Below are 57671 nucleotides of genomic sequence, written 5' to 3' on the forward strand. Positions count from 1 at the left end.
GCTCATGTCCTTTTGTTTGATACTTTTAATCACTTGCGCTCGAAAGTCTGCTGAATAGGTCATGTATTCTTCTGCCACTTTGCTTATTTTAAAACGATTGTATCTTATTTATAGAGAACCTACTATAAGCCATTGAAAAATAGTATATAAAACGCCACTCTCAAATTATTTTCATAAGTTACTGATTTTAAAGATATTATAAATCAGTTAATTTCTTGAAACTAAATCTAGACTAGTAAAATCAAGGCCTCGTTTAAGTTGAGAGTGGCGTTATATAAAATAACTATTCATCAATATGAAATCATACAACTGGCCTTTACCCAGGAAGTTTTTCGCGTATAAAATAATAATGGAATGTAGTTATGGTAGGACTATCAGTCAACCATGTAATAACGCTTTCTCATAAGCTGTTGGTGATGCTGTTATTAATGACAAGTAGCATTAGTAGTAGTTACGCTGCCAACTATGTCATTGACTCAGCTCGCACTAGCGTACGCTTTGCTATTGATAACTTCAAAAACTCTGGCACTACCGGTGGCTTTTACAATGTTAAGGGACAACTGCAATATGACCCGAGCGCTAAGACGGGCAACATCTCACTTATTATCCCAATAAAATATTTAGACACCGGCAAAAAAACGTTTAACATTAAGCTCACGGGTCCTGACTTCTTTAATATGCAGCAGTTTCCCTTAGCTCATTTTGAGTCCACCAAATGGTATTTTGATAATAACAAAACAAATTCGCAAGTGACCCAAGTCGATGGCAATTTAACCTTACATGGCGAGACCCATCCTATTAGTTTAAAGGCGACTAAGTTCAACTGTTATTTGAGTGCTACCGTTAAAAAGGATATATGTAGCGGTGATTTTACCACTACGATTGACCGAACGAAGTGGAATATCAATAGATATACCTTATTTGGTATTACTAAAAATCTCACCTTAAATATTCAGGTTGCCGCCACTAGACAGTAGCTCCGATGCAATCAAAATACTATATCATCAGTGCGGTAATCAATGGCTTGCGCGGTATGCCATCCTTTCATAGCATGATGAATGATCAGCAAATAGCAGCGGTCACTCAATACATGCATAGCGATCCAAATAACTTTACTGATACCGTCACTGCTGCCAATGTCGCCCAGCTCCGTCATCACTTTCCGCCGGGCGCTGATCCAAGTGAATAAAGATGTTGAGTATAAAATTTGAATTTGGCCTATCAGCTCATAAAGAAGCGCTCAATAATGTTATTGGTAGTAAGTCAATTAGAGAGGATCTGGTTAGCGTAGAATTTGATCAAAGTTATTCTTTACCGGGCAGCACGTATGACATTAAAATTATCGCCAGTGATACTGAATATGAGGTGACTATTGATGCAGATACCGGTGAGATGTTAAGCGCTAAGCAAGATAAACTTGATGCCGATGATATAGCTTAATATCGGGCTATAAAACAGGCTAAAACGAGTCTGACTCAAGCGATAACAAACGCCAAACAAATTGTTAACGGACAAGTCGTAGCTGCTGGGTTCGATGTAGATTATGGCAAGTCAGTCTATAAGATTCAAATTGCTACAGAAAAATAGGTACATAAGGTAGTTGTCGATAGCATGACAGGTAAGATTATTAATAATCGGGCTGCAGCTACTGAACAGTAATCTGATACAATAATAGAAAGGCCGCTACTTATGATTATAAGTAGCGGCCTTTCTTGGCTTAACAGATTATTAATAGACCATTAAATATAGCAGCTAATGTAACCCTCAACCTGCGCTAAGTTTCTCCTATGTCTTGCCCTGTATGATGAGGTCATAAAGACAGTGACCAAACAATTAATACAGCAACTTTTAGGAAAATTATTATGGCTATAAAGTCTTGGCAGGTTATCAGTAGCATCGTGCTAATCACTTCAATCGCTGTAGTAATACAGATCCCCTCAAATACTTGGGCGACAGCAGCAACAGCCAGTTTGATACTAGGTGCGTCAGCTTTAGCTTGCATGGCAACCTCATGCATACTCGCTAGCCGTTGGCATAGCATTGAATGGCTATTTGGCGGTTTAGACAGAGTTTATGAGACCCATAAATGGATCGGTATATGGGCACTGGTGTTTGCCGCCTATCATCTTGTTTTTAAAGCCGAACTAGACGCTTGGGAACTTGCGTCCATTCTAGAACTGCCCAAGTATTGGACGCGTTTGGTGCGTCAACTTAGCTTTGTCGTACTAGGTCTAATTATCCTACTGGCGCTGAACCGAAAGATTCCTTATGGCAACTGGCGCTGGTTACATAAGTTCTCAGGCCCACTGTTTCTGATTGTCATCCTACATTGGCTGAGCATTGAGTCGCCCATCACCCTGACTAGCCCAGCGGGCATCTGGTTGGCACTACTTTGCACAGTAGGTGTAATTGCGGCGCTGTACAAGCTGTTGTATCCCTTTATTGCCAAATCTGGAGAGTATAAATTATCGACCGTATCCCATGGTAAAGCGGCGGTACATTTAGAATTTGAACCAGTTCGTAATGGCTTTGTATTTGAAGCGGGCCAGTTCGCCTTTATCTCTCTTAAAGCAGCAGGTTTACACGAGCCACACCCCTTTACTATAGCCAATGCATATTCTGACAACGGGCATATTCATTTTGTGATTCGAGAATTGGGTGACTACACCAAAAAGCTAAGTAAAAAAGTTAAAGTAGGTATGTTGGCAGACATCTACGCGCCTTATGGTAATTTCAAACGCCAGCCGAGTGCAAAGCGTGAAATCTGGATTGGTGCAGGAGTAGGAATCTCGCCTTTTATTTCATGGCTAGAGGATAAAACCATCGGTCATTTTGAACGGGCCACTTTGGTTTATTGCTTCGATCCAGCGCGCGCTTTTCCTAGTGCTGAGCACATGCAAGAAATGACAGTCCAGTCTGGTGCCGAGTTTGTGGCCAATCCGAGTGGTAGTGAGGCCCTAGCCGAGACCATCCGCCAAGCAACCAGTGAAGTCGATCCAAAGGATGTTCAAATCAGCTTCTGCGGTCCAGAAGGGCTTTTACAAAAAGTGCAGGAGTTAATGAAAGAAAATAGCATACCCACTAATAACATTCATTATGAATTCTTTGATTTTCGCTAGAAGGTATAAGCATACTTTTATTAAAACAACCTGCTTTCTTAGCTGAAAGCAGGTTGTTTTCGCTAGTTTTTTGCTGATATTGATCGAATTAGAAATGAACCAAAATGAACCACTAAGTAGCAAAATAAAAGTGACCCTATAGAGAGTAATAAATATGGCAACTAATGTAACCCTTTGTCTGCGCTAAGCTTCTCCTATGTCTTGTACTCTATGATGGAATCATGAACACAGCAACGGATATAACCAAGCAAGTCTGTGTATAGAAACCAACCAAAGATAAAGGACAACCCCATGAAAAACTTATCAACGTTTAGCAAATCTATCGTTATGGCAGTTGCTATTGCTGGTGCCGGTACAGCCACTATTGTTGCCAGTCAAGCCGCCATTACAAACGGCCAAGTTAGTGAAGCGGTAGCGGCAGTACAGAGCAAAATTAGCTTGCAACAAGCCATTGCTATTGGTAATAAAACCGTCAAAGGTGATCTTGTTAGCGTCGAGTTTGACCAAAACGACTACTCAGCAGGTGGCAAGTATGAGATCAAAACAGTCGCCAGTAACACTGAATATGAAATAAAAATTGATGCGAATACGGGTAAGGTGCTAAGTGCCAAGCAAGAGCAACTAGATAAAGAAGATATGGCAGAATACAACGCTATGAAACGCGCCAAAGTCAGTCTAAACCAAGCGATGCAAACGGCAGCTCAAAGTATTAATGGTAAAGTTATAGAAGCGGAGTTCGATGTAGATAATGGCAAGTCAGTTTATGAAATCAAGGTTGCTAAAGGCAATCAGGTGCATAAAGTCGTTATCGATAGCATGACTGGTAAGGTTATGAATAGCTGGTTAGAAGCTTCTGATGACTAAGAGCGTATAGCAAGTGCTATAGCAGTAGATCATTTTAAGGCTTTAATAAAAGCTCTAAGCGTTACCTTTAGACGTTATCTCTGAACGGCTAATGTATCGCCTAGAGCTTTTTAGCGCTAGTATGGAATATAAAAGCTCAAACAATGGACTAACTGCTACTCGTAATACTTAACAATATAAGGAGGCCCTATGCGCGTATTATTGGTAGAAGACGATTTAATGATTGGTGAGAGTTTAAGCGAAGCTTTGCAAGATGAGGCTTATACCGTCGATTGGGTCAAAGATGGCCGCCAAGCTATTTTGACTTTAAAAATGCAATCTTATGACATTATCTTATTAGATTTAGGTCTACCTGAAATCGATGGAATGGGCGTATTGACAGTCATTCGTGATGCTAAAATGGCTACGCCGGTATTGATTATCACTGCCCGTGACGATGTCAAAGACCGTATTGCCGGTCTTGATTCAGGGGCCGATGATTATGTGGTTAAACCCTTTGAGCTGGGAGAAGTCTTTGCACGGATGCGAGTGCTTATTCGCCGTGCCCAAGGTAAAGCAGATAATCAGCTCAGCGTTGGCAACTTAAACTTAGATACAGCACATAAGCGCGTCATCATGGATGGCACTCCTGTTGACTTGACCGCTAAAGAATATATGCTGCTTACCACCTTTATGCTGGCACCCGAAAAGGTGATGTCAAAGACTAAGCTTGAGGATTCACTATACGGCTGGGGCGGTGAAGTTGAAAGTAACGCTATTGAATTTTTAATTCATAGCTTAAGAAAAAAACTTGGCCAAGAAAGAATTAAAAACGTCCGAGGCTTAGGCTGGTATATTAGTAATAAAGACTAGTAAATTTACTGCAAGTACAGTTAAGAACCTGTTGAATCTAGTGCTTTATAACGCTCACATTATCTTTAAAGACTCATACCATGCCCTCTATTCGCCAGCTTTTTAACTCTATGCAGTTTCAGCTGATTTTTTGGTCAGTTTTAGCGCTGCTATTATTAGCAGTAGTCGCAGGGGGCTATGGATTTTGGCACAGCTATGAAGAACTCAATGAATTTCAAGATGATAATCTCAAAAGTATGACAGCGGTACTTGAACAAACGCTTAATATTGAAACCTCTGACTCAAGCTCACTACAACAGACCAACATCCACTTTGATACCGACGATGACGATGGCAGTATTACCGTTGATATCATCAATACCGATATCAATGCGCCCATAATTTATAGTTCATCTCATGATTCCACTTATAACAGTAATAATGATGCAGAGGAACATAACGAAGATGATTTTGATGACATTACTGTAAAGGACTTACCTACTATTCCAGTAGGTATCAGTACTAAAACCATAGATGGTAAAGTATGGCGCGTTTATCGCAGCAATAATGATAGTGACAATCATGTCATCATCGTGCGTCAACGTACTGAGTTTCAAGATGACCTCGCCAAAGATAGTGCTTTGCAATCCTTTTTACCCTTAATCCTTGGTATGAGCTTTCTGGTGTTGCTGCTGCCCTTTATTATGTGGCGAATGCTCAAGCCTGTACGCCATCTACAAACGGAAATAAGTCAGCGCCGTGAGAGTGACTTAAACCCCTTACCAGTTAGCAATCTACCTACTGAGCTGTTGCCATTAGCGGAATCTTTAAATCGTTTATTGGCTCTGGTGAAAGTCAGTATTGAACGTCAGCAACGTTTTATTGCTGATGCCGCTCACGAACTGCGCTCTCCTCTTACGGCTATCTCCTTACAGCTGCAGCGCTTACAGCGCCTTAGCAATGATGAAATTATGACCACAGGCTTAAACAAGCTTGCCATTCGTCTTAAGCGCAATCAAAGTTTAATCGAACAGTTGTTAACATTGGCTAGAGCTGGCAATATAAATGCCACACATAACACTGAGCAGCAATCAGTGTCTGTCAAAGCTATTGTTGAACAAGTCATAGGTTTGCTTATCCCTATTATCGACAATAAAAATATAGAGCTAACCGTTCAATTATCAGCTGACCCGTTACTGGAAGGTCGAGTGAATATGGATGAGACCTCATTACTATTACTCGTCAAAAATCTTATCCAAAACGCTATTGTCTATACCCCAGACTATGGTCAAGTAGCCGTTGAACTATTTCATCTACAGCCTAATTCAAATAATTTTGAAGCATCAGCTTTAAATACCCAGTCCAATTTTGGCACACAGGTGATTCACTCTGGAAAAATAAATAAGCTTTCTACACCATTAGAAAACAAACTGGTATTACAAATAATGGATACGGGCCAAGGTATTAATCCCAAGGATTATGCCAGTGTGTTCGAACCATTTACAAGAATCGCTCAGACATCTAAAGCATTAGATAAATTTTCAGAAAATCCTACCGATACCTTGCGCTCTGACAATGCAGGTAAAAGGACTAATGAGATAGATGGAACCGGACTGGGGCTATCTATTGTTAAGTCAATTTGTGAGCAGGCAAATATTGATGTGTTTATGAAGGCTTCTACGTTGACAGCTACAAGTGGCGAAGAGAGTCAGGGGTTATGTGTGACGTTGCTATTGTGATCGACTAAAAATCCATTTTGAGAATAGCTTATAACCTGAATTGTTTGCTAGTATCAATCGAGTTAGAGCTGAACCAAAATAAAATAATTATTAGAAGTGTAAGCAATTTGGGTTTTTCTTATAGATATTATAAGTATAATCTCGCGGTCCAAACGAACATAGCGACATTCAGATGTTGTTAAATATGTTGTTAAAATTATTAATTTAAATAACGAAATCTATATAAACAAAGGGCTATGACCTATGTTATCATTCCCATAGATATTAACTTGGGAGATTTTAATCAAGCTGCCTAACTATAAAAGTCAAACTAAATTTTCCTTAGCGGTTTGTAGCCCAAGCCCTTCTGAATCCTAGTCCCACTGCGAGCACAGCTCTTGCCTTTCGTCGCTGCAAAGCAGTGCTTTACTAATCGCTCCTCATTGTAATCCAGCTCAGTATATTTAATGATATCGCTGATAGCATCATGTCTTGTCTGATAATCTTGGTGATACACCAGCTCATTCTTCCTTGAGGAGCGGTGCTCCTCACCCGAGAAGCTCTTTATGGGAGCGTTGTCGAAACACTTGCCTTTGCCGCTCATTGAACCCTTAAACTTATGCTGTTTGATAATCTTGTGATAAGCATTGCTACAGTACTGACTGCCTCTGTCAGAGTGGACGATTAAATCTCTGTTGGGTCTTCTATTCTTAATTGCGGTGTAATGGACAAAATTCATGCTGGCATATAGCTTAAGGCTATATACTGTCTATATTTGCAAGGAATCAACGCCATGAATCAAAAAACTGCCCTTTTTGTAGTGACAAACACACCAAGAAGAATGGACGCAAGCAAGGTAAACAGCAGTATCAATGTCTATCTTGCAAACGGCAGTTTTTAGGCGGTATAAGACTCAATAATAAAACTCTTTGGACGGAATATACGCAAGGTAAGCAGACGTACAAACAACTTGCTGATAAATATCACTGTAGTCTTAAAACCATTCAAAGACGACTAGATAAAGTGAGTATTGAGTACCAGATCAAACGGCCCAAGCAGGCTAATATTATTATGGACACCACCTACTTTGGCCGCGGATTTGGTTTGATGGTGTTTATGGACAACACCACTAGAACGGTTCTACATTACGCTATAGTGAGTCATGAAACTAATAGCGCATACAAACAGGGTGTGGACCACTTAAAGTCGTTAGGCGTTGATATACAAAGCATCACCTGCGATGGTAGACGAGGACTGAATACGTTATTTGTCAGCATACCCTGTCAGATGTGCCAGTTCCATCAAATACAAATAGTGACACGCTACCTGACTCGTCGTCCTAAAAATATTGCTAGTATTGAGCTCAGACAACTCACCTTAACCCTAACGCAGCTTGATAAAAAAGCGTTCACAAAGTGTTTAGATCACTGGTATTTAACGCATGAAACCTATCTAAGTGAGCGTAGTATTAATGGGGATACGGGTAAAACTTGGTACACCCATAAACGTCTTAGAAGTGCTTATCGTAGCCTGCGAACCAATAGTGATTGGTTATTTACTTATAGAGAATATGAGCACTTAGATGTACCAAATACAACCAATGCTCTTGAAGGTTTATTTAGCGAGCTAAAACGACAATTACATAGCCATCATGGCTTAAATGAGTACCGTAAGTTACGGTTTATTAAAGACTTTCTACTGTTAAAGTCACTCAAATAGCATGAATTATGTCCATTAGCCACTACCTTCTACTTTCTAGCATGAATTTTGTCCATTACACCTTAATTGCCATATTTAATGCTTTGCAAACTAAATCTGCTGTCATGCGCTTATTGATGGCGTAGCCGACCAGCTCTTTAGTGTAGAGGTCTTCGACTCCTGCTAAGCACAGCCAGCCCTCAGAATTCCAGATATAAGTGATGTCACTAACCCTGAGAAGCACTGCTTCGCAAGATTAGGGTAATTGGCGTCAAACTTCTGATCTAATAGATTTTAATAGACAAGCTTGTTATGATTGGAGTTGGTGGCGACGACATACAATGCCATAGGTCTCTTTGATACGCCTGACCATGTATTTGCTAATGATATGACCTTGCTCTACTAGATGAGTATGCAGACGCTCATAGCCATAGCGCTGTTTGGTCTCGCCATGAGCCACTCTGACCAGTAGCTCACACTGATTGCAATGAATCTGCTGCTCATGGATATCACGATTTATCCAGTCGTAATAGCTTAATGGCTTAACGTCTAATATGTGACACATGCGGGTAATGGTAAATATCTGCCGATTTTCTTTGATAAAGGCGTACTTCACCAACTGTCACTGCGGGCATAGCCCTTCGACTTGCGTCACTAAAACAGTCCTTATCAAAGCTATCAATCCCCTTTAAACGTTCTCTATATTTCTAAATTAAAAATAGGCTGCCCATATTCGATGTTCTGTCCATCTGCAACTAAGATATCGCTAACGATACCTTTTTTATCACTGATAACGGGTAGCAAGCGGGTCAGCTCATCAATAAAGCAAACCGTTTGACCCTTTCTAATATGATCACCCTTATTCACTAAATTAGCGGTTGTAGCATCTTCACTTAAAAAAATTTGGCCCACATAAGTTGCACACACCTGCGAATGCTCACTACCACCATTTTCCGGCTTGTGAGTAGGCGTTGTCTCTATAGGGCTGGTAACGCTTTGCTGCTTCAGTTTGTTGACTACCGTAATAGACTGTCCGCTATTTGCAATGGTTACTTCATGCAACTGACTGCTCTCAACAAGTTCAACCACACGTGCCACTTGCTCTATATCCATAATAGACTCCTTAATTTATTTCTAACGAATACCAAAATATTGAGCAATGGTCATCATGATTAAGATACTAATGTAATAAAATAGCGCTAAGCAGAGACTTTTAGGCAGATATCTTAATACCTTTAAGCTGCAGTTGTTTTTTTATTTCTTTAGCAAATAAAATGGCATGCTCACCGTCGCCATGTAAGCAGATACTTTGAGCGTCTACTGGTACTTTTGTGCCGCATATACTGGTGACGGTACCTTCAGTAATCATCTGTAATATATGATTGGTCGCTTCATTAATATCAGTTATTAGGGCGTTGTCCTTGCTGCGAGATACTAGTGTGCCGTCTTTTTTATAATTTCTATCGGCAAACACTTCTGATATCGTCTCTAGACCCTGGTTTTTTGCGGACTTAACCAGATAACCCCCAGATAAACCCATCACTTTTAAATTGGGATCAAAACGCTTGATTTCGCTGACTAAAATATTTGATAATGCTTCATCAACAGCTGCTTGGTTATACAAAGCCCCATGCGGTTTGACATATTCTAAAGGCACACCAACCAAGTCGCAGAGCGCTCTAGTCGCACCCAACTGATAAGCCAATAAGGCACGGTAAGCGGCTTCATCTAAGGACTGATTGCTACGACCAAAGTTCTCTCTATCATGTAGACCGGGATGGGCGCCTACCCTAACGTTGTTTGTTTTTGCTAATTGCAAGGTCGTCAACATCTTGGCATAAGAGCCAGCATGAAGACCACAGCAGACATTAGCAGAGCTGACTATACTCAATAATTTATCATCTTGCCCGCAGCCTTCAGCGACGTCGGCATTTAAATCAATTTTCATGAGCGTACTCCTCGATTTGGTCGATATAGTGTTTTCTTTTTTGTTGCTCATGCAATGCTTGCTCTAAATCTACGACGACAAATTGACAGGTTTTACCAAATCTAATTTGTGCCATCAGTCCTATATCCGCGTTGATCACCGTAGCAATTTTAGGATAGCCGCCTGTCGTTTGCGCGTCAGCCATCAGCACAATAGGCTGCCCTTGCGGCGGCACTTGAATCATACCGATATCGACACCGTGCGAGCTCATTTGCGTAGGCTCAATCAACTCAAGTGGCAATGTACCTGCTAAGCGATAGCCCATACGATTGCTACTACTTTGTAGCTTCCACTGCTGTGATTCAAAAGCGTCTTTAGAGGAAGGCGTAAAGCGCTCATACTCACTACTTTTTATCACCCTAATGGTCTGGGTTGGCGCAAGGCGAGCCACCCCTATAATGGGTAAGCTGGCAGCGGTTCTAACGTTTAAGGTGTCGTCCGCTTTAAGATATCTACCCTCAAAGCCACCAAAAGCAGCTTTTAGGTTGGTGCTAGCCGATTGCAATACCGGCTCGATATCAAAGCCGCCATGCACACACAAATAGCTATACATGCCCTGTAATGGACGTAGAAGCTTGAGGGTTTGCCCCGCTTGCGCATTGATACGCCAATAGCCGGGAATGCGCTTATCGTCTAAATACGCTTCATATAGCGCACCCGTTAAGCAAAAACTAATATCCTCTTCAAATTGTATGGTCAAATTACCCAAAGCAATTTCAATAGCAGGCTCGTTAAGATCGTTTTTCATCAACGCATTGCCTGCTTGCAAAGCCCAGCTATCCATTACCCCGTTTCTACCAACACCCATGCTTCGGTAACCTAGTCGTCCTGAGTCTTGGATGCTAGCAAGGGCATTCGCGGTTAAAATTTTCATTGATATCCCCATTTATTCGTACTTCTATTTATTCGCACTTCTTATTGTTATGACCTTTGTTTGCAGATATTTTATTCATGAATATTAATAGCGGTAAACTGCAAGGTATCACCGGCGTTAAGCAAAGTAGGAGAGGTTTTAGTCAAATCAAATAAAGAGCTATCGGTTTGACCTAATAGCTGCCAACCCCCTGGAGATTCAAAGGGATAGATACCCGTTTGTTCACCGCCAATGCCGACTGAGCCTGCGGGCACATGAGTTCTTGGTGTGGTATGTCTTGGAAAATACAAGGATTCGGATAAGCCGCCAAGATAAGGAAATCCAGGCTGAAAACCAATAAAATAAACGGTATAAGTCGCTTCGGTATGTAAATCGACAATAGCTTTAACAGAGAGTCCTAATTCATTAGCCATAGCTTTTAGATCAGGACCATATTGGCCACCATAATGCACTGGAATTTCAATGTGCTTACCGTTTATTACTTTTGAAGGGATATCATCAAGTAGAGCGGATAGCTTGTCTTTAAAGTCCTTAAGCTCGCTCCACGTTAATGACTCTACGAATACACTTAGCGTATTCATACCAATGACCACTTCTATGACTTCTGGCAGCTGTTGGATACTATCGGCCAATGCCCAGCATTTTTGCTGTTTATCTAAGGTTATAGGCTTAGGAAAAAACAAAGCTAGATTGGTCTCACTGCATATTTGCCATTGTAGTTCCATAAGCGCACGCTCCACTATCTTTGTTTTCATTTCGGCTTCAGCTTTATTTTTTGCTATAGTCGATTCAAAATAAAAGGAATACTCTTGTAGCAACGTGCTACTGGTATAAATTTTTCTTGCTTGCTGTTCGCACGCGTGACAGAGGCTGCAAAAAATTCATCCCAGTAGCCCATGAGCATTGTGCCGTTTCTAAAGTGGGTTAACTGTATTAATTCTCGATTTATATATTTTCTTCTATCCATTCGGCCAGATAATGAATACTCATTTGTCCCTGACAAAATCCGGCATCTTTAAACAGTCGTTGATGAAGGCTAATATTGGTATCAATTCCTGTAATTTGCGCTTCTAATAATGCCGCTTGCATCTTTTTTATAGCCTGGTCTCTTGACTGGTCATGCACGCATACTTTAGCTATCAAACTGTCATAAGAGGGTGGCACGGTATAGTTTGACTCGATATGACTGTCCACTCTAATACCAAAACCTGCTGGCAGATGGCAGTAGTCTATACGCCCAGCGTTGGGCAAAAAGGTATCAGGGTTTTCAGCATTAATACGGCACTCAAAAGCATGTCCAGTGATAGAGATATCGCTTTGTTTATGCGCGAGCGCTAACCCTGCGGCCACTCGTATTTGTTCTTGAACGATATCAACCCCAGTGACCATCTCGGTAATAGTGTGCTCAACCTGGACTCGAGTGTTCATCTCGATAAAAAAGAACTCGCCATTTTCGTATAAAAATTCAAAGGTGCCAGCACCTCTATAGTGCATTTTCTGGCAAGCAGCAATACAAGCTTGACCTATCTGCTGTCTTTGCTCATCAGTAATGCCTGGGGCTGGCGCTTCCTCAATTACTTTTTGATGGCGACGCTGCATAGAGCAATCGCGCTCACCTAAGTAGATAGCATTGCCATGGGTATCAGATAAGACTTGTACTTCGATATGCCGGGGCGCTTGTAAGTATTTTTCCAGATAAACGATAGCACTACCAAAATTAGCTTTGGCTTCTGTTTGGGTCATAGAAATAGCGGATAATAGATCGACCTCTTTTTCGACGACGCGCATACCGCGACCACCACCCCCGCTTGCGGCTTTAATAATGACGGGATAACCGACATCATTTGCAATTTTGATTACCTGATCAGCATCAGCAGGCAAAGCACCTTTGGAGCCAGGAACACAAGGCACGCCAGCTTTAGTCATTTGTTTTTTGGCAGCGACTTTGTCTCCCATCTTACTTATATTGTCTGCCGTTGGCCCAATAAAAATGAGGCCCGACTGTTCAATTAAGGCAGCAAAGTCTGCATTTTCAGATAAGAATCCGTAGCCTGGATGAATAGCTTGCGCGTTAGTGATTTTTGCAGCGGAGACAATCGCTCTTTGATTGAGGTAGCTGTGTGTGGCATTAGCAGGGCCGATACATATCTTCTCATCAGCTAAGCGTACGGGTAGCGAGTTTTTATCCGATTCCGAATGGGCAATTACGGTTTGAATACCTAACTGTTTACAAGCTCGGATAATACGTAAGGCAATCTCGCCACGGTTAGCAATTAAGATTTTTGAGAACATGTCCGTTTTCCTAAAAAATACAATATCAAATACAGCAACTGTGCAATACTTTGCAATGTTGGTTAATCTTAACTGTTTGGCTCTATAATAAACAAGGACTGTCCATATTCTACGACATCGCCTTCATCGACTAACACCTCTTTGATAGTGCAGGCAGCGTCTGCTTTTACCTCATGCATCATCTTCATCGCCTCAATGATACATAGCGTCTGCCCCTCCTCTACCTGTTCGCCAACTTTGACAAACTCATCTGCTGTAGGCTCTGAACGTCGATAAAAGGTACCTAACATAGGTGCCGATATCATAGGCGCTAATACTTGGTTTTTTACGGCCTCAGTAGCAATTTTCTCATCAATCCCGTTACTGCTTGAATTGATATCAGTGGTATTCTCTTTATTGCCAGCAGCGCTTATAGCCGTTTGTTGTTCTGAGCTAGAGGCGCTGTCAGCGAGGCTAGTAGAGAGATTGTGCGTGCTATTTTCATTGCCATTAGGCTGACAAACTATAGAGATACGCGCGTCGCCATCGGTTACTTCTAAAAAGTTTATATCGGAGCGTTCCGCTAGTTTTATCAGCTTTTCTAGATCCGTAAAATTAATATTCATATTACTAACTATTCCATTAGAGTAAAAAGTAAACAATTATTTTATGTGAATATGCTAAGAAGTATAGCTACATCCAACCTTAGCGTATATGCTTCCTGAGATTTTAGATTTTATGGCTGCCAATACTGATAATCCAGCTGACCATATCAAAATGGCATATATCTCTTCTGCCAAGCTCACCTTGGGTAACAACCTAGTCAATAAACAACCTGCGAGTAAGCCAATTCCTAACCCAAATTGCTGTAACGATAACCCTAAAAATCACAGGCAGGGGTTCGAACCATTTGCACTTAGGGTGTATGTTATAAAAATATCATTAATGTATTTTTCTACGGCATCGCTATCATTAGTGACTTGAGCATACGTCCTCAGACCTATTATTTGAATTTGGAAATAACGCGCCAGCTCAACCGGATTTTTCTCAACGCTGATTTCGCCGTTATCGATGGCTTGCTTAAAGATAGTAGCAAAGGATGCTTCTATCTTCTCTAAAATACCTGTTGCATGAGTCAACAAATCTGGGCTATCGTTCTGGGTGAGTTCAGCGACCGTTTTGACAATCATGCACATACCACTTGGCGCAGTGGCTTTATTACATACAGTCACGCTATGAATAAATCGCTTCAAACCACCCAGCACGGTGTCTTCTTCTGCCATACAGTCGGCCAGCCTCTGAGCACCCTCTTTTGCATAACGATTTAATGCTTCTGCAAATAATTTGTCTTTGCTGCCAAAAGCGGCGTAAATACTACCGGGATGCATGTTCACCACGTCTTGTAGGTTTCTCATTGACGTTGCGTGATAGCCCTTTTCCCAATAGAGATTTTTTGCTTTTTCAATCACATCATCGCGATTAAATTTTACTGGGGCGCTCATAATTTTTACCTTAGAATTTTTATCTTAAAAGCTTGTCTTAACAATTGCTCTTAATTGCCTGTCTTAAAATTGGTTTACAAAAACAGAAACCAAGTAATAATATTACTTGGTTTCTTACGTTATCGCTTGGCTTTATTCGAAATAAGCTACTTTGGCTTTAATGCTAAGACTCTATCGATATCATCAGCATTATGACGGTTTTCGAGTTGCTCCCACTCTTCACCCCAGTTTCTGTTGATGATGCAGCCACGTTGTACTGCTGGTCGCGCTAACATGGCTGTCGCCCAACGCTGGACATGGGTGTACTCTTCAACCTGAAGGAATTCTTTTGCGTCGTATAGATTTCCCAAAACTAAATTGCCATACCAAGGCCAAGTAGCAATGTCCGCAATACTGTAATCATCACCAGCAATGAATTCGTTCGTCGCTAATTGCTTGTCTAATACATCCAATTGGCGCTTGATTTCCATCGCAAAACGATTGATGGGGTATTCAAATTTTTCGGGTGCATAAGCATAAAAGTGACCGAATCCACCACCCAAGTACGGTGCAGAACCATGTAACCAAAACAGCCAGTTAAAGACCTTTGTACGCTTATTGCCTTCTTTAGGCAGTAATACCCCAAATTTTTCAGCAAGATACAGTAAAATCGAAGCCGACTCAAAAATAGGCTCAGCATCATCGCTAGAGTGATCGACTAATGCTGGAATCTTAGAGTTGGGATTAATATCTACAAATCCCGATGTGAATTGATCCCCTTCGCCAATTTTAATCATATGGGCATCGTATTCCGCATCCTTACCTAATGCTAATAATTCCTCTAACATAATGGTAATTTTTTGGCCATTAGGCGTGCCCATTGAGTACAGTTGCAAAGCATGCTTTCCGATAGGTAGCGCTTTTTCATGGGTTGCACCCGAAACCGGACGATTGATACTTGCCCATTTACCGCCATTTTCTGCGTCATGAGTCCAGATTTTTGGTGGTGTGTATTGATTTTCCATTCTTATCACTTCTATGTTGGTGAAAGCTATTGGTTCTATTTATCTTAATTAGGCTTTTTTATCGAAGTTTTGTGGATATAGCGCCCGTGCAGCAACGTCATCAAACTCAGTCTTAAACTCGATATTTTTGGCAAGAGCGCGTGATTTTTCTACCGCAGGACGTGCATTTACGTTTGTAAACCAACGCTTTAGGTTGGGATAGCTCTCTAACTCTTCTTCGCCTAATACGCCAGCAGCTTTATCAATCCAGCCCCATGCTGAAATATCTGCAATTGAATACTCATCGCCAACTATATACTCGCGGCCTTCCATGTGGGTATCGAGCACTTCATAATGACGTTCGGCTTCACGGAGATAGCGATTGATAGCATAAGGTATTTTTTCTGGCGCTTTATGTCTAAAATGAACGGATTGACCAGAAAAAGGTCCTAGGCCTGTCGCTAGAAACAGTAACCATGACAGCATCTCACCGCGATCTTCCGGCTTTCCTACTAATTTTCCCGTTTTCTCAGAAAGGTACATTAAGATAGCAGTCGAATCAAACACACGCGTGCCATCGTCTTCAATTGCCGGTGTTTTACCATTCGGGTTAATAGCGCGGTATTCAGGTGTGTGTTGCTCGCCTTTCAAAGTATCTACAGCAACCAATTCATACGGCAAGCCGGTCTCTTCAAGAAGAACAGCCACTTTCATTGGGTTCGGTGTTTGGTGAAAATAAAACTTAAGCATAGCGTTATCCTATTATATAAAAATATTAGTTTGGTCACTATAAAAATAATAGAGAGCCTGAGTCGTGCGTTGAACAGTTTCTTTATTGCTTAGTGTTAGAACCACTATAACTATAATTGAACGATCGTTCAAGTGTAAATTTTAAATAACTACTCATTTAATTATCAAAATTAGGCACAACAAGTGTTTTTACTTACGCGATATTTAGAGAAGTTAATGTTGCGCCTATACCAAATAATTTAGAGTCAAGGGTTGATGAGAGTAAGCGCCGCTAGAGATGCCTGTATCATCTCCAAAATACCGAATATTACTTTGATAAGGCAGTAAATGAAATATACGATGCGCCGTAACCGATAAACGCCAATGCTAAATAAAAATGTATCGACTTATTTTAGGACAGGACAATTTAAACATTATTAAAATCAAATTTAAAAGCTTATCATTCCATTGGCAGTTTATGTTTGCCCGCTCGCTGTTTCAAGTAGCAGACATGGAAGCGCAAGGCCACCTATTAAACCGTGTTTCTGATCTAATCAATCAAGGTCATATTCAAACCACGGTTGGCAAAAATATAGGTATTATTAACGCAGCCAATTTGCGCGTCGCCCATCAAGCATTAGAATCCGGTACCTCAATCGGTAAAATTGTATTAGAAAATTTTTAATACAACCCCACTAAAAATGACCACATTAACCGTTATTGCCAATATCATTGCAAAAGAGGACCACATTGCATTAGTAAAGGCTGAGCTTGAAAAGCTGCTACCAGTTACACGTGTAGAGGAAGGCTGTCTCCAATACAACCTATATCAAGACAATGAAAACCCTGCTCACTTAATGTTTCATGAAAGCTGGACGTCACGTGAGCTTTGGCAAACACATATAGAAAACCAACACTTAAAAGACTTCGTAGCCGCAACGGATGGTGCGCTCGAACCATTCATCTTAAATGAGATGACAGAGGTTGCTCGGTAGTATTTTTACTTAGTAACTGTTTAGAATAAAAAATAAGACTTAGAGTAAAAAATAACACTGCATAAAAAAGAAGAGCGCATTTAAATTGGCGCTCTTCTTTTTTGCTTAGTAATGGCGATTAATTATGTTTCGACTCCCCTAATTAGTTTAATAAACCGAATTAGCAAGACCATAGAGAGGTGTCAAACCTCGTTAGTGCGTTTATACTTACAAAGCATTACCTACCTAAGTTACGGATATTGTTAGTAGAATAGCTATAAATAAGAGGAATGTAAGTTGCTCGTTACATTTAATTTGAACGATTACTCAAATATTAGTTGAGCGTTCGCTCAATATAATTTATAGTGGTTTTTGTTGACTCGGCTAAAGAAGTGTTACGGCTCAATTTGAGTGAATACTCAGATTTATTATTAACCCTTAATCAGTAACCAACTTTAAGCTGACATGAAAAACCTCACCTTTGTTATTAGGAATTATATTATGACCGACTTTACTCTTCACGATAAAACAAGCGCCCCAGCAGACAGCCAAGAGTTGCTCGACGTGTCTATCAATGCTTTTGGCATGGTGCCAAACTTACATGCCGTTATGGCAGAAGCGCCGGGATTGCTTGAAGGCTATCAACGTCTACATCAGTTGTTCCTAGACAGCAGCTTCGATGATGAAGAAACCACTGTTGTGTGGCAAACCATCAATGTTGAACACGCTTGCCATTATTGCGTTCCTGCCCATACTGGCATCGCCAAAAGCATGAAAGTAGATGACGCAATCACTGAAGCATTACGTAACGAGACCCTACTACCAACAGCACGTCTAGAAGCGCTTCGCGACTTCACACTCTCTGTTGTCCGTGGCCGTGGTAATGTTGATGATAGCGCTGTTCAAGCATTTTTAGATGCGGGTTATACTAAGCGACAGGTTCTTGAAGTTGTACTTGGCGCGGCTCAAAAAGTAATGAGCAATTATACTAACCATCTTGCAAACACCCCGATAGACAAACCATTCCAAAAATTTGAATGGCACAAAGCTGATTAATGAAGCGGACTAATAATGTAACCAGTATGGGGTTGTCACAACCCCTCTGACGTTCTTATACTGTTGTTCAGAAGTCAATCGGGCAGCAGTTTTTTCAGTTAAATTTATAGATAAAATCTCACGAGAGGTCATATGGAAAATTCAAAGCAGTTATTATCAGAGCAACCACTACAAATAGACATCGTGTCAGACGTTGTTTGCCCTTGGTGTGTTATCGGTTATCGACAGCTGGCTGAAGCATTGGAGCAGACCAATACCGCACATGAGATTCATTGGCATCCGTTTGAGCTGAATCCCAACACGCCACCTGAAGGACAAAACCTGCGCGAGCATATCATGGAGAAGTACGGCAGCACGGCTCAAGACTCTGAAGAGAGCCGCATCAGAATGACAGCAGCAGGCGCAGAAGTTGGCTTCGAATTTCAATTTACTGATGACACGCGAACGTACAATACTTTTAACTTGCATCAACTATTACATTGGGCGGATCAGCAAGGGCGCATGCACGATTTGAAGCAGGCACTCTTCAGCGCTCATTTCACTAACAATCGCAATGTTTCTGACAGTGCGGTGCTTGCAGATATAGCAGCAGAAATCGGGCTGGATCGTACCGAAGCATTAGCCGTTATCGAAGACCAACGTTTTGCCAAAGACGTGCGCGAGGCCGTACAGCGCTCGCAAGAACAAGGCATTCAAAGTGTGCCATCCGTTATCTTTAACGGCCGCCATCTGGTTAGCGGCGCCCAAGGCGTTGAGAACTATACTAGCATTCTACAACAATTGGCTGAGATGCCAGACTAAACGAGGCTTTTAGCTATGGCCGATATCAAATAAAATAGAGTTGTGGATAAATACATGTGGCTAAAAAAATTCTTTTAGACGATATAAATTTTGAAAAACATCAACTTTAAGCAACAATTGGAATTTAGATGCAGGATATTAAGTCTTGGCCAACACTGACGCGCTACCGCTCTTACTGGGTAGCGCTTTTTGTTTTTTTAAGTATTTGTCTGGGCATCTCTTCAAGCACGGCAGTTACCAGTACGATAGCCAGTACTGAGGATCAATCTTACTGGCAGCAGATGGAAACGCATGGTAAAAATCAAGATGTCTATTTTTATGCGTGGGGTGGCGATGCGCAAATAAATGCTTATATACAATGGGCAGCCGAACAAATTAAGTCTCAGTACAATATTAACTTAGTACATGTAAAACTTAGCGATACCAGCGAAGCCGTAAGCCGTGTATTGGCTGAAAAATCAGCAAACAATAATAGCCAAGGTAGCGTTGATTTAGTGTGGATAAATGGTGCTAATTTTGCCACTATGAATGAGCACTCACTGCTACTAAAACACTGGTCAAATAAGCTGCCAAACTTTGCACTCACTGACCCTAACAATAACCCTGCGGTTACCTTTGATTTTGGTATTCCCACTGAAGGCATGGAAGCACCGTGGGGACAAGCGTCGCTTACTTTTTATTATGACAACCTTGCTATTGATGGTTCAGCGAATAACAAACCGCCAACCACGTTAAACGAGATACTAAGCTGGAGCACCCAACATCCCGGACGCTTTAGCTACCCAAAGCCGCCTGATTTTCTAGGCATGAGCTTTTTAAAGTATGCCTTAGTGACGCTACATCAAAACAGCCCTGAAAATATAAAATCACAGCTGAACCAGCCAGCGACTGACCAAAACACAGCGCTGGTACTCACTCCTTTATGGGATTTTTTGGACAAGCTACACCCAACACTATGGCGTAAGGGCGAGCACTTTATGCAAAATGGGGCGCAAATGCGGCGCTTAGTTGATGATACTGAGCTGAGCTTGGCGTTTACTTTTTCAGCACCTGAAGTACCTGCGGCGGTACAACGTTATGACTTGCCAGAAAGTATTCGTAGTTATGCCATGAATGATGGAAGTTTAAGTAATACCCATTTTGTGGCAATTCCTTATAACGCCAGTCACCCGCAAAGCGCGCAACTGGTCGCTAATTTTTTACTCAGCCCAACAGCGCAGGCGCATAAACAAAAAGCTAGCGTATGGGGAGACAAAACCGTACTTATTCAATCAACGCTAAATAATGATCAGCAAGCGTTATTCAAAACGAGTAAGCCACACCCAAGCGCACTCCCCTTTAACAGTATTAAACGCACGTTGAGTGAGCCGCATCCAAGCTGGGTCGACGCTATTATGCAAGGTTGGGAGATGCGTTACGGGGTCAGCCAATGAGTGCCCTGTCTAAGGATAAAACAGCTAGCTCCGTATCGGCAGCGCATCACAAAACAGATCGGTTTACACACCTTGTCAAATACAGTCCGCGATTTTTACTTGCCTTACTTATATTACCCGTGCTCGGTGGTTTACTAAGCGTACTCTTGCCAGCTTTTGGTTGGGCGCCAGCACTTGAACAAACAACGATTGGCTTTCAAGGCTTTAAGGCCCTTTGGCAAACGCCCTGCATCACGCAAATGGCCACGTTGAGTGTGGCAACAGGCTTAATAAGCACGCTACTCGCTTTTTTGATGACCTTAATGATTTTGGCAGCCTTTTTCAACAGCCTTTGGCTTAATCGTATTGAACGTTTGCTCAGCCCTATTTTAGTCATTCCCCATGCAGCAGCCGCCATTGCGGTTGGTTTCTTAATTGCGCCTTCAGGTATGTTTTCTCGATTGGTATCACCGTGGTTAACTGGCTGGGAGCTGGCACCCCATGGCATATTTCCACACGATCCATACGGTATCAGTATCATTTTAGGACTAACGGTAAAAGAGCTGCCATTTTTATTGTTGATGGCACTGGGTGTGTTGGCTCAGCCTGAACTGGGTAAAAAACTGCGTCAACAGCATAAAGTAGCACTTAATTTAGGCTACTGCCCAATGACCGCCTTTTTTAAAGTAGTCTTACCAAATCTTTATCCCTTGTTGCGCTTGCCTATTTTTGCCGTACTCGCTTATGCCAGTGCCAGTGTCGAGATGCCGCTCATACTCGGCCCCAATACCCCGCCAACATTAGCCGTTGCTATTATGAACTGGTTCAACGATGTTGATTTAAACCTACGCATAAAAGCCTCTGCTGGTGCGGTATTACAGCTCGCACTTACGGGTAGCTTACTGGCACTATGGCTGGCTTGCGAAAAAACCATAAAAACATTGTGTAGTGATTTACTCACCAATGGTCAGCGCGAATATGGCGGTGATTTTTGGCACAAAGTCATTATAGTGCTCACGACCTTAGTTATTGGCTTCATATTACTGGCATTAATAGGTCTAGTGATGTGGTCGGTTGCTGGGTTTTGGCGCTTTCCAGCAGCGCTACCCGAACAGTTTGTGTTATTGCATTTTCAAAGTGCACTAATGCAAATGGGCAGCCCGCTATTTAATACCCTTACTATTGGCCTAGTGACTACTATCTTTGCGGTTGTCCTCACTTTACTCTGTTTGGAATCCGAGCAGCTAACTGCCAAACCACTGTCTCGCTTTACCAGTTTGATTATTTACTTACCGTTATTGGTACCCAGTATTGCCTTTTTGTTTGGTTTGGTATGGTTGCAGCAACTGATAAATAACCAAACCGCGTTTTTTAATGTGGCCTTTACCCATTTATTGTTTGTATTGCCTTATGTGTTTTTGTCGCTGTCGAGTAGCTATCGACGCTTAGATCCACGTTTTTCTAATGTTGCAGCAAGTCTTGGCGCCACGCCCTGTAAGGTGTTTTTACAAGTTAAGCTACCGCAGTTATTTGCCCCGATTTTGATTGCAGCCGCCCTTGGGCTCGCTATTAGTTTTGGTCAATATCTACCGACGCTTTTAGCAGGTGGCGGACGTATAGCCACTATAACCACTGAAGCCGTTACCCTCGCTAATGGTGCAAGCAGACGCACCAGTGCCGTTTATGCCATTATGCAAATAGCACTCCCTCTCATTGGGTTTATACTGGCGTGGGTATTACCTAAGTGTTTCTTTAAAAGTGCGCACCGCTAAAAGCACTTATCATTGAAGGTTTTTTGATGCAATCCTCTTTACAAATAAAAAATTTACAGCTTTTTCGTCAAGACCAGCTATTACTCAACTTAGACGAGCAGGTCAATAGCGGCGAAATACTTACTATTATGGGTCCGTCAGGCAGTGGTAAGTCAAGCTTGTTAAATTGGCTCACGGGTACCCTTGCCAGCAGCTTTACCGCCACTGGTGAAGTCTGGCTTAATGGTCAGAATGTTGGTAACCTGCCAACGCATTTGCGCCATATTGGGGTGTTATATCAAGATGCCTTACTGTTTTCACATTTAACAGTAGCCGGTAATATTGCCTTTGCCATGCCTAAAGGTAATAAAAAGCAACGACTTAAAAAAGTAGATGAGGCACTTGAGCAAGTTGGCTTACAAGGTATGGCCAACCGTCATCCTGATAATCTGTCGGGCGGGCAACAAGCGCGAGTCGCTTTATTACGGACGCTATTAAGCGAGCCTAAAGCCATTTTACTTGATGAGCCGTTTAGTAAGCTTGATACCCAACTAAGGGTTGATACGCGCCAATTGGTGTTTGAACAAATTCGTAATCGTAAACTACCCACCATTATGGTCACGCATGACCATAGCGATGCTGAAGCGGCAAAGGGTAAAATCATCCATTTACAAGCCATTAATTTAAAAGTTATCGACGCAGCACGATAGCTGTAGAGTCACAAGTTCAAACCCATAGGGCAATTAGCATGCTAGACAAATATATTACTCCCATTATAAAACCCCTGTTAACCCCAGTGGTAAAACTACTGCACAAGCGTGCTATCACGGCTGACCAGTTGACTGTGGCGGGGTTTTTAATCGGCTTATTAGCAGTACCATTACTCGCCTTAGAGTATTGGTATGCGGCACTAGCGGCTATTGCTCTAAACCGGATTTTAGATGGGCTTGACGGTGCGCTGGCTAGATATGCCAATCAAAGCTCAAGCGCTGGTGGCTATTTAGATATTACCCTCGACTTTTTGTTTTATGCGGCAATTCCGTTTGGATTTATCCTTGCCAATCCTGAGCAAAATGCTATTGCTGGCTCATTATTGTTAGCAACCTTTATTGGTACCGGTTCAAGCTTTTTGGCCTTTGCGATCGCTGCTGAAAAGTTCGATATTGAAAAACCACAGTTTAAATATAAGAGCTTTTACTACTTAAATGGTTTAACCGAAGGCACTGAAACGATTGCGCTGTTTGTAGCGTTTTGCATTTGGCCGCAGTACTTTGCCCTGCTAGCTACCCTATTTGCGATTGCGTGCATAATTACTATTTTTACTCGTATATATGGTGGTTATCATACCCTTAAACAGCAAGAAGCCGAAAGGAGTGGAGCAACCAATGACTAACGAGGTATGGTGGCGACTTGGCTTTTTCTTTAGCATTTTAGTGATAATGATGCTGTTTGAGTGGCAGAAACCCGCGCGCAAATCGCCCATTAAGAGTAGCACTCGTTGGTTCACTAATTTTGGATTGGTCGTTTTGTCTTCAGTTATAGCCCGCTTAGCAGTGCCCATTGGTCTCACTGCAGTGGCGCTTTATACCCAGCAGCACGGTATTGGTTTGTTTAATCTAATAGCCCTGCCAAAAGTTATAGCGATTGTACTGAGTTTAGTTTTGCTCGATATTTTAATTTATTGGCAGCATAGACTGTTTCACAAAGTGCCTGCGTTATGGCGTTTGCACCGCGTCCATCATGCGGATGCCCATGTTGACACCAGTACCGGACTTAGGTTTCACCCAATTGAAATAGTACTCAGTATTGTGGTAAAACTGGTCGCCGTTGTTGTTTTGGGCGTCCCTGCTATAGCGATACTGATATTTGAGATAGCTTTAAATGGCTTGGCATTATTTAATCATGCCAATATTCGCCTGCCATCGGCCATTGAAAAACCATTGCGCCTCATATTAATGACCCAAATTTTACATCGTATTCACCATAGTCAAGTCGTGTCTGAGACCAACTCAAACTATGGTTTTAGCGTTATTTGGTGGGACAAACTGTTCGGTAGCTATAAAAGCGTCGCAAAAAAAACCGATAATGACCTTGATATCGGTTTGATTGAATATCCTACTGCCAAGCAAAATGCGTCGCTGTGGAGTTTATCGATGATGCCATTTAAGAGTAAATGAGCAACTCAACTTATCATTCATTAATCTGAACATTTAAGCAAAATTGCGTGAATTATTAATTCGTTTCTGCTACGCCCTCTATATACAGCGCTTCCAAAGATAACGCCATATCTTCCGCAATGTCATGCACAGCGCCGCTATCAACATCCCTCTGGGCAAAGGCACGCAGCCCCATAACTTCGGCTTGCAATCGCCGACCAAGGCGTACAGGATCTAGCTGATCGTCTAATTCTCCAAGCCGCTGGGACTCAGTAAAGCTATTTGTAAAGTGAGTCTCCATACCTGCCAGCATGCCCTCGACTTTACGCAATGCTGACTGCTCGCGTTCCCCCAGCTCCAATAAGCTTTTGACTAACATACAGGCGCGACTTGGCAACTCTTTATCACGTAGTCCGCCAAGCAGACGTAAGTAAGCCGCCAATCCTAGCAGCGGAGAGCTGTGGGCATTCAAGGTGCGTTCTAGCTCAACCATAGCATTACGAGCATAGTAATCGAGTGCTTCTTGAAACAACCCATCTTTGCTACCAAAAGCGGCGTAAATACTACCGGGGCGCATATCGAGCGCTTTTTCTATATCTTTTAGTGAGGTAGCATGAAAACCCTTTTGCCAAAACAGCTGTAACGCTCGATCCAGAGATTCTTGCCGATTGTGAAGTGTTGCACGAGCCATAATTTATTCCAGTTTTTTCAAGCCGTGGACTTATATAATAGACATATAATAAAAAAACACGACCCTACAATTTGAGTGACTGCTCAATTTTATCTTGAATAGTCTTTACAGTCCAGTTAAAGTTAAGTATCAAAGCTATAGTGCGCCCCTTAACTTATCGACTGTACAAAAAAGGATATCTCATGTCTCAGAATAAATTTCCTTCTATCATCGTATTTGACGTCAATGAAACTCTGCTCGACATCACTACCCTTGAGCCTCTGTTTGAGCGCGTATTCGGTGACCCAACCATTATGCGAGAATGGTTCGCGCAGCTGGTACTGTATTCACAGACCATGACTCTATCCGGTCTTTATGTCTCCTTTGGTGATCTTGGTGTTGGCGCATTAAAAATGGTTGCTACTATTCATGACGTAGACATTGCAGACAGTGACGTTGCAGAGCTAAAAGAGCGCCTAAGCAGCATGCCAGCTCATCCCGATGTTATCCCCGCACTCACCCGTTTGCGCGATGCAGGCTTTCGGTTAGTTACTCTGACCAACTCACCGAGTAGCACGTCCCCCACTCCATTAGAAAAAGCAGGCTTGAGCCAGTTTTTTGAGCATACCTTTAGCATCGAGACCGTCAGTAAGTTCAAACCTGCTCCTGAAACCTATCACATGGTTGCCAAGGAGTTATCCGTTGAGGTTTCAGATCTATGTCTCGTTGCCTGTCACCTTTGGGACACTATAGGGGCGCAAGCAGCTGGCTGCCGTGGTGCACTTCTCACACGACCACACAATGCTATTATTTCAGCACCTGGCGTACCGTTACCAGATTTGGTCGCATCAGAGCTAACTGCTCTCGTTGATCAAATCATCCTTCACAAAGAAATATAACTTAATGGTATTAAACTGCTGATCGTTTCTTACTAAAACCATTATTATGCTATAACTAATTATAAATACTAAACAACAGGTGAACTTATGATTAAAATTATTCCCATTGTCACTCTAGCTTTGCTAGCCTCCTCTTGTGCAAGCGTTGGACAGAACATACACACACCTAACGATAACCATTTAGTCAAAGACACCACTGGTTATACAAATCCTAGTGATGGATTGGTCACACTTGAGAGTGATTACTCAGTCAAAGAAACTGCTGATAGATTCGAATCTATCATCAAAAGTAAAGGCTTAACGCTATTTACTAGAATTAATCACCAAAAAAATGCCGAAGGGGTCAATTTAAAATTGCGCCCAACGGAAGTCATTATCTTCGGTAATCCGAAAGCTGGAACCAAGTTAATGCAGTGTGCTCAAAACGTGGCGATTGACTTGCCGCAAAAGGTACTCATTAGTGAAGACGCAGAGAAAAAAGTTTTTCTTTCATACAATAACCCAGAATATCTCAAAGTACGCCATAACATCCAAGGTTGCGATAAAGTCATTAACGATATCTCAACGCTTCTTGGTAAATTAGGCACTGAAGCAACATCAAAGTAAGCGGCTAATAAACGCACACTAGACTGCGCTCAAACACTCAAATGGTTAAGATAACAAGGCCGTTGTTTTTAGCATATATCAAGCTGTTGGAAACTGACACTAACGCAAATTTTTAAAGGATAAAATCATGCAATCAAATTATGAACAGAAAATTCAAGCGGGTGTAAAATTCCCTGACATAGATGTACAACTGTTAAATGGCAATATGAAGTCATTGGGCACGCCTGAGAATGGTCACGATTGGAAACTAGTGGTTGTTTATCGGGGTAAACATTGCCCGATTTGTACTAAGTATCTCAATCAGTTAGAAATGGTAAAAGAGTCATTTGCTAATACTGGTGTTGACTTGATTGCGGTATCTGGTGACAGTAAAGAGCAGCTAGAGAGTCATTTAGAAAAATTAGATATCAGCTTCCCTATTGCCTATGGTTTGACCGTCGAGCAGATGAATACCCTAGGGCTTTATATCTCTGACCCACGTTCAGAGAAAGAGACTGACCACCCCTTTGCAGAGCCTGGTGTGTTTGTCATTAATGCTAAAGGAGAGATTCAGGTTGTTGATATCTCTAACGCGCCTTTTGCCAGACCTGAATTGGAAGCCCTTGCAAACGGCTTAGCCTTTGTCAGAAATAACGACTACCCTATCCGTGGTACGCATCACTAGGCATAACAGTAAGAAACAAGCCTTAATAAGCTTGTGATTTTTCGATACTTTCAATACTTCCAATAATAAGAGCGTGCTAGGGACCTTCCTCAGCACGCTCTTATTATTGGAAGTATCGTTATTGTCTGCCCTCTTTTTAATAGCTTCTGCTCTGAATTATAAATGCTAGCTCTGTATTTATTTGGTCATGAAAGTTATCCTATTTATTATGTGTTATCACCAGTCACGTCAACACTCATGCACTAATATTGATTTCTGCTAAACTCCTGCAAGAACGTTCTCAATATCCAATAATAGGTATAGATAGAAGGGATTTAACATGCGATTGGCGTCATTTATTCAAAAAATGCATAAACGCACTCCCAAACTTGGCAAAGCCGTCTCGCTTGCAGCTGCAACTGGTGTTATTGCGGGTAATAGTTTTGGTGGTAGTATTCCTATGTGGTTAATGGGTGCGACCAAAATGATCACTGGTGCCCCTATCGCAGATAAGATCGTGATTAAAATTGCCAATCATTGGATTAGTAGCAATAATGCCTTGATTGACACTATTTTGCCACGAAAAGACTGGCGTATTAGCTTACCTGATGACGTACATACAAATGGTAAATACCTACTCGTTAGCAACCATCAATCGTGGGTCGATACCAGTATCGTTCAGTATATTAGTGAAAATCGTTTGCCACTAACGCGATTTTTTACTAAGTTTGAATTGATATACGTCCCTATCGTTGGCCAAACTTTTTATTTTTTAGACTTTCCAATGATGCGTCGGCACTCTAAAGAAGCCGTTGCCAGAAACCCTGCATTACAAGGCAAAGATATCAAAGAAGCAAAACGTGCTTGTGCTCTTCTTAAAGACAAACCTTTTACGTTGCTTAATTATCTAGAAGGGACACGTTTTACACCCATCAAACGTGATAAGCAGCACTCACCCTACACGCATTTACTCAAGCCACGGGCAGGTGGTTTATCACTTGCTATCAACGCGTTGGGTGCGGATATAGAGGGTATCTTGGATATGACGATTGTCTATCCTGATGGAATACCGACTTATAGTGACTTATGGAAAGGCAATATTGAGCGCTTGGGTGTTGATGTACGCTATATTGAAATACCTGATGCTTTATTTACCAGTATTCAAAACGGTGGTTACGAGAATGATGAGGCTACCAAAGCGCAAATGTTCGACTGGGTAGAGCAAATATGGCAACAAAAAGATCAACGCATTGCTAGTATGCTTGCTGAGTTTGAAAGCAAACCCACTGATAGAGAGGCTTAGCTGACAATCTATTTTCTCACTTTTTTAACCCATCTTTTTGCTACCTCTTTATTTAGAAGCAGAAGTAGCGACACCTAAATGTTTCAAATATCTTGCTAAAACCGTAGCGCTATTAATAACAAAGCATCTAAGTAAATAGCAAATATCGGAATAAATAACTACTTAGTCAAAAAATCTAAGAGATAAAGAACGTCTGGCAGTGTTATCATCGTGCCCACTAGCAATATTACCGGGCAAACTGCCCAAACTGAGAGTTTCAATTGAGAGCGTAAAGCCTAGAGATAAGGCAGCTCACTATATTCAAAAGGTTAAGTTATGAATGAATGTGATAAGGATGTCGCTGAATCGTTAGCAAAACCAATGGCGGAAAATATAATTAGTCTCGATGTGGCCAATTGTTGTTTGATGTCAAGCGTGGTTAAACACCTGGCAGATAAAGGTCTCATCGACTTAGAAGAATACATTGCCAGCAATGAAGAGAACGAGAAGATGTTTTCTGATAGAGCCCGAAATAATAAGCATGTGGACGATGAGTTAGGGCAAAGAGACGCCCAGTATATTAGTGAAATTTTCGACTTACATCGAAGTCATCTTGAAAATCCTGAGTAAGCAAAAAAAGCATGCCAAACCACCTTCACGGGTGGTTTTTTTGTAGTGATCAATAACTGCATGACAGTCCAAAAATTGAGAATCTAACTATCAACAGCTCATTTCCTATAACGTCCTAGTGCCGTTATCGTTAGTATTTGAAAGTTACTAATGATTGATTTTAGTGAGCAGGTAGGGAAACTATTGCTAATTTTTGACTCAATAATATACGATATTAGTAGTTACAATACTTACATAATTAATAGTAGCTAAACGGATGATTTGTTTGCTAAATTATAATATAAGGTTTATTCCGTAACATTAAGGACAGATAATCACAAGAATTAACACTTTGGCAACGGCTGATAGTATACTAAGATATAACCGATCCATAGCTATTGACAGATAATACTGTGGGAAAAGTCAGTAATGACTTGAATACACTCAGTTTAATGTAATGGAACGGAGGCTAGTAAGGACAGATTATTGTAGTTATAAGGGTCTTTAGCCCAACAGACTTTTTATAGTTCCAATATAGCAAATGACTAAGGAGCTCAAAATGGACAATAGACTAATAGGCAGCGCATTAACTCGTGCAATGCTAGAACGTGGTGATGAAGATATATGGTGCGCTATAGATGACGATAGTGACGAACAGGCAATGATGAGTCACGGCGACAATGACTTTACAGCCCGCATTATATATTTTAGCGAGGGTAATTTTTTCTGTTCCGGCGGTATGCCATGGAGGTTTGCAGTACCTGTTAAGATAAGAGAGATGACACAAACTGAAGCAGGGTTATAAACTCCAAAACATGAGCAGAAACAACTAAATACTGGTAACTTCATATTCTGAAATGCTGGAATTTTTCCTACTCTTAGCTTCTGCGATATAGTTAATACTTGATAACGGTTCTAGTTATTTCAATATAGAGCGTTATGTATATCTAAAAGCCTCTTTATTTGAGGTTTTTTTGTGTCTGTTTTTTAGGTTTAATGACTGTATTTAATACAAATAGGCGTTTAATATAATAATATTTAGAATAGTTTTTGGGAAAGGCCCTAGTTTTCATACTTTTATGAACTTATAGGAGCGAAAACTCGGAAGATCCATACCTCTTTATTCTGATCAAAGGTAAGCTTTAACGCCATATTTTAATCATAAAAAAAGCAAGACATCTGATGCCTTGCTTTTTTGTATTTAACTTAAGCGTTTAACTTAACTATCTGACTTAAGACTGAGTCTTTTAGTTAAAATGGAAACCTGCACCAATCGAACCACCTGCATTGCCTTGCGTATCAGCGGTACCGTTTATCTTCATGACCCAACTACCGTCATTAGATAACTTGGAGAAACCGATAGCGACAGCGCTTTCACCGTTATACGTTCCTATGCCACCACCGATCAAGGATTTACCTGCGATATAAGCTTGTGGCAGTGAAGACATGGCCATTGCTGCTGAGATACCAGCATTTGCATCGTCTTCAACTTCACCAATCTTATAGCCTAGCTCGTTGACACTATTGCCAAGTCTCCTCTCCATACGACTTAACTGACCAACGTTGACGGCGTCGTCAAGTTCTCTACCATCAACAACACCCTTAATACCGGCTGCGGTCATACTTGGACCAGCGGCAGCGCCTGCGCTGTCTCTGAAGCTTACACCTGTTTGATCAACGACAGTGCCGTTGTTGCCTGCAGCATCAGTGGCAGTGAAGCCGTTTGCGCCATGGCTGCTTCTGTTCGTGCCGTCAGTGACATTTGTGCCAGCACTAGTTGCGGTTGTTATGTTAGCGCCTTTAGTAATGATTTGGCCAAGTGCTGTACTGTTATTGGTGTTACCACCAGCATCGGCTTGACTTGAGCCTGTCGCACTATATTTAGTAGTATGAATACCGTCAGTAACGCTAGTACCAATAGCAGTAACTGTAGTTACATTGCCTGAGCCATCATCAGCCTTAACGCTATCAACATTTAAGTTTTTAGAAGTAGATACACGATAATTAGTAGAGCCATCTACATTGTTTACTGAATCTACAACAACGTTATCACCAGCGGTTACTGTGGTTTTTGCTGCTGCTGTTGACTTGACTGATTTGATTGCTTCATGAATACTGCTTTGACCAGTATCTCCGATATCAGTGTTAGTAAAGGTACCCGTTGCTGGATCGTAGTTTGTAGTACCACCAATGATACCTGCGACACCAGCGCCTTGAGCATACAACTGACCGCCATTAATAGCATCTTTACTTCCTGCAGCAACAGAACCAGCGGCAACACCACTCAATACACGATCACCAGCTGTACCAGAGAAGTTTACGTTAGTACCACCTGTTGTACCACCTACAGTAATATCACCTGTACCACTGTCTTGACGAACGATACCAGCTGTACCATTAGTTAGATTATTGATAGCAGTAGTGTTATTAGTCATACGACCATCGAGGTTACCTAAAGCATCACCAACGTTATTATAGTCAGTGGTATTAGCGTTATTATTACCATTGTTTAGGGTGTACTTTGGAGCCGTATAAGCGTTGGTTATTGGGTTATAAGTTGCCCCGCCGCCCAGCGCTGCCATGTTGCCTTTGGCTATATTATCAGTGTCAAACAACTGACTACCATTGACTGCATCCATACTATCAGCAGTGACGTCACCATTTGAGACGCGAATGATCTTATTACCGCCGTTGTTAAGGCCGTTGCTGTTCAAAACCACTGTACGAGCTATAGATGGAGCCACTATAGTAATACCATCATCGCTGATTCTAGTCTTACCTGTTGTAACGCTACCACTGTTGCCTAGATCGAGGTTGTTATTCAGCTCAAACGAGACATCATTGCTGGTTGCTTCTTTGGAGACGGTAAGGTTGCCATTTTTGCTATTAAAGTCAACAGTGTCACCAGGTCCTACGTTGCTTGTGGTTGCACTATCACCTTGAGCACTGATGTCCCACCCTTTATTGGCAGTTGCTGCGATGCCATTTAACTGTCCAACGTTAACCGCATCATCTAATGCAGTACCATCACCCACTTTAGTAATTCTATTGCCACCATTATCAAGACCAGTGTTGCTTAGAGTCACCGTACTACCACCAAGGAAGCTGACCCCGTCAGTATTCAACAAGGTATTGCCTGTTGTTACGCTGGTGAGTACTAAATCCTTAGCCATAGCCACTTTAATGCCTTCGTTCTCAGCGGTTAAGACGATGTTATCACCTGTGATGAAATTGGCAGTATTGTTGTCTTTATCAAGGCTTTTGACCTCATTACCATCAATTTGAGTGATGACATTCTGCATGGCGCTATCTGCTTTGACCAAACTATCTTTGCTCGCATCACTTAGATCAACTTCGTAGTCCGTAACGTTGTTGGCGTCTTTGGTACCCTTAGTTACGGTTACGGCAGTAGAGCCGGCTGATGTGCTAGTACTATTGGCATTGACGGTATAGATGTCTTGTCCATTGATTCCTGATGTTTTTACCACATCAGTAATATTCGTACCTGCTTCGACTTCGGTTCTGGAGCTTGCCGCAGCGCCTCTGACATCACCGATGTTGGCCGCATTGTCCAAGGCGTTACCACCACTAGCGACCTTGGTAATTTGATTGCCACCATTATCCAGACCAGTCGTTGAGATTTGTACACTACCGAAGGTAGCACTGTTTAGACCAGTTAGATCGGTATTGATACCGAACTTAGCCCCATTCCCAAAAGGCGTCGAGGTGATGTTGGCATCCGTGGTTACTTGAATTTCTTCACCTAAAGCATAGGTTTTTTTCATACCATCGACATCGAACTTGATGCCTTTGGCAATATTGGTCATGTTGGTTGAGATGTTACCTTGATTAATCGTGACATTATCGTTGGTAGTGGTAAGCTGACCAAAGTTTACCGCGTCGCTTGGCGCAATACCTGCTGCGACTTTGATAATTCTATTATTACCATTATCAAGACCTTCGTCACTCAAGGTAATCGTCTGTTTAGGACCGTTGGTGATGGTTATGCCTGCGTTGTTGACTACAGTGTCACCTGTTTCAACACTACCATCTATACCGAGATCGATGTCTTTGGCAAGCTGTACCGTTAGACCGTCAGTACCATTAGCGGTTACGCCAATGTTATTACCAGCAGCCAATTTAGTGATGTCAGTCTCGCCACCTGTGATATTAAGGATGTCACCAAACTGGCGGTTGACATTACTACCACTGTCACCAGCGAAGTTCAGACCTTGGTTTACCGTAGTGTTGATACCGTCATTAAGCTCATTTAACTGCTCTTGAGTCGCTGCTTGTCCACCAGTATAAGCAGTATTGGGATCGAAGGTTGTGTTGGTCAAGCCTGAGACCGTCCCTGCGGTACCATCGATCTTAACTGGATTAGCGGTACCGATATTAACAACGTTCGCAAGAGCAAGTTTGATACCGTCGTTAGTCGATAGTGGTGTTGTGGTTAAGTTGCTGTCAGTATCAAGCTTGATCTCTTCCCCTAAGGCAAAGGTTTTTTGAAGAGAGCTGTTCACATTGAACTTGATACCTTTGGCGATTTTGGTCGTGTTTGTTGAGATATTAGTCGTATTGGTCGTGACATTGTTGTTGGTCGTTGTGAGCTGACTCACGTTGACGGCATCTTTGTCTGCTACGCCATCATTTACGTTAGTGACTTTCTTATTACCAGCATTAACCCCAGCTTTAGTGACGCTTGGCCCATTCAGAATGGTAAGACCGTTGCTGGTTAAAGTTGCATTAGAAGGGTTAAATAGGCTTCCACCCGTTACGGTAATGCCTGCACCGCTGACTGTGGTAACACCACCGGTTAGAATACCACCGGTTATGATGCCTGCGCCGCTAACTGTAGTGCTACCTAGGAGAGCATTACCTGTTGTAACGCTACCAGTGTTGCCTAGGTTTAGGTTGTCGTTCAGCTCAAACGAGACATCATTGCTGGTTGCTTCTTTGGAGACGGTAAGGTTGCCATTTTTGCTATTGAAGTCAACAGTGTCACCAGGTCCTACGTTGCTTGTGGTTGCACTATCACCTTGAGCACTGATGTCCCACCCTTTATTAGCGGTCGCTGCGATGCCATTTAACTGATCAAGATTGACCGCATCATCTAATTCAGTACCATCACCAACTTTAGTAATTCTATTACCATCGTTGTTGAGACCGTTACTGCTGAGTTTTACATCGCTGTTGCTAAAGTAAAAGCCATTGTCATTCATGCGGCTATAGCCAACCTGCATGCTACCAGTAGCACCCAAGTTAATGTCTTTGGCAAGTTTGACGTCTAAATTACCATCTATGTCAGCAACGACACCAATGTTGTTGTTCGTTAAGTCAGCAGCTGCTGCGCCACCTTTGATAGTAAGTGTCTGACCAAGCTTACGATTAACGATAGTCGAGGTGTCATCTCCAGTGAAGTTAAGTCCTAAGTCTATTAGGTCATCGCTAGCCGTGTTTAACTGACTCACGTTGACGGCATCCTTGTCTGCTACGCCATCATCAACGTTAGTAACTTTCTTATTACCAGCATTGACACCACTCGTTCTAGTTACGCTTGGACCATTAAGAATGGTGAGACCGTCTGTGGTTAAAAGAGTACTAGGAATGCCTAATGGACCATTCACAAATACGCCGGCGCCGTTAACCTTAGTGTTGCCTAGTATGTTGCCTGTTGTGAGGCCCAGTCTGTCAACTGTCGTAACAGGACTCAGACCTAAGAAGCCACTTGTACCCATTTTGACGCTACCACTTTTGCCTAGATCAAGGTTGTTATTCAGCTCAAACGAGACATCATTGCTGGTTGCTTCTTTAGAGACGGTAAGGTTGCCATTTTTGCTATTGAAGTCAACAGTGTCACCAGGACCTACGTTGCTTGTGGTTGCACTATCACCTTGAGCACTGATGTCCCACCCTTTATTAGCAGTTGCTGCGATGCCATTTAACTGACTCACGTTGACGGCATCCTTGTCTGCTACGCCGTCATCAACGTTAGTAACTTTCTTATTACCAGCATTGACACCACCCGTTCTAGTCACGCTTGGACCATTAAGAATGGTGAGACCGTCTGTGGTTAAAAGAGTACTAGGAATGCCCAATGGACCATTCACAAATACGCCCGCACCGTTAACCTTAGTGTTGCCTAGTATGTTGCCTGTTGTGAGGCCCAGTCTGTCAACTGTCGTAATAGGACTCAGACCTAAGAAGCCACTTGTACCCATTTTGACGCTACCACTTTTGCCTAGATCAAGGTTGTTATTCAGCTCAAACGAGACATCATTGCTGGTTGCTTCTTTGGAGACGGTTAGGTTGCCATTTTTGCTATTGAAGTCAACAGTGTCACCAGGTCCTACGTTGCTTGTGGTTGCACTATCACCTTGAGCACTAATATCCCACCCTTTATTGGCAGTTGCTGCGATGCCATTTAACTGGCTGACGTTGACGGCATCCTTGTCTGCTACGCCGTCATCAACGTTAGTAACTTTCTTATTACCAGCATTGACACCACCCGTTCTAGTCACGCTTGGACCATTAAGAATGGTGAGACCGTCTGTGGTTAAAAGAGTACTAGGAATGCCCAATGGACCATTCACAAATACGCCCGCACCGTTAACCTTAGTGTTGCCTAGTATGTTGCCTGTTGTGAGGCCCAGTCTGTCAACTGTCGTAACAGGACTCAGACCTAAGAAGCCACTTGTACCCATTTTGACGCTACCACTTTTGCCTAGATCAAGGTTGTTATTCAGCTCAACTTCTATTTTGTTATTTTTTACTTGGGTGTCGATGTTGTTGTTAGAACCAACGATTTCAACGGCTTGACCAAGGTTCTTTTGTACTTTATTACCATCTGCAGCTTGGATAGCAAAGCCTAAAGTGGTTACATCAGTAACTGCCGTATTCAAGTCACCAATGTTTGCAGCGTTATTAGCATTGCCTGCAACTGTACGGACACCGCCACTAGCGACGCCGGTAATTTGATTGTCACCATTGTTTAGACCGACTTGTGATATAACCACACTACCGAAGGTTGCACTATTTAGGCCTGTTAGGTTCGGCGCTAAATCAAAATTAGCACCGGTTGCCGTCGGCGTAGCGACAATATTTGTACCAGTGGTCACACCAATGGTCTCTCCTAGTGCATAAGTTCTTTCGCCACCATTTAGGTTGAACTTGATGCCTTTAGCAACGTTTTGGTTGGTTTCATGCAACTGGCTCCCATTGATAGCATCGGTACTGAATTGGTCTACACTCCCTCGAGCAACGTTAGTAACGTAAGAACCACCTACATCTAGACCCTTATCTACACCATTAGTTATATGAGTTAAAGTAGTTTTACTGGTTGCGTCGCCAATATTGACTGTTCCAAATGTAACATTATCATCAGTTTTTACGGTGTAGCTTTTTCCACCAGTGCTATTAATGTCTGAGGTTACCGTAATATTACGACCTGCCTCAACAGAGGTTTCTTGTTCCGCTAGCGTAACAACTTGCTTCAACTGAGCGACGTTCACCGCATCACTGTTTTCACTACCGGCTGCGACATTGATAATTTGACGGTTTCCTTTCTCATCTCCCGTACCAACCGATACTGCACCTAATGTCATGCTCTCAGTAATAGCAATCGCAGCTTTATCAGCTATCGTTGCTCCTGCTGAAGCGTATCCAACAGCATTCGGTCCACCACCAGCTCGGTTAGCGACTGACATCGAGCCTAAAGCAACGCCTTCGTTAGTTTCAGCTCGGGCTCCAGCACCAAGAGCAACTGAACCTATTCCAGAAGCTGAGGAACCTATACCAAACGCAGAAGAAGCCGTACCAGATGAGCTAGAACGTATACCAACAGTAGTAGATAAATTGCCTGCAGACCGTGCTTTTGCACCAATCGCTATGGACGCTGCGCCACCTGATTCAGTGTGTCCATCGTATGGGTTAGCAGAATCCTCTATAAGATTGCTGCCAGTATAAGACTGAAACGCGTCGTTAACGCCAGAAGCTAAAGATGCGGCATTTAAATCATCACCGCCAATAGCAATAGACGATCCGCCAGCTGATACAACGTTAGCACCAATGGCGATAGATTGATCACCACTTGCTGTAGTGTCTTGACCACTTTCTCCGCTACCAATTGCTATGGCTTGCTCACCTGATGCTTTGGCATTTCCGCCCATAGCCATGGCGTTTAGGCCACTAGCGCCATCGTTATTAGCGTTATCCATAGCAGTCGAGTTAACACTGTAGTACTTGGTCTTATTTGCTGCGAGCTGGCTAACATTAACGGCATCATTATTAGCCACACCATCTTTAACATTACTGATTGTTTGATTGCCATTATTCAAACCAGAACCGGTAAGTGTTACGTTATTAGCTGTATTGATAGCTGTTATTTTAATACCTGAGGTATCAATTAAAGTACTACCAAAAATTGCACTGTTAAGACCCGTTAGGTCTTTAGCCAGCTTAATGGTTAGAGTGTTGGTGAAGCCAGTATCCGTTCCGACCACACCAATATTGTTATCCGTTAGATTGGTAAGAGTACTCACGCCACCTTTAACGTTTAGATCACCGTATAAACCAGTATAAACGTTACCACCAATGTCACCCTCGTATTCGTTAGCTGCTGTCGCCTGCATACTAAGACCAGCCACAGCCAGCCCTGCGCATATAGCACTTACACGTAAAATACGCGCGCCTCCTGTTATAGCATTGCTAGAGCTACCGGCGCCAGAGCGAACGGCACTATTTGATGACTTACCACGTGCTTTGGCATACTCTGCAACTGCCATAAAGCAGTTTAAAGAAGCATTCCAGATAACTTTATAATTGCGATTCATAATATGTACTCCCAGATAGAATTATTAAATTTAAAAATAAAAACCTATATTGCAGAGAGTGAAAACGACAAAATAAAGCGAATTATCTGTTTATATCAATGGAATCTCTTTGCTGGAATGTAACTACTATTAAAGTTTAAGAAATATAACGTTTTATCTTGTAAGTCTATTGTTACTCTCTATATTCATTTTAACGGATATAGAGAGAATACATATGCTGTTCGTCAGCTATATGCTACCGTTTATCGGAATATATTCATAAAAACGAATATATAGAGCGAACATCTGACCAATACTAAATATTTATAAGTGATGTTAACGGTTGTAATCCCACATACTAACCAAAGGGTGACGCGACTCTTATCAAAGTCAAGTGCAAGCGGAATCTGCACAGACGAGCTCATAGTTGGCACAATATAATCGTAGCTGTAAACGCTCTGGATTTACTTTTGCTTAGGCTTACATTGACTGACACTGTCAAACGTTAGGTACTGATATTGATAAGCATTTATTAGAGGTAAGCAGTGACATAAAAATTTCTTTATCAAAGCTAATAGACAATTGTTAATATTGAGGCTAACAACGAAATTTTATTTTAATACAGCTATTAGCCTTTTAATTATTTATCTAATTTGAGTATCTATCTAATTTTTGATGTAAGCTATTTGTATATTTAACCAGTGCCAGCCGCCAAATAAATCAACCCTATTCTCCCACGTAAAAAGGATTTTACGATGCAAAGCTCAATCTCGAAACTTCAGCAAGATACTCGTCACCATAATTCTCAGAACAAAGCAAAAATCAAAACCGCTATCTTACTTATCAGTAGCACCTTCCTAGTATCTGTATCCGCTCATGCCCTTGAGCCAACAGCCAATACTATAAACAACACTTCAATAAATACTAGTGCCATAAACCTAGCTATTATGACTGACGCACCAACAGTATTGTCGGAGACCCAACGTATTACGGTTGCCGCGCCCGATAGTCTGAAGAAAGCACCCAACACAACCATAGTTACTACCACAGCTAAAGCCGATCAAGCTATCTACTCTGATGACGCTATTCATCATCCGCTATGGGCCAAGAACGGTATGGTAGCAACCCAAGAAGCCATCGCCTCTGATATTGGATTAAAGATTCTTAAACAAGGCGGTAATGCCGTCGATGCCTCGGTCGCTGTTGGCTTCGCATTAGCAGTGACCCTACCACGCGCTGGTAATATTGGCGGTGGCGGTTTTATGATGATTTATGATGCCAAGAAAGGCAAAACGGTGGCACTCGATTACCGTGAAAAAGCACCTAGCAGTGCTTCACGTGATATGTATCTCGATGCTGATGGCAATGCCGTCAGTGATTTGTCTCGCTATCACGGCTTAGCCATCGGTGTTCCAGGAACCGTAGCCGGCATGCTAAAAGCGTTAGAAGATCATGGAACTATGAGCCGCGGTCAAGTAATGGCACCCGCGATTGCATTGGCCGAGGATGGTATTGAAGTTACCGCCGGCCTGACTGAATCATTAGAAGCATTGAGTGAGCGCATGCAAAAGTGGCCAAGTACTAAAAAGATCTTCTTTAAACCGGATGGTAGCGCCTATCAACCTGGTGAGCGTTTAAAGCAGCCTGAGCTTGCCTACTCACTGAAGCTGATTGCTGCGCAAGGAGCAGATGGATTTTATAAAGGTGAAACCGCGCGTAAGCTGGTCAAGGCAGTCAATGAAGCTGGTGGCAAAATGAGCATGCAAGATTTAGCCAATTATCAAGCCATTGCCCGCGCGCCAGTGAAAGGCAATTATCGTGGCTATGAGATTGTCTCTATGCCGCCGCCCTCCTCTGGCGGTATTCATATCGTCCAAATCTTAAATATTTTAGAAGGCTATCCACTGAATAAATATGGACAAAATAGCGCCCAAACCATTCACTTGATGGCTGAAGCAATGCAGCTGGCTTATGCCGATCGGGCAGAGTATTTAGGTGATGCCGACTTCGTTGACGTGCCTGTCAGTGGCTTAACTGCTCGCCCTTATGCGGATAAACTGCGTTCCCTAATTGATCCCAATAAAGCCACGCCTGCCGCAACGGTTAAAGCCAATAACCCACTACCTTATGAGAGCGATCAAACCACCCACTTCTCTATTGTTGATAAAGATGGCAATGCAGTGGCGAATACTTATACCTTGAACTTCTCTTATGGCACCGGATTGGTCGCTGAGGGTACGGGTATTTTATTAAATAATGAAATGGATGACTTTTCAGCCAAGCCTGGTGTCCCTAACGGTTATGGCCTACTTGGCGGTGAAGCCAATGCCGTCGAAGGAGACAAACGTCCTTTGTCTTCTATGAGTCCGACCTTAGTATTTAAAGACAGTAAGCCTTATATCGTAACTGGCAGTCCGGGTGGTAGCCGTATTATCACTACCGTCACCCAAGTTATCTCTAACGTCATTGACCATGATATGAATATCGCAGAAGCCACTCATGCGCCGCGTATTCATGATCAATGGTTACCTGATGAGATTCGTATCGAAAAAGCGCTGAATGTCGATACTATTAAAAAGCTAGAGTCGATGGGTCATACCGTCAGCCCGCAAACGTCTATGGGTTCAACACAGTCTATTATGATTACCCCAACGGGCATATATGGATCTTCAGATCCTCGTATCGTGGATGCGGCGGTGGTAGGATACTAAAATGGTGGGCTGTTAGTTTGGTTTATTATTGAGCTTTTGATAATAGATAGGTTTTACGAAACTGGATGAGCGACCATCCAGTTAGCTAAGGAGAGCAGCAGTATGAACCAGAGCGAAAGACCAGATAAAGCCGCATTAGCGCATATGTTTCGGGCATTTATTGAGCCTGAGTATGTGATCAGTGATGAGGAAACTCAAAGGCCCTACGAGTGTGACGGCTTATCTGTATATTGTGATATGCCATTGATAGTGGTGTTACCAGATACGGTCGAGCAGGTACAGGAAGTAATGCGACTCTGCTATCGCTATCAAATTCCGGTGGTGGCGCGTGGTGCTGGCACGGGTCTTTGTGCAGGTGCCATGCCCAACCCGGATGGCGTATTACTGGTGTTGTCTCGTTTTAAACATATTCTTGAAATTGATCCCCTAGCGCGTAGCGCGCGCTTGCAACCAGGTGTACGTAACTTAGCCATTAGTGAAGCGGCGAGCATCTATGGTTTATATTATGGTCCAGACCCCTCCTCACAAATTGCCTGTACGATAGGCGGTAATGTCGCGGAAAATTCTGGCGGCGTGCATTGTCTTAAATATGGATTAACGGTACATAACTTGTTGAAAGTAGAAATGGTCACTGTTGAAGGAGATCTGATTAGCATAGGTAGTGAGGGTCTAGACAGTAACGGCTTCGATCTAATGGCCTTGATTACCGGTTCTGAGGGGTTGCTTGGCATAGTTACTGAAGTGACGGTTAAACTATTACCTAGCCCTGAAAAGGCACAGGTGATTATGGCAGCTTTCGATAATGTACAGACAGCAGGCGACGCGGTAGGTGATGTGATTGCTAAAGGGATTATTCCGGCTGGCCTCGAGATGATGGACAGCCTAGCGATTATAGCTGCCGAGGCCTTTGTTCATGCTGGTTATCCTACCGATGCTAAGGCGTTGCTACTATGTGAACTAGATGGTAGCGAAGCTGAGGTTCAAGAACAGATCGCGGAAGTCGAGCAACTTTTTATTCAGCTGGGTGCTACCTCAACTCGGGTATCTCAGAGCGAGGCGGAACGCGCTTTATTATGGAAAGGCCGTAAGTCAGCGTTTCCGGCCGTAGGTCGGATATCAGCGGATTACTATTGCATGGATGGCACCATTCCTCGTAGCCAACTTGCTCATGTACTGACTGAGATGCAACAACTCTCAGAGCACTACGGTTTACGAGTGGCCAACGTGTTTCATGCGGGCGATGGCAATTTACACCCATTAATCTTATTTGATGCCAATGTGCCTGGTGATTTTGAAAAAACCGAAGAGTTTGGCGGTCGCATATTAGAGTTATGCGTGGAAGTGGGCGGCTGTATCACCGGTGAACATGGCGTAGGCATAGAAAAAATTCGGCAAATGAGGGTACAGTTTAACGAGCAGGAGTTACGCCAGTTTCACGCTATTAAACACGCCTTTGATCCTGCTGGCACTCTCAATCCGGGTAAAGGAATTCCTGTGTTGAAAAATTGTCAGGAATATCGTGCACTAGATATAGGCAAAGGCGATATGGGTAAAAGTGAGTCAAGGCAGCAGGGAGAACCAGCATGAGTGATAAAGACATCAGTCATGAGCTAATCGAGCGGGTTAAACAGGCCAGCGCTGACGGTACTAAGTTGAAAATAATGGGTGGTGGTAGTAAGCATTTCATGGGTCGCCAATCGGAGGGTGAGCCCCTTAGTATTACAGGGCACAGCGGTATTGTCAGTTACGAGCCGATTGAACTGGTGCTTACCGCTCGAGCAGGTACACCGTTGGTCGAGATCAATGCTGCTTTGACCAAGCACAATCAAAGATTAGCGTTTGAGCCGCCGTTATTTGATGGACGAGCTACCTTAGGTGGCACTTTAGCTTGTCATTTATCTGGACCAGGGCGACCGTGGAATGGCTCGGTAAGAGACCATGTACTAGGTATTCGCTTAATTAACGGGCGCGCAGAAGAACTACGCTTTGGTGGGCAGGTAATGAAAAATGTGGCGGGATATGATGTCTCACGCATGCAGGCTGGCGCGATGGGGACCTTAGGGGTTATCAGCGAAGTCAGTCTAAAAGTAATGCCCAAGCCTGCCACCACCATGACCCTCAAACAAGAAATGAATGCGGCTCAAGCCATTGTAGAGATGAACCGTTTGGCGGGACAATCCAAACCCCTAACTGCGGCTTGTTGGTTTAACAATCATCTCTACTTGCGTTTGGAAGGCGCTCGTAGTGCGGTAGACAGTACCGTTAGTCAGTGGCCAGGCACAGTGCTAGAGGATGGAAATGATCTGTGGGCACAGTTACGCGAGCAGGATTTGGACTACTTTTCTGGCCAAGATGCTCCCTTATGGCGGTTTTCAGTTAATAGTAATGCCCAGCACTTTTTGCCAGAGGCAGGTTGGCTGCTTGACTGGGGTGGTAGCCAACGCTGGCTACGCGGTGATTTTGCAGCGGATGAATTAGAAGCGCTGGCTGAGAGCGCGGGTGGCCAAGTAAGCCTTTATCGTGGTGGCGATCGACTGCAAGACGTTCTTCACACACAGCCCGAGGCGCTGCGTCAACTTCACCAGCGGCTTAAGCACGCCTTCGATCCCGCTGGAATCTTTAATCCCGGTCGTCTCTATAGCTGGATGTAATATCTGAATATAGTAGCTATATTTAATATCTGAATGGAACAGCTAAAAGTAATAATAAGAGGACATCATGCGTACCCAAATTAATGTGAAGTATCTGGATCACCCAGAAATTGAGGAAGCCGATTCTATTTTGCGTAGCTGCGTACACTGTGGATTTTGTAATGCGACTTGTCCCACTTATCAAGAGCTAGGCGATGAACGAGATGGTCCACGCGGACGTATTTATATGATTAAGCAGCTGTTAGAGACTGGTGATATTAGTGAAAAATCGCAGACTCACTTAGACCGTTGTTTGACCTGTCGTAGTTGTGAGACCACTTGCCCTTCTGGCGTAAAATATGGCCGCTTGGCCGAAATAGGCCGTGGCATCATGGAAGATCAGCTAGAACGACCTTTTCAGCAAAAGCTATTGCGCTGGTTGATACGTAAGGTTTTGCCCTACTCACGTCGCTTTGGGGCTTTATTACGGTTAGGACAGTTAGGGCGACCCCTGTTGCCTAGCAGTTTGAAGACTAAGGTGCCAGATAGACAGGTTAAGCGCTCTTTGCCAACACAACAACATACTCGCCAGATGTTAGTACTAGGAGGATGTGCTCAACCTTCAGCTACCCCCAACACTAATATTGTGGCGGCACGTGTGCTCGACAAATTAGGCATTAGCTTGTTTACAGCGCCTGAAGCTGGATGCTGCGGGGCAGTGAGTTATCATCTTTCTGCCCATGAGGAAGGGCTGGCATTTATGCGCCGTAATATCGATGCTTGGTGGCCCCATATTGAAGCAGGGGTAGAAGCCATTGTCATTAGTGCCTCTGGCTGCGGCACTATGGTCAAAGATTATGGTGAAAAACTGCGCCAAGACCCTGCTTATGCGGCTAAAGCACAACGGGTTGGTGAGTTGGCCAAGGATCTTGGTGAAGTATTATTTAAAGAAGATTTAAGTCAGCTAGAGTTGCAAGGGATAGGTCGCAAAACAGCCGTACACTGCCCTTGCTCGTTGCAACATGCTCAGCAATTGGGTGGTCAAGTTGAACAAATTTTACAGCAAGCCGGTATTGAGCTAACCCGTACCAAAGACGGACACTTATGCTGCGGTTCTGCGGGAACCTACTCGATACTTCAACCAGAGATGAGCCAGCAATTACTGACCAATAAGTTAGCGGACTTAACGATAGATAATCCAGAACAGATAGTGACCGCTAACATTGGTTGCCAGCTGCACTTAAGCACCAAATCATCAGTACCGGTGAAGCACTGGATTGAGTTGCTAGATCCGCAGTAGTGTTGCAGCTTATAAATTCATCTTAAACCTTATACTCAGACTGACTTAGTTTGCTATAGTTTCAAACAAACCTAGTGAAGCCGTAGTGGCCATAATACAATTCATTAAATATTATGTTGTGCTAACACCTTCGAATAAGTGAACAATAACTATGGGTCTTCGATTTAGAAAAAGCATTAAAATCGCACCTGGTGTGCGTATCAATCTGACTAAAAAAGGGGTCTCCAGCCTCTCAGTTGGTAAACGCGGCGCCACTGTAAACTTGGGTAAAAAAGGCACGCGTGGAACCGTTGGGATCCCCGGTAGTGGTATGTCACATTCTTCTTATCAATCGCACGGTGACTCTAAGCGTCAACCGCAACAACCACTTGTGCAAAATAATAGTACTTCTACTCGCCCGCCTCCGCCGCCAATACACGATATTGAGACTGATACCGCGCAAAGACAGGTCAGCATCCTGCTAGGTATAGGCATCTTTTTGGTACCCATTATTTTTGCATGGTTTACGCTTAGACAAGGCTACTCGACAGTCAGCCGCGCCATTAGTATGGTTTGGATGGTTATTTATATTTTTGCTATGCGTTAAAGCAGATTATTCAAAGAGCGTCTACTTGAAGAATAGCTATATGAATTAAACCTATTCAATCTCATTAAAAATCAATCTTTATGCCACCTCCCTCAGACTAACACCATTGAATAAGTGGCTGTTATCACCAATTAATGCTATTATTATCGGTTAAGATTAAGAAGATAAAACAAGGCTACTAACGTCTTATTTTTATATAAACCACTGATAATTAAGATGTTATAAAATATAATCTATATATACTTTGGGCTTTATCTTAACGTCCAATTAGCATATCCTCATTTTTGATTGCATTAGTAAGAGTCCTCTATGGCATTTGTACACCTTGGCATTCACAGCGAATACTCGATTACCGATTCTATCGTGCGTATCAAGCCGCTAGTTAAAGCAGCAGCGGCGGACAAGCAGCGTGCGCTGGCATTAACTGATTTATCCAACCTTTATGCCACGGTGAAGTTTTATCGCGCTTGCCTAGGGGCTGGCATCAAACCCATCATTGGTAGTGAAATCATCATGGACGATGAGGACTCGCGCTTAGTATTATTGGCGATGAACAATGAGGGTTATCAGAATATCACCCGTATTGTGTCGCTTGGGTTTACTGAAGGGCGTGCAGACTTTGCCAATCACGGCGTACCTATCGTTAAGCGCAGCCACATTCTTGAGCATGCGGCTGGTGTGATTGTACTGTTTACCGAAAAGTCAGATGTCGGTCAAGCTTTGGTTAGCTCCATGCCAGAGAGAGCCGATGAACTGCTTCTCGAGTGGCAAGCACAGTTTGATAACCGCTTATACTTTGCCATCAAACGTACCAATCGCGCTGGTGAAGACGCCTTTACCAAAACCGCTATTCATGCCGGTGCCAAACACAATATTCCTATCATTGCGCATAATGATGTGCGTTTTTTAGAGCAAGATGACTTCGATGCCCATGAAGCCCGTGTCTGCATCGCTGGCTCTTATGTATTGGCCGATCCTAATCGTCCGCAAACCTATTCAGATGAGCAGTATCTAAAGACCCAAGAGCAGATGCAGCAGTTATTTGCTGATATTCCACAAGTGATTGATAACACTTCACGACTGGCCACACGTTGTAATGTTACCTTGACCCTAGGTATCAATGTGCTGCCAGAGTTTCCGGTTCCTGAAGGTGAAACCACAGAATCATTCTTTCGAGCAGAATCGCAGCGCGGTCTTGAGCAACGTTTAGAGAAACTCTTTCCAACAGATAAGCGTAGTGATAACTGGGCCGATATCCGGCAGAAATATGACGACCGTTTAGAGTATGAGCTTAATATCATTCTATCAATGGGCTTCCCCGGCTATTTCTTAATCGTCATGGACTTTATCCGTTGGGCAAAAGCCAATGGCGTCCCGGTTGGTCCTGGCCGTGGTTCCGGTGCTGGCTCGCTGGTCGCCTATGCGTTAAATATTACCGACCTTGACCCTATTCATTACGATTTATTATTTGAGCGGTTTTTGAACCCTGAGCGGGTATCGATGCCCGACTTTGATATTGACTTTTGTATTGAAGGTCGCGATAAAGTTATCGATTATGTCGCCCAAACCTATGGCCGAGAAGCGGTCTCGCAAATCATTACCTTTGGTACTATGGCCGCAAAAGCCGTAGTACGTGACGTCGCGCGTGCACAAAGTAAATCGTACTTTCTTGCCAGCAAAATGTCTAAACTTATACCTAAGACTCCAGGGATAACGCTCAGTCAGGCACTAGAACAAGAGCCACAGCTCAAAGACCTGATCTCCAATCCTGACAATATGGATTATGACGATGCCACCGAAATTTGGGAAATGGCTATCAAACTTGAAGGTGTTTGTCGAAACGTGGGTAAACATGCCGGTGGGGTACTGATTGCACCGCATAAGATCACTGACTTTAGCGCCATTTATTGTGATGACGACGGTCACCGCGTGAGCCAGTTCGATAAAGATGACGTTGAAGCGGTTGGTCTGGTGAAGTTTGACTTTTTAGGTCTGCGTAACCTAACCGTGATTAGTGCGGCAGTCAAAAACATCAATCTACGCCGAGCTAAAGAAGGTGTAGCCGAGTTGGTGTTAGAGGATTTACCATTAGATGACAGTAAAGCGTATAAGCTATTGCAGGATGCTAAGACTACTGCCGTCTTTCAGCTCGAAAGTATGGGCATGAAAAAATACTTAGCCAAGTTGCAACCAACCAATATCGAAGACGTTATTGCCATGTGTGCGCTTTATCGTCCAGGCCCACTTGATGCCGGCATGGTAGAGATGTATATCGACCGGAAACATGGCCGCGAAGAAGTTATTTATGACCATCCTAATCTTGAACCTATTTTAGAAAATACCAACGGCGTTATCGTCTACCAAGAACAGGTCATGAAAATATCACAGGTCATGGCTGGATATAGCTTAGGCGGTGCGGATATGTTACGCCGCGCTATGGGTAAGAAAAAACCTGAAGAGATGGCCAAACAGCGTGATATTTTCATCACCGGTGCGACTGAGCAAGGTATCGATGAAGTCACATCGGGCGGCGTGTTTGATCTGATGGAAAAGTTTGCCGGCTACGGTTTTAACAGATCGCATTCTGCTGCTTACGGGGTTCTGGCCTATCAGACGGCTTACCTCAAACAATACTACCCTGCTGAGTTTATGGCAGCGGTACTAACCTCTGATATGAACAACACGGACAACGTAGTATTCTTTATTAATGACTGCCGTGAAAACTTTGGCTTAACCGTAGTGAATCCTTCTGTTAACCGTAGTGAGTGGCATTTTGTCGCTGATACCCCGACCAATATTATCTATGGATTGGGCGCGATTAAAGGGGTTGGTGAAGGTGCGGTTGAATCGATTGTGACGGCACGCCGCCATGATGGACATTTTAAAGATTTATATGACTTTTGTCGCCGTGTCGATATTAAAAAGGTCAATAAGCGCACCCTAGAGGCGTTAGTCAGCGCCGGCTGTTTTGATGACTTTGCTGCAACCTTGCGTCCTGACTTGCCAGCCGATGAAGCTTACGAGATTCGTGGCGCGCTGATGAGTCAGCTGCCAAGTGCCGTACAAGCTGCTGAGCAAGACCGTCAAAATAAAGAAATCGGTATGATGGATTTGTTTGGTGAAATGGATGGTGTGGTAGCTGCGCCGCCATTAGTCATGACTGCAGAGCTGATTTGGGGTGATAAGCACCGCCTAAAAGCCGAAAAAAATACTTTAGGATTATACTTAACCGGACATCCTATTGACGAGTATCGTGAAGAGCTAAACCGCTATACCTCAGGTGCACGGCTTGATAAGCTTACTGACACTGGCTATAACGGCAGTTGCTATTTTGCCGGCTTAATTATCGATATGGCCAACTTTGGCAATCGCAACGTGATAACCTTAGATGATGGCACTTCGCGATTAGAGGTCAGCTGCTATGCTGAACGCTTTAACCGTGTTAAAGACCAGCTAAAAGTCGATGAAGTAGTGGTCATAAAGGGTAGCATACGTGAACGTGATGGTCGTCTTTTTGCCCGCCTTGATAATGTATTAACTATGGTCGATGCACGTCTGCGTTGGTTAAAAAAGATTAGCATTAAAGTTCATGGTAGCGATATCAATCTATTAACACGCTTGCAACCACTACTAAAATCAGCACAAGCTGACCTAATACCAGCACCGCGTTTGTCTTATGATAATGATCAGGACGAGCAAAGCAATGCTGGCACTTATGACCCTGCTATGGGTGGTAGCTTATATGATGAAGCAGGCAATGATTTATTGACCAACAATCAAAACATCGGACAAGATATAGAGCAAGACTATGCTAATAATGCCCTTAGTAACACAGACACCTCTATTAATGACAACTGTATGCCGCTTGGACTGAGTGTGTATGAAGATTATGGCATTGCTAATGTAGGACTGTCTGAGCATTGGCGCGTTTACCCCAATGATGACAACTTACAGCAGCTAAAAAACATGATTGATGAAGAAAACCTACACTTTCATTATAATTAACATTTCTATTGCAACTAGCATTCTCCATTATAACTGACTGATTAAAACAACACCTTTTACTTTATTGGATATTTAATCATGGCCAACACTCATCATAGTAACGATAGTAGGAATAACACCAATAATAGTAGCAGTGCTGATGATGAAGTTATCAATCATGAACAGTTTGAAGACATGCGCGACTTGCTAGAAGAAGATTTCGCAGACTTAGTACAGAATTATATCGCTGACAGTCAGCAGCGAATTAAACTACTGCGTGCTACTCAAGTTGCCAATGATAATGCCAATGGCTTTGAAGCCGCTCATACTTTAAAAGGTGCGAGTGCCAACCTAGGTGCGACGCAATTGGTAGCGCTTAGTGGAAAATTACAAGACGCCTGCCGCGAACATACTATCAGCAAGCAAGCCGCACTTATTGAAAAGCTATCGGTAGCATTGCAACATGTCGAACAAGAAATTAACTTACGATTGAGCCAATAATGAGCACTTTTGCATCATCAGCACTCCCTACTTTACCAACTCGCACCGTTAACGATTATTTGTCTTGCCTACAAGTAGTCATGGTGAATACCACTTTGCCCGCTAACATTGGCTCAGCAGCACGCGCCATGCATACTATGGGCTTGTCACGTCTGACGGTCGTTAATCCAAAAAATCCTATTGATGATACCAGTGTGTCGCATGCGGCTGGCGGCAACGAAGTGTTATCAGCCGCTATAATGACACCCACGCTAGAGTCTGCGATTGCGGACTGTCAGTTAGTGTTTGCGGCCAGCAGTCGTAGCCGTCATTTGCCGCGTCCAGTAGTAACACCCACCCAAGCCGCAAAAATCATGCTGGATTTTATTGATGGACAAATAAACATTGATAAACAATCAGCTATCGATCAAAAAAACGCTACTGATTCACAAGCAAACCGTGACAGCAACCAGCCTAACATTGCTATTTTATTTGGTCGAGAGGATCGCGGTTTGACCAATGAAGAATTGGCTTGTGCCGATTACCATATTCAAATCGATGCCAATCCTGATTATCCAGTGCTTAATGTCGCCTCAGCAGTGCAAGTTATTGCCAGCTTTATTTTTGCTTACGCTCAGACACACGTTAATACTGTTGATAAAGCCATCAATATAGCAGCTAATAATGATAGTCATCACGATAGCAAAGACATCAATAATCTAAATACAACAGCGCAACCAACATTAAATTTGCATACCCGTCAGCAATGGGATGAACCTGCTATTACCCAGCAGCAATTACAGCAGCTAACGGGGCGCACCACCGAATTAATGGTTCAGCGCGGTATTGCGGATGCCGATCATTTGAAATCGCTGCCTGCGCGTCTGTCTCGGCTCGGTTCGCGGGTCCAGCTCGACCAAAAAGAATATCAGCTGTTAAGCGCCTTGCTTGCCAAACTCTTGAAAGACTAACCCCCCCCCTTTCATAGTTATAGGGAAACATAGACGTGGACGATAAACTGGCACTAATTTGTTAGTTTGTTTGTATTTTATAGAGCCATGCTATATTTTACGGCGTAAAGCTGTTATAACTTTAAGAGACGTGATTAGAGAAACACTTAAAGATTTATCATTAAAAGTGCCTCTTCCTATGTTTATACACAAAGCCTTACTATAGAATAAATTACAATATTATAAAAAACTTACAATCAAAGCTTATGCTCAAAATTAGGGATAGCATTATCCTTCTCTTATTAACGACATTTTACTGACTAATAGATAGGATGCTTTATGTCATTGCCAACCGCCTTGTTCAAAACGCTTGCCAGCATCAAAAAAGACTTAAAAGAAGATATCGATGCGGTCTTTACCCGTGATCCAGCTGCGCGTAACAGTATTGAAGTGCTACTCACCTACCCTGGGATTCATGCGCTTATTTTACATCGTGGCGCGCATTGTCTATGGCAGCATGAACAGAAATTTGCGGCGCGTGCTATCTCTTATGGCTCACGTATCATTACTGGCATCGAAATTCATCCTGCCGCCAAAATTGGTAGACGCTTCTTTATTGATCATGGCGTTGGCGTAGTTATCGGTGAGACCGCTGAGATTGGCAATGACGTTACCTTATATCATGGCGTCACTCTCGGCGGCGTCTCACAGAATAACGGTAAGCGTCACCCCACATTAGAAGATGGCGTAACTGTCGGTGCGGGCGCAAAAGTCTTGGGACCATTTACTGTTGGTAAAAATGCTAAGATTGGCTCAAATGCGGTAGTGGTCAAGCCCGTTCCAGCAGGTGCAACTATGGTCGGCGGTGCAGCACGCATGATTTCAGATTATCATGACGAAAAAGGCAATCCAATCGCGACCAAAGTTAGCGATGCCAAACAGCAAGAAAAAGCTGCGAAAGCAATCATTACAGACGCCAATAGCAAACCTTTAGACAACCAAAATAGCAATCACAGCTCAGCACGTAAAACAGCATTTCAGGCTTATGGCATTGACCCCTCTTCTAACGATCCCGTTGCTGAGGCTTTTGCCAAAATGCTCGAGCATATTCAGCAATCAGAGAATCGTCTTGATCAATTGCAAGCAGCCATGTGTAAGATGGACCCTGACTTTTGCAAAAAAGAGTATGACAAACTGTGCTTAGAGGATTTGGATGTGATCGGTAAAAGTGATATGAAAGAGGCAGACGCTGGGCAGAAGTAGGTTTGTAATTCAAGGGCTGGGCTAAAAGCGCAGCCTGTTTTTTATAGCTAAATTATAGTGAGAAAATTTAAAAACTAAAACCCCTTCCCGCCGCCAATTCCACAATTCCTGCACTCTCATGCGCTTTAAACGGATAACGATCTGCCATAACTGTCCACTCCTCAATATCGATTAACTTTATTAGCAAAATATCAATATCCATCGTGACTTGCCGTATGGTTGTCAGATCCGCTTGACGACGCCTATCGCAATCACCTTCAAGCCTTTTAAACATCTGCTGTAACTGCTGTAAGGTCATTGGTGAGTCTAGTAATAGATATACACCTTGATTGGTATAGTCAAGTTTTGGCTGCTCTAAAGTGGCGGTAAAGTCAGGGTTTTGAAAACTAGTAGACAGCTGAACCGCACCAAGCGCAGTAAGCTGTTGACGGATATGCGGCAGATAATACTCAGCCTTGTAGTTGCTGCCCAGAGCTAATATTACTGCTGTTACAGTTTGGTCTTGCAACCGTTTGGGCTCGCATTTTTCTAGTTTTGAGACATCCAAAATCAGTGTCCTTTATGCATCGTCTTATGAATCATCAGATTTACTATCTGCAGGCTCTTTTTCAGTACTTTTGGTTTCATCTACTTTGGCATAACGAGTAATTTGTACCCCAACTGCCTCTGCTGGTTTAATGGCGGTAGGCTTAGCAACGCTCAAAGTGACTTTATGACAACGATAAGTCGCTAGTAATTTACTAGCAATTTTCTCGGCTAAATGCTCAAGTAATTGGGCTTTAAGCTCTTGGCACCACATACTGACATCATCACAGACTTCTTTATAACTTAGCGCATGATTAACGTCATCTGACTCCGCCGCCTGACTGATATCGGTCTCAAGCGCGATATCAATCAATAGTGGCTGAGTAATAGCTCGTTCCCAATCATAAACCCCAATGACCGCCTCGACTTTTAAACCTTTTACAAATACCACATCAGACTCAGTCTGTAACATTTTCTCATCCTTGTTAACTGCATTTCTTAATTGGAAGTTTTAATTTAATTTTATGCACTTAATCATTAGCACTTAATAACAAGCTAATCACGCAGCTGAGCCGCTTTAAGTTGCTTACTTGGGCGATGACGCCACAAGTCAATGCTGAATAATAACAGACCAAACCAAATCAAGCCAAACACGGCCAAGCGGTGCAAATCAAAAGGCTCGTTATAATAAAATACCGCTAAGAAGAAAATAAAGGTCGGAGTCAGGTAGTTCATAAAACTCAGAATACTAAAAGCGACCAGCTTGGTAGATTTATTAAATAGCAGTAACGGTATCAAAGTAATAGGCCCTGCTATCATTAACAGCCAAATATTTGGGGTAAACCAAAAGCTCAGCTGACTACTAACCACATCAGACTGCCAAAACCACCATAGACAAATAGGTACCAACATCGTGGTTTCAACAAACAGCGCGTCAACGGCAGTCAATGGCGTTTGGCGCTGAATCGTGCCATAAGTACTAAAGCTAAACGCTAATATCAACGATATCCACGGCAAACTGCCCAGCATTACCACTTGAATAACCACAGACAAGAGCGCAAACCCAATAGCCACCCATTGTAGTGTGCGCAAACGCTCTTTGAATAATATCATCGATAGCGCCACACCCACCAGTGGCCCGATAAAGTAACCCAAACTGGCCTCTAGTATCTGATCATGATTGACCGCCCAGACGTAAACTAGCCAGTTGGTAGCGATAATCAAGCCTGACATAAAGCTCAACGCTATCCATCTTGGATTTTGCTTGAGCGTTTCAATCCATTGCCAGCGCTTGGTGACTATCAGCACGACTAACAAACACAAGAACGTCCATATGATTCGATGACCAATAATTTCGGTAGCATCATAGGCCGCTAATTGTTTGAAATATAATGGAAAAGTACCCCAGATAGAAAAAGCAATAAGCGCAGTGATAATGCCGCGTCTGGTAGTTTTGATAGGGGTTACTGATTTTTTGACGACATTTTGGGTAGTCATGAGAAAATACAACTTTTTAGAGCAAAGCGGGCCCTCGCCTACTAGTCATAAATGATAAGCAGTCAGCGGCAAGGACGCTGGGTTCACTACATATAGAACAGAAAGTAAAAAGCAATGCGCTAGTGCCGATATTAGCACTAGCGCATTGCTGACGATAAAAATAGTTTTAGAAGGGCAGTTTATCACTATAACTGCCCATTATTTGTTGTAAATAGTCAGTCGTTACTAACCACTAGGATTTTTAAGAAGTCTTATCAGTACCGCTGTCGACCTTAATTGCCATACCAACTTGGTTTGCCAGCTCAGCAAAGCCTGGGAAACTGGTATTTACCGTTTCAACCCCTTCGATCATAATCTGCTCGGAAGCGCGTAAACTGGCAACCGCAAAGCTCATGGCAATACGGTGGTCGTGATGCGATACGATATGACCGCCACCAAAGACGGGTTGGCTGTTATTTACCTTACCGTTTTGACTATTATTACCTTGGCCTTCAATAATCAGTCCATCATCGGTAACGGTACAATCAATACCAAGGGTTTGTAACCCTTCTGCCATTACGGCAATACGATCGGATTCTTTGACACGTAGCTCTTTGGCACCCGTTAATACCGTACGACCTTGCGCACAGCTAGCAGCAATAAATAGTACGGGAAACTCATCAATCGCTAATGGTACCAGTGATTCCGGTATTTCTATACCGACTAAATTAGAGCTACGAATGGTGATATCGGCAACGGGCTCACCACCGACATAGGTTTTATTTCTTAAGGCGATGTCTGCTTGCATCAATTTTAAGATATCAATAATGCCCGTACGGGTAGGATTAATACCCACTTGCGTTAAAGTCAGCTCACTATCTTGGCTAATAGCAGCGGCCACCATAAAGAACGCAGCGGATGAGATATCAGCAGGTACGGCAATATCACCACCCGTTAATTTACCACCGCCCTCAACGCTGATGCGATTACCATCAACCGTCACTTCATAACCAAAGGCCGACAGCATACGCTCGGTATGATCGCGGCTAATCTCAGGCTGGGTGACCGTGGTTGTGCCCTCTGCCCATAAGCCTGCTAATAGTAAGCAAGACTTGACCTGAGCGGATGCCACTGGCATATCATAATCAATACCTTGCAATGGCTTGCCAACTTTAGCGCGGCCTGTAATGCTTAGCGGAGCTGTGCCGCTATGACCGGTGCTTTGGATAACTGCGCCCATGGCGCGAAGTGGCGCAGCAACACGTTCCATCGGACGCTTATTCAAACTGGTATCACCCGTCAATACGCTATCGAACGCTTGCGCGGCTAAGATACCGGACAGCAGACGCATGCTAGTGCCAGAGTTGCCCATATATAAGGGTGTTTTACTGGGTTTTAGACCATTCATACCGACGCCATGAATAATCAATTTACCGTTATCAGGCCCTTCAATAGTCACACCCATATCACGAAAGGCTTGTAGAGTTGCTAAGGCATCCTCACCTTCCAAAAATCCAGTCACATGCGTAATCCCTTCAGCAAGGCTACCGAGCATGATACTGCGATGGGAGATAGACTTATCACCAGGAATAGCAATGGTGCCAGAAACAGTATTGCTAGGCGAAATAATATAAGAAGCTGACATGGCAGAGGTATCCGTATAAGGGGTGCTGGCTAACATATGGCCAAAATGTCGCCGTGCGGCTTGCGCGCGGCCCAAAAGTCCCATCAGGGCGGTCGAGTCTTTATCAATGATAAGCTGGCGCATGTTCTGTAAATAGACGCCATACTCATCAAGGGCGCTAACAATTGCGCTTTGATTGGCAAAAAATATATCATGCCACATTTTTGGGTCACTGGCAGCGATACGGGTAAAATCTCGAAACCCGCCAGCGGCATAACGAAACATATCTAAATTATCATCGTGACTGGCCAATTGCTCAACGAGGTTAAACGCTAACAGATGTGGCAAATGACTGGTATGTGCCAATATCGAATCATGATGACCCGCCTCCATCGCCATCACTGTTGCACCTACCGCTTCCCATAACTGCCGTAACCTGGCAATAGCCACATAACTGGTGGTTGGCAGCTCACAAATAATGACGCTGTGATCGACAAACAAATCGCTGCGGCGAGCATGATAGCCTGAATTTTCTGCACCAGCAATCGGATGCGCAGGCACTAGCCCGACAGGCAGCGCTGTGAATACGTTTTTGGCCGCTTCAATGATATTGACCTTAGTGCTACAGACATCGGTAATGATGCAATCAGCGACAAGCTGACCACTCTCCATAACGGCTTTAATATCAGTAAGTACCGCTTGTACAGCCTGCACAGGAACGGCAATGACGATTAAATCACTACCGAATACGACATCACTGAGTACAGAACTACCCGCATCAAGTAAGCCTTGTTGCCTAGCTTCTGCTAAGCTTGGCTCGTGCCTGTCCACGGCTACCAATCGCGTACTTAAGCCATTGTCTTTGATAGCTTGCGCTAAGCTTGCACCGATTAATCCCAAACCAATAATACAAACCTGCTTAAATAGCGGTTTACTTCGTGAGATTTGATTGACTCGCGTTTGACTGATTGAAGCTTGATTTACTTTTTGCATAATATTCTGAGCATAGACTTTTAATTATCATTTAACTGAACAAGCTTTACTGCTTACTCTACAATGAATTGCATAGTATAGATTGCGGCTTAGTCATCCGTTAGTATAGAGCGCAACGTATCAATTAGGCGCATATTGTCTTCAGCTACCCCAACAGTAATCCGCAACCAATTGGGTAAGCCATATCCAGCGAGTGGACGCACGATAACGCCTTGCTCAAGTAGCGCCTGATAAACATCAATGGCATTATCAATTTCTACCATAATAAAATTGGCATGCGAGCTGATAAAACCCAATCCCAGCGCGTCAAACTGATTCTCTAGCCAGTACATTTGTTCTTGGTTATTGAGGCGAACTTGCTCAATAAAATCTTGATCAGCAAGTGCTGCCGCTGCCGCTGCAAGGCCAATTCGGCTAACATTAAACGGCTGACGAATACGGTTAAGTAATTTGGCTACTGGCGCGGAGCTGAGCGCATAACCAATTCGAAGACCTGCCAGCCCATACGCTTTGGAGAACGTACGTACGATGATGACATTGTCAAATTCATCCAATAACGCCCTATTATTACTCTCAGGGCTATATTCAATATAAGCCTCATCTAACACCACTAATACTGAGCTTGGCAGACTACCAACGAACTTACGCAAGGCTTCACGCTCAAGCTGCGTTCCGGTTGGGTTATTGGGATTAGCAATGAATACCATCTTAGTATTGGCATTATCTTCAACTGCCTGGCGCATCGCTGCAAGATTATGACCGAATCTTTGTGCAGGTACTTCAATACCTGTCGCACCTTGCATCTTCGCCACCATTGAATAGACTATAAACGCATATTGGCTATAAACCACCGCATCATCAGCACTCACAAAAGTGCGTGCTAAGATATCGAGCAAATCGTTGG

General features: G+C 43.1%; 47 protein-coding genes and 3 pseudogenes (1 of these 50 running past the window's edge). 32 read left to right on the forward strand and 18 right to left on the reverse strand.

The window, feature by feature from the left end:
• The first annotated feature begins 362 nt into the window (after positions 1–362).
• The 7 genes from JMX97_RS08620 to JMX97_RS08650 all read left to right on the forward strand — a co-directional run bounded on the left by JMX97_RS08620 (position 363) and on the right by JMX97_RS08650 (position 6553).
• Entirely contained in the window at positions 363–977 is a 615-nt protein-coding gene (locus JMX97_RS08620) for a YceI family protein (RefSeq protein ID WP_201556978.1), read from the forward strand.
• A 5-nt stretch (positions 978–982) separates the two neighbouring features.
• Positions 983–1189, forward strand: a complete 207-nt coding sequence (locus JMX97_RS08625) for a c-type cytochrome (RefSeq protein WP_227671572.1) — start codon at positions 983–985, stop codon at positions 1187–1189.
• Positions 1190–1191: 2 nt separating this feature from the next.
• A complete protein-coding gene (locus JMX97_RS08630; RefSeq protein ID WP_201556980.1) occupies positions 1192–1440 on the forward strand; it encodes a PepSY domain-containing protein in 249 nt (82 codons plus the stop codon).
• A gap of 422 nt (positions 1441–1862) precedes the next feature.
• The gene (locus JMX97_RS08635; protein WP_201556982.1) at positions 1863–3119 is read left to right on the forward strand and encodes a ferric reductase-like transmembrane domain-containing protein; all 1257 of its coding nucleotides are present in this window, start codon (positions 1863–1865) and stop codon (positions 3117–3119) included.
• A gap of 291 nt (positions 3120–3410) precedes the next feature.
• The gene (locus JMX97_RS08640; protein ID WP_201556991.1) at positions 3411–3983 is read left to right on the forward strand and encodes a PepSY domain-containing protein; all 573 of its coding nucleotides are present in this window, start codon (positions 3411–3413) and stop codon (positions 3981–3983) included.
• 189 nt (positions 3984–4172) lie between these two features.
• On the forward strand, positions 4173–4835 hold the full coding sequence (locus JMX97_RS08645) for a response regulator (RefSeq protein WP_201556999.1): 663 nt from the start codon (positions 4173–4175) through the stop codon (positions 4833–4835).
• 80 nt (positions 4836–4915) lie between these two features.
• Positions 4916–6553: a sensor histidine kinase gene (locus JMX97_RS08650; RefSeq protein WP_201557001.1), complete on the forward strand. Its 1638-nt coding sequence runs from the start codon at positions 4916–4918 to the stop codon at positions 6551–6553.
• A gap of 310 nt (positions 6554–6863) precedes the next feature.
• Here the strand turns inward: JMX97_RS08650 and JMX97_RS08655 are convergent.
• Positions 6864–7250: pseudogene (locus tag JMX97_RS08655) on the reverse strand (DDE-type integrase/transposase/recombinase); the annotation flags it as partial.
• Between the two features lie 353 nt (positions 7251–7603).
• On the opposite strand from JMX97_RS08655, the gene JMX97_RS08660 reads away from it, so the two are divergent.
• Entirely contained in the window at positions 7604–8251 is a 648-nt protein-coding gene (locus JMX97_RS08660) for a transposase (protein WP_201557003.1), read from the forward strand.
• 61 nt (positions 8252–8312) lie between these two features.
• On the opposite strand, the pseudogene JMX97_RS08665 reads toward JMX97_RS08660, so the two are convergent.
• From JMX97_RS08665 to JMX97_RS08710, 10 genes and pseudogenes are all read right to left on the reverse strand, one after another.
• Positions 8313–8852: pseudogene (locus tag JMX97_RS08665) on the reverse strand (DDE-type integrase/transposase/recombinase); the annotation flags it as partial.
• Positions 8853–8929: 77 nt separating this feature from the next.
• The gene (locus tag JMX97_RS08670) at positions 8930–9343 is read right to left on the reverse strand and encodes an acetyl-CoA carboxylase biotin carboxyl carrier protein (RefSeq protein WP_201557005.1); all 414 of its coding nucleotides are present in this window, start codon (positions 9341–9343) and stop codon (positions 8930–8932) included.
• A gap of 100 nt (positions 9344–9443) precedes the next feature.
• Positions 9444–10178 (reverse strand): 5-oxoprolinase subunit PxpA, encoded by a 735-nt coding sequence (gene pxpA, locus JMX97_RS08675; RefSeq protein WP_201557013.1) that lies wholly within the window; start codon positions 10176–10178, stop codon positions 9444–9446.
• The gene (locus JMX97_RS08680) at positions 10168–11091 is read right to left on the reverse strand and encodes a biotin-dependent carboxyltransferase family protein (protein ID WP_201557015.1); all 924 of its coding nucleotides are present in this window, start codon (positions 11089–11091) and stop codon (positions 10168–10170) included. Before JMX97_RS08680 ends, pxpA begins: the two co-directional genes overlap by 11 nt.
• A 71-nt stretch (positions 11092–11162) precedes the next feature.
• Entirely contained in the window at positions 11163–11846 is a 684-nt protein-coding gene (gene pxpB / locus JMX97_RS08685) for a 5-oxoprolinase subunit PxpB (RefSeq protein WP_227671571.1), read from the reverse strand.
• Between the two features lie 190 nt (positions 11847–12036).
• On the reverse strand, positions 12037–13383 hold the full coding sequence (gene accC, locus JMX97_RS08690) for an acetyl-CoA carboxylase biotin carboxylase subunit (protein WP_201557017.1): 1347 nt from the start codon (positions 13381–13383) through the stop codon (positions 12037–12039).
• A 68-nt stretch (positions 13384–13451) separates the two neighbouring features.
• Positions 13452–13988 (reverse strand): acetyl-CoA carboxylase biotin carboxyl carrier protein, encoded by a 537-nt coding sequence (gene accB / locus JMX97_RS08695; protein ID WP_201557019.1) that lies wholly within the window; start codon positions 13986–13988, stop codon positions 13452–13454.
• A gap of 261 nt (positions 13989–14249) precedes the next feature.
• Positions 14250–14864: a TetR/AcrR family transcriptional regulator gene (locus tag JMX97_RS08700; RefSeq protein WP_201557021.1), complete on the reverse strand. Its 615-nt coding sequence runs from the start codon at positions 14862–14864 to the stop codon at positions 14250–14252.
• 146 nt (positions 14865–15010) lie between these two features.
• Positions 15011–15868, reverse strand: coding sequence for a glutathione-dependent disulfide-bond oxidoreductase (gene yghU, locus JMX97_RS08705; protein WP_201557023.1), 858 nt, complete (start codon positions 15866–15868; stop codon positions 15011–15013).
• Positions 15869–15916: 48 nt separating this feature from the next.
• On the reverse strand, positions 15917–16597 hold the full coding sequence (locus JMX97_RS08710; protein ID WP_201557025.1) for a glutathione S-transferase family protein: 681 nt from the start codon (positions 16595–16597) through the stop codon (positions 15917–15919).
• 376 nt (positions 16598–16973) lie between these two features.
• Between JMX97_RS08710 and JMX97_RS08715 the strand changes: the two genes are divergently transcribed.
• From JMX97_RS08715 to JMX97_RS08755, 9 genes are all read left to right on the forward strand, one after another.
• Entirely contained in the window at positions 16974–17261 is a 288-nt protein-coding gene (locus JMX97_RS08715; protein ID WP_201557027.1) for a zinc-binding dehydrogenase, read from the forward strand.
• Between the two features lie 16 nt (positions 17262–17277).
• Positions 17278–17571, forward strand: a complete 294-nt coding sequence (locus JMX97_RS08720) for a putative quinol monooxygenase (RefSeq protein WP_201557029.1) — start codon at positions 17278–17280, stop codon at positions 17569–17571.
• A 480-nt stretch (positions 17572–18051) separates the two neighbouring features.
• Positions 18052–18606: a carboxymuconolactone decarboxylase family protein gene (locus JMX97_RS08725; RefSeq protein WP_201557031.1), complete on the forward strand. Its 555-nt coding sequence runs from the start codon at positions 18052–18054 to the stop codon at positions 18604–18606.
• Between the two features lie 132 nt (positions 18607–18738).
• Entirely contained in the window at positions 18739–19407 is a 669-nt protein-coding gene (locus JMX97_RS08730) for a DsbA family protein (RefSeq protein ID WP_201557034.1), read from the forward strand.
• Positions 19408–19535: 128 nt separating this feature from the next.
• A complete protein-coding gene (locus JMX97_RS08735; protein ID WP_201557036.1) occupies positions 19536–20840 on the forward strand; it encodes an ABC transporter substrate-binding protein in 1305 nt (434 codons plus the stop codon).
• On the forward strand, positions 20837–22591 hold the full coding sequence (locus tag JMX97_RS08740) for an ABC transporter permease (RefSeq protein ID WP_201557038.1): 1755 nt from the start codon (positions 20837–20839) through the stop codon (positions 22589–22591). Before JMX97_RS08735 ends, JMX97_RS08740 begins: the two co-directional genes overlap by 4 nt.
• Before the next feature lie 26 nt (positions 22592–22617).
• On the forward strand, positions 22618–23280 hold the full coding sequence (locus JMX97_RS08745) for an ATP-binding cassette domain-containing protein (protein ID WP_201557046.1): 663 nt from the start codon (positions 22618–22620) through the stop codon (positions 23278–23280).
• Between the two features lie 38 nt (positions 23281–23318).
• On the forward strand, positions 23319–23963 hold the full coding sequence (locus JMX97_RS08750) for a CDP-alcohol phosphatidyltransferase family protein (RefSeq protein ID WP_201557048.1): 645 nt from the start codon (positions 23319–23321) through the stop codon (positions 23961–23963).
• Positions 23956–24747 (forward strand): sterol desaturase family protein, encoded by a 792-nt coding sequence (locus JMX97_RS08755; RefSeq protein WP_201557050.1) that lies wholly within the window; start codon positions 23956–23958, stop codon positions 24745–24747. The genes JMX97_RS08750 and JMX97_RS08755 overlap by 8 nt, the downstream gene beginning before the upstream one ends.
• Positions 24748–24802: 55 nt before the next feature.
• Here JMX97_RS08755 and JMX97_RS08760 read toward each other — a convergent pair whose 3' ends face one another.
• Complete coding sequence (locus JMX97_RS08760) at positions 24803–25417, reverse strand: TetR/AcrR family transcriptional regulator (RefSeq protein ID WP_201557052.1); 615 nt, start codon at positions 25415–25417, stop codon at positions 24803–24805.
• Positions 25418–25599: 182 nt separating this feature from the next.
• On the opposite strand from JMX97_RS08760, the gene JMX97_RS08765 reads away from it, so the two are divergent.
• From JMX97_RS08765 to JMX97_RS08790, 6 genes are all read left to right on the forward strand, one after another.
• A complete protein-coding gene (locus JMX97_RS08765; RefSeq protein WP_201557059.1) occupies positions 25600–26295 on the forward strand; it encodes a haloacid dehalogenase type II in 696 nt (231 codons plus the stop codon).
• Positions 26296–26382: 87 nt separating this feature from the next.
• Entirely contained in the window at positions 26383–26901 is a 519-nt protein-coding gene (locus tag JMX97_RS08770; protein ID WP_201557061.1) for a DUF302 domain-containing protein, read from the forward strand.
• A 127-nt stretch (positions 26902–27028) separates the two neighbouring features.
• The gene (locus tag JMX97_RS08775) at positions 27029–27565 is read left to right on the forward strand and encodes a peroxiredoxin-like family protein (protein ID WP_201557063.1); all 537 of its coding nucleotides are present in this window, start codon (positions 27029–27031) and stop codon (positions 27563–27565) included.
• Between the two features lie 319 nt (positions 27566–27884).
• Positions 27885–28847 (forward strand): acyltransferase, encoded by a 963-nt coding sequence (locus JMX97_RS08780; protein ID WP_201557065.1) that lies wholly within the window; start codon positions 27885–27887, stop codon positions 28845–28847.
• Positions 28848–29162: 315 nt separating this feature from the next.
• Positions 29163–29456 (forward strand): hypothetical protein, encoded by a 294-nt coding sequence (locus tag JMX97_RS08785; protein WP_201557067.1) that lies wholly within the window; start codon positions 29163–29165, stop codon positions 29454–29456.
• 538 nt (positions 29457–29994) lie between these two features.
• Complete coding sequence (locus tag JMX97_RS08790; protein WP_201557069.1) at positions 29995–30240, forward strand: hypothetical protein; 246 nt, start codon at positions 29995–29997, stop codon at positions 30238–30240.
• Positions 30241–30682: 442 nt separating this feature from the next.
• Here the strand turns inward: JMX97_RS08790 and JMX97_RS08795 are convergent, their stop codons facing one another.
• Positions 30683–38266 carry an ESPR-type extended signal peptide-containing protein gene (locus JMX97_RS08795; protein ID WP_201557078.1) on the reverse strand — a complete coding sequence of 2528 codons (7584 nt, stop codon included), beginning with the start codon at positions 38264–38266 and terminating at the stop codon, positions 30683–30685.
• A gap of 734 nt (positions 38267–39000) precedes the next feature.
• On the opposite strand from JMX97_RS08795, the gene ggt reads away from it, so the two are divergent.
• The 9 genes and pseudogenes from ggt to cysE all read left to right on the forward strand — a co-directional run bounded on the left by ggt (position 39001) and on the right by cysE (position 52149).
• Positions 39001–40956, forward strand: coding sequence for a gamma-glutamyltransferase (gene ggt, locus JMX97_RS08800; protein ID WP_201557079.1), 1956 nt, complete (start codon positions 39001–39003; stop codon positions 40954–40956).
• Positions 40957–41058: 102 nt separating this feature from the next.
• Positions 41059–42543 carry an FAD-linked oxidase C-terminal domain-containing protein gene (locus tag JMX97_RS08805; RefSeq protein ID WP_201557088.1) on the forward strand — a complete coding sequence of 495 codons (1485 nt, stop codon included), beginning with the start codon at positions 41059–41061 and terminating at the stop codon, positions 42541–42543.
• A complete protein-coding gene (gene glcE, locus JMX97_RS08810) occupies positions 42540–43607 on the forward strand; it encodes a glycolate oxidase subunit GlcE (protein WP_201557090.1) in 1068 nt (355 codons plus the stop codon). Before JMX97_RS08805 ends, glcE begins: the two co-directional genes overlap by 4 nt.
• 67 nt (positions 43608–43674) lie before the next feature.
• Positions 43675–44886 (forward strand): glycolate oxidase subunit GlcF, encoded by a 1212-nt coding sequence (gene glcF, locus JMX97_RS08815; RefSeq protein WP_201557092.1) that lies wholly within the window; start codon positions 43675–43677, stop codon positions 44884–44886.
• 151 nt (positions 44887–45037) lie between these two features.
• A pseudogene (locus JMX97_RS14015) lies at positions 45038–45209 on the forward strand (DUF4236 domain-containing protein); the annotation flags it as partial.
• Between the two features lie 572 nt (positions 45210–45781).
• Entirely contained in the window at positions 45782–49477 is a 3696-nt protein-coding gene (gene dnaE / locus JMX97_RS08825; RefSeq protein WP_201557095.1) for a DNA polymerase III subunit alpha, read from the forward strand.
• A gap of 78 nt (positions 49478–49555) precedes the next feature.
• Positions 49556–49957 carry an Hpt domain-containing protein gene (locus JMX97_RS08830; RefSeq protein WP_201557097.1) on the forward strand — a complete coding sequence of 134 codons (402 nt, stop codon included), beginning with the start codon at positions 49556–49558 and terminating at the stop codon, positions 49955–49957.
• Entirely contained in the window at positions 49957–50907 is a 951-nt protein-coding gene (locus JMX97_RS08835; RefSeq protein WP_201557099.1) for an RNA methyltransferase, read from the forward strand. The genes JMX97_RS08830 and JMX97_RS08835 overlap by 1 nt, the downstream gene beginning before the upstream one ends.
• 318 nt (positions 50908–51225) lie before the next feature.
• Positions 51226–52149 (forward strand): serine O-acetyltransferase, encoded by a 924-nt coding sequence (cysE, locus tag JMX97_RS08840; protein WP_201557101.1) that lies wholly within the window; start codon positions 51226–51228, stop codon positions 52147–52149.
• Between the two features lie 67 nt (positions 52150–52216).
• Here cysE and JMX97_RS08845 read toward each other — a convergent pair whose 3' ends face one another.
• The 5 genes from JMX97_RS08845 to hisC all read right to left on the reverse strand — a co-directional run.
• Complete coding sequence (locus JMX97_RS08845; RefSeq protein WP_227671587.1) at positions 52217–52696, reverse strand: 2-amino-4-hydroxy-6-hydroxymethyldihydropteridine diphosphokinase; 480 nt, start codon at positions 52694–52696, stop codon at positions 52217–52219.
• Between the two features lie 24 nt (positions 52697–52720).
• On the reverse strand, positions 52721–53146 hold the full coding sequence (folB, locus tag JMX97_RS08850) for a dihydroneopterin aldolase (protein ID WP_201557103.1): 426 nt from the start codon (positions 53144–53146) through the stop codon (positions 52721–52723).
• Between the two features lie 83 nt (positions 53147–53229).
• Complete coding sequence (gene rarD / locus JMX97_RS08855) at positions 53230–54171, reverse strand: EamA family transporter RarD (protein WP_201557105.1); 942 nt, start codon at positions 54169–54171, stop codon at positions 53230–53232.
• Between the two features lie 241 nt (positions 54172–54412).
• On the reverse strand, positions 54413–56767 hold the full coding sequence (locus JMX97_RS08860; protein WP_201557107.1) for a bifunctional prephenate dehydrogenase/3-phosphoshikimate 1-carboxyvinyltransferase: 2355 nt from the start codon (positions 56765–56767) through the stop codon (positions 54413–54415).
• A gap of 89 nt (positions 56768–56856) precedes the next feature.
• Positions 56857–57671: the 3' portion of a histidinol-phosphate transaminase gene (gene hisC, locus JMX97_RS08865; RefSeq protein WP_201557109.1), read on the reverse strand. It continues 325 nt past the right edge of the window; the window shows 815 of its 1140 coding nt (coding positions 326–1140); its start codon lies off the right edge, out of view — the gene reads right to left on this strand; the stop codon is at positions 56857–56859.

The sequence above is a fragment of the Psychrobacter sp. 72-O-c genome (assembly GCF_904846605.1).
GTDB lineage: Bacteria > Pseudomonadota > Gammaproteobacteria > Pseudomonadales > Moraxellaceae > Psychrobacter.

What these genes read in the sequence shown, in the direction of transcription:
- JMX97_RS08720 (WP_201557029.1), top strand. Translation starts at nt 17,278, where the DNA reads ATGACCACATTAACCGTTATTGCCAATATCATTGCAAAAGAGGACCAC.
- accC (WP_201557017.1), bottom strand. Translation starts at nt 13,383, where the DNA reads ATGTTCTCAAAAATCTTAATTGCTAACCGTGGCGAGATTGCCTTACGT.
- folB (WP_201557103.1), bottom strand. Translation starts at nt 53,146, where the DNA reads ATGTTACAGACTGAGTCTGATGTGGTATTTGTAAAAGGTTTAAAAGTC.
- JMX97_RS08725 (WP_201557031.1), top strand. Translation starts at nt 18,052, where the DNA reads ATGACCGACTTTACTCTTCACGATAAAACAAGCGCCCCAGCAGACAGC.
- JMX97_RS08830 (WP_201557097.1), top strand. Translation starts at nt 49,556, where the DNA reads ATGGCCAACACTCATCATAGTAACGATAGTAGGAATAACACCAATAAT.
- JMX97_RS08620 (WP_201556978.1), top strand. Translation starts at nt 363, where the DNA reads ATGGTAGGACTATCAGTCAACCATGTAATAACGCTTTCTCATAAGCTG.
- JMX97_RS08710 (WP_201557025.1), bottom strand. Translation starts at nt 16,597, where the DNA reads ATGCTTAAGTTTTATTTTCACCAAACACCGAACCCAATGAAAGTGGCT.
- JMX97_RS08645 (WP_201556999.1), top strand. Translation starts at nt 4,173, where the DNA reads ATGCGCGTATTATTGGTAGAAGACGATTTAATGATTGGTGAGAGTTTA.
- glcE (WP_201557090.1), top strand. Translation starts at nt 42,540, where the DNA reads ATGAGTGATAAAGACATCAGTCATGAGCTAATCGAGCGGGTTAAACAG.
- JMX97_RS08790 (WP_201557069.1), top strand. Translation starts at nt 29,995, where the DNA reads ATGGACAATAGACTAATAGGCAGCGCATTAACTCGTGCAATGCTAGAA.
- JMX97_RS08860 (WP_201557107.1), bottom strand. Translation starts at nt 56,767, where the DNA reads ATGCAAAAAGTAAATCAAGCTTCAATCAGTCAAACGCGAGTCAATCAA.
- JMX97_RS08780 (WP_201557065.1), top strand. Translation starts at nt 27,885, where the DNA reads ATGCGATTGGCGTCATTTATTCAAAAAATGCATAAACGCACTCCCAAA.
- glcF (WP_201557092.1), top strand. Translation starts at nt 43,675, where the DNA reads ATGCGTACCCAAATTAATGTGAAGTATCTGGATCACCCAGAAATTGAG.
- cysE (WP_201557101.1), top strand. Translation starts at nt 51,226, where the DNA reads ATGTCATTGCCAACCGCCTTGTTCAAAACGCTTGCCAGCATCAAAAAA.
- JMX97_RS08670 (WP_201557005.1), bottom strand. Translation starts at nt 9,343, where the DNA reads ATGGATATAGAGCAAGTGGCACGTGTGGTTGAACTTGTTGAGAGCAGT.
- JMX97_RS08755 (WP_201557050.1), top strand. Translation starts at nt 23,956, where the DNA reads ATGACTAACGAGGTATGGTGGCGACTTGGCTTTTTCTTTAGCATTTTA.
- JMX97_RS08795 (WP_201557078.1), bottom strand. Translation starts at nt 38,266, where the DNA reads ATGAATCGCAATTATAAAGTTATCTGGAATGCTTCTTTAAACTGCTTT.
- JMX97_RS08625 (WP_227671572.1), top strand. Translation starts at nt 983, where the DNA reads ATGCAATCAAAATACTATATCATCAGTGCGGTAATCAATGGCTTGCGC.
- pxpB (WP_227671571.1), bottom strand. Translation starts at nt 11,846, where the DNA reads ATGAAAACAAAGATAGTGGAGCGTGCGCTTATGGAACTACAATGGCAA.
- JMX97_RS08700 (WP_201557021.1), bottom strand. Translation starts at nt 14,864, where the DNA reads ATGAGCGCCCCAGTAAAATTTAATCGCGATGATGTGATTGAAAAAGCA.
- JMX97_RS08640 (WP_201556991.1), top strand. Translation starts at nt 3,411, where the DNA reads ATGAAAAACTTATCAACGTTTAGCAAATCTATCGTTATGGCAGTTGCT.
- JMX97_RS08760 (WP_201557052.1), bottom strand. Translation starts at nt 25,417, where the DNA reads ATGGCTCGTGCAACACTTCACAATCGGCAAGAATCTCTGGATCGAGCG.
- JMX97_RS08765 (WP_201557059.1), top strand. Translation starts at nt 25,600, where the DNA reads ATGTCTCAGAATAAATTTCCTTCTATCATCGTATTTGACGTCAATGAA.
- pxpA (WP_201557013.1), bottom strand. Translation starts at nt 10,178, where the DNA reads ATGAAAATTGATTTAAATGCCGACGTCGCTGAAGGCTGCGGGCAAGAT.
- JMX97_RS08630 (WP_201556980.1), top strand. Translation starts at nt 1,192, where the DNA reads ATGTTGAGTATAAAATTTGAATTTGGCCTATCAGCTCATAAAGAAGCG.
- yghU (WP_201557023.1), bottom strand. Translation starts at nt 15,868, where the DNA reads ATGGAAAATCAATACACACCACCAAAAATCTGGACTCATGACGCAGAA.
- JMX97_RS08785 (WP_201557067.1), top strand. Translation starts at nt 29,163, where the DNA reads ATGAATGAATGTGATAAGGATGTCGCTGAATCGTTAGCAAAACCAATG.
- JMX97_RS08750 (WP_201557048.1), top strand. Translation starts at nt 23,319, where the DNA reads ATGCTAGACAAATATATTACTCCCATTATAAAACCCCTGTTAACCCCA.
- JMX97_RS08735 (WP_201557036.1), top strand. Translation starts at nt 19,536, where the DNA reads ATGCAGGATATTAAGTCTTGGCCAACACTGACGCGCTACCGCTCTTAC.
- JMX97_RS08635 (WP_201556982.1), top strand. Translation starts at nt 1,863, where the DNA reads ATGGCTATAAAGTCTTGGCAGGTTATCAGTAGCATCGTGCTAATCACT.
- JMX97_RS08730 (WP_201557034.1), top strand. Translation starts at nt 18,739, where the DNA reads ATGGAAAATTCAAAGCAGTTATTATCAGAGCAACCACTACAAATAGAC.
- JMX97_RS08745 (WP_201557046.1), top strand. Translation starts at nt 22,618, where the DNA reads ATGCAATCCTCTTTACAAATAAAAAATTTACAGCTTTTTCGTCAAGAC.
- JMX97_RS08715 (WP_201557027.1), top strand. Translation starts at nt 16,974, where the DNA reads ATGTATCGACTTATTTTAGGACAGGACAATTTAAACATTATTAAAATC.
- JMX97_RS08805 (WP_201557088.1), top strand. Translation starts at nt 41,059, where the DNA reads ATGAACCAGAGCGAAAGACCAGATAAAGCCGCATTAGCGCATATGTTT.
- JMX97_RS08740 (WP_201557038.1), top strand. Translation starts at nt 20,837, where the DNA reads ATGAGTGCCCTGTCTAAGGATAAAACAGCTAGCTCCGTATCGGCAGCG.
- JMX97_RS08660 (WP_201557003.1), top strand. Translation starts at nt 7,604, where the DNA reads ATGGACACCACCTACTTTGGCCGCGGATTTGGTTTGATGGTGTTTATG.
- accB (WP_201557019.1), bottom strand. Translation starts at nt 13,988, where the DNA reads ATGAATATTAATTTTACGGATCTAGAAAAGCTGATAAAACTAGCGGAA.
- rarD (WP_201557105.1), bottom strand. Translation starts at nt 54,171, where the DNA reads ATGACTACCCAAAATGTCGTCAAAAAATCAGTAACCCCTATCAAAACT.
- dnaE (WP_201557095.1), top strand. Translation starts at nt 45,782, where the DNA reads ATGGCATTTGTACACCTTGGCATTCACAGCGAATACTCGATTACCGAT.
- JMX97_RS08650 (WP_201557001.1), top strand. Translation starts at nt 4,916, where the DNA reads ATGCCCTCTATTCGCCAGCTTTTTAACTCTATGCAGTTTCAGCTGATT.
- JMX97_RS08775 (WP_201557063.1), top strand. Translation starts at nt 27,029, where the DNA reads ATGCAATCAAATTATGAACAGAAAATTCAAGCGGGTGTAAAATTCCCT.
- JMX97_RS08770 (WP_201557061.1), top strand. Translation starts at nt 26,383, where the DNA reads ATGATTAAAATTATTCCCATTGTCACTCTAGCTTTGCTAGCCTCCTCT.
- JMX97_RS08835 (WP_201557099.1), top strand. Translation starts at nt 49,957, where the DNA reads ATGAGCACTTTTGCATCATCAGCACTCCCTACTTTACCAACTCGCACC.
- JMX97_RS08680 (WP_201557015.1), bottom strand. Translation starts at nt 11,091, where the DNA reads ATGAAAATTTTAACCGCGAATGCCCTTGCTAGCATCCAAGACTCAGGA.
- ggt (WP_201557079.1), top strand. Translation starts at nt 39,001, where the DNA reads ATGCAAAGCTCAATCTCGAAACTTCAGCAAGATACTCGTCACCATAAT.